This is a genomic window from Rathayibacter sp. PhB152, assembly GCF_003751395.1.
Taxonomy (GTDB): Bacteria; Actinomycetota; Actinomycetes; order Actinomycetales; family Microbacteriaceae; genus Rathayibacter; species Rathayibacter festucae.
Map to the genome: position 1 here is coordinate 114,261 of NZ_RJUT01000006.1, position 57,671 is coordinate 171,931.

Here is a 57,671-nt window from a genome sequence, read left to right on the forward strand (position 1 = left end):
CTCGGCCAGCACCGCGGCGACGAGGTCGGGCAGATCGGCGCCGCCGGCGGCGGAGCGCCAGAGGACCGGACCGATCCCGGCGAGCCGGATCACCGTGTTCTGGCGGAAGACGAGCAGCTCGCCGCTGGGCAGCGCCAGCGCGTCGTCGACGTCCGCGCGGCGCAGGGAGCCGCCGGCGGCCGCGTCCTCCGCCTCGAGCGGGAGCGCGACGACGTCCTGCCAGACCGTCGGCGCCGGCTCGGCCGGAGCGGCGAGCAGACCGTCGACGAGATCGAGCACGTCGGCCGCCTCGGAGTAGACCAGTCGTTTCGCGCCACCGACCGAGGTGATCGTGCGGATCAGCGCGGAGAGCGCCCTCGGCCGGGCGGCGAGGTAGGAGGTCTGAGGCACCAGGGCGTCGATCGCCGCGGTCGGCTCGACCTGCTCGAGTCGGGGAGCGTCGACGCCGTCTCGGCGCTCGAGCAGGACGATCCCGGCCAGCACGAGCGGCGCCTCCGGAACGGGGCGCAGACCGAGGTCGACCGGCGAGAGCTGGGCCTTGGGTGCGCTCCCGGTCGTGGGCTTCACCGACAGCGGCTTCGGATAGGGCAGCACGGCGCCGGAGGGGGTCACGGCGACCGTCTCGTCCGTCACGTAGCCGAAGCGCTGCCCCAGCACGCGCGAGGCGGTCGTCTTGCCGGTGCCGGAGGCGGCCACGAACGCGAGCACGCGGCCGTCGTCGGCGGCGACGCCGCAGGCGTGCAGCATCAGGAGGTCGCTGCGGCGCTCACCGATGGCCTCGAGCGTGAGGGTCGACGTGAGCGACTCCTCGAGCTGCGCGACGGAGTGCGAGACGACCCGGACGCCGCCCGGCGGTACCGAGCCGGGGAGCGACACCTCGGCCGAGATCACGCGAGCGTCGGCGCTGTCGGCGGCGGCGCAGGAGCGCCAGCTGCTCCGGATGCGGGCGACGTCCTCGTCGGACAGCCCGGGCCCGAACTCGACGCGGAACGGGACCTCGAGGACCACCAGCGACATGCTGCGCGGTCCGGATCGCTCCGGCCCCGACCGCTCGTCACCGGGCCGGCCGGCACCCGTCGGCAGGGAGGAGCTCAATACGCCCCGTCCCTCGCCAGGACCGCGCGCGCGGTCTTGAAGAGAATGACGATGTCGCCGGTCATCGACCAGTTCTCGACGTAGTAGAGGTCGAGACGGACGGTGTCCTCCCACGACAGGTTGGAGCGTCCGCTCACCTGCCAGAGGCCGGTGATTCCGGGCTTCATCAGGAAGCGGCGGTGCACGTGCTCCTCGTACTGCTCCACCTCGCGCGCCAGCGGCGGGCGGGGGCCGATCAGCGACATGTCGCCGCGGAAGACGTTGAGGAACTGCGGCAGCTCGTCGAGGCTGAAGCGGCGCAGGACGGTGCCGACCTTGGTGACCCGGGGGTCCTTGGCCATCTTGAACAGGATGCTGTTGCCCTCGTCGCGCTGCTGGGCCGCGAGCTCGGCCAGCCGCGCCTCGGCGTCGACCACCATCGAGCGGAACTTCAGCATCTCGAAGGTCGAGCCGTTCAGCCCGATCCGCTCCTGGCGGAACAGGATCGGGCCCGGGCTGGTCGTCTTCACCAGCACCGCGACGACGATCAGCACGGGCGCGCTGAGGATGATCAGCATCGTCGACGCGGCGATGTCGAAGAGCCGCTTCGCGAAGCGCTGGCGGCCGTCGAAGCGCGGGGTCTCGACGTGGATCAGCGGCAGGCCGGCGACCGGCCGGGTGTGGATGCGCGGGCCGCCGATGTCGGTGAGGCTCGGCGCCACGACGAGGTGCTCGCGGCCGGGCTCGAGCGTCCAGCTGAGCTCGCGGATGCGCTGCGGGGCCAGCTCGTCGGAGCTCGTGACGACGACGGTGTCGGCGCCGGTCGCGTCCATCACGGCGCGCACGCCGTCGATCCCGGAGAAGCCGTGCAGCGAGAGGCCCGCCAGCTCGGCCTCGCTCGTGAGGGCCTCGGCGCCGCCGACGGAGGTGGAGACCGCGCCGACCAGCTTGTAGCCGGCCTCGGTGCCGCGCCGGAGCTCGCGTGCGGTGTGCAGCACGCTCGCGCGGGAGCCGAGCAGGACGACCTGGCTGGAGAAGCGGCCGACCCTGCGCTGACGGGTCAGCCAGGAGCGCCAGATCAGGCGGCCGACGCAGATCAGCAGGATCCCGGCGGGGAACGCCGTGATGATGTAGCCGCGCGCCAGCAGGATCTGCAGGAGGTAGGCGATGATCGCCACGATGCCGAACAGCCAGATGGAGGCGTCGACGATCCGCCGGTACTCCACGTAGCCGGTGCCGACGATGCGGCGGTCGCGGGTGTCGAACACCTGCAGGGCGAGGAGCCAGCCGATCGAGAGCACGACGGACACCCAGGTGTAGCTGACGGCGATGTCGACCGGGTTGTTGAAGCCCACGTCGGAGTTGAGGTTGAGATCGAACCAGAACAGCTGCGTGCCGAAGACCGAGACGAGGATCGCGACGACATCGGTGGCGAGGAGGCGCCGACGGTAGTCCTGCTCCCAGGACGGGCGGCGCTTCGGCGGAGTGTCCTGCGAAGCCATCGAACCCCCCGGTCTCGCGTGCTGCGTCGGAAGGCCTGCGTGCGTTTCCGGTGATGTCACGCCCGCAAGGCTACCCACTTCCCTGTTTCATCTGGGTCACACCCGGTGAGCGGACCTCGACACTGCTAGCCGCGCAGCCGGCCGCGGCTCTCCTGCAGGTAGCACGAGCCGCAGAGCGACTCGTAGGTGACCTCGGCCCCGTCGATGGCGACCTGGTCGCCGTCGAAGACGAATCGGCCGTCGACCACCCGGCCGTTGAAGATCGCCTTCCGCCCGCAGCGGCAGATCGTCTTGAGCTCCTCGAGGCTGTGCGCGATCTCGAGAAGCCGCCTGCTTCCGGGGAACGCGGCGGTCCGGAAGTCGGTCCGGATGCCGTAGGCGAGGACGGGGACGTTCTCGAGGATCGCGATCCGGAGCAGATCGTCGACGTGCGACTCGGGCAGGAACTGCGCCTCGTCGACGAGCAGTGCGCTGACGTCGCGGGCCGTCTCGGCGAGCACGCGGGCGCGCGCGGCGGAGAAGACGGCGACCGGATCGCCGTCGGGCTCGAACAGGATGTCCACCGGACGGGTCACGCCGAGGCGGGACACGATGAGCTCGTCGCCCTTGGTGTCGACGGCCGGCTTCGCGAGCAGCACCCGGTGCCCGCGCTCCTCGTAGTTGTGCGCGGCCTGCAGGAGCGAGGTGCTCTTGCCGCTGTTCATCGCGCCGTAGCGGAAGTAGAGCTTCGCCATCAGGTCCTGTCTCTGCTCGTGGGCGGGCGGTGCCCGCGGACCGCGCCCGGCGCGGTCGTCGTGGTCGTGGTGGTCGTCGTGCCGTCGGCGGTCGTGCCGGTCACTCGAGGAGGCCGTCCTCCGCCGCCCGCCGAATAAGGTCGGCGCGCCGGCTGGCCGGGCGGCCGATCTTGGCGTACTTCTGCCGGACGCGGCGCAGATAGGTCTTCGCCGTCTCGAACTGCACGTTCATCCTCGCGGCGACCTCGGGAGTGCTGGCGCCGGCGACGTAGTGGCGCAGCGCTTCGAGCTCCCCCGCACTCAGCCGCGGACGCTGCTGCGCCGCCACCCCGATCGGCAGCGGCCGCCACTGCGAGGCGGACCCCGCGGTCGAGCGCATCGCCATGGCCGAGCGCGCCGCCTCCATCACGTCCTGCATCGACTGCGCCTTGGTGAGGTGCCGGGCGGCGCCGGCCCGCAGCGAGCGCTCGCGGATCTCGTCGTCCTCGCGCTCGGCGAGGACGATCACGGTCGCGCCCGCGGCACGGCAGGTGCGGATCCGCGCCTCGATCGAGATCGGCTCGCTCAGCTCGAAGTCCATCAGGACGACCTGCGTCGGGAACACCGTGCTGGTGACCAGCTCCATCCAGGTGCCGGCGCTGACGACGAGCTCGAAGTCGGGGGCGTTGGCGGCGATCCAGCTGCTCATGCTGTCCAGGAGCAGCTCGTGGTCGTCGAGGATGCCGAGCCGGACCGGTCGCGCGCCGCCGTCGGCGGAGGGGGTCTCGGCGGACCGGGACTCGACGGACCGGGACTCTGCGGCCCGGGCGGAGGAGCCGGACGTCGGCTCACCGGGGCGAGGGAGCATGCAACGATCCTAGCCGCGGGGCCGGATCGCCTCCGCGGCCCTCTCAGAACAGCGTCGGCTGGCCCACGCCGGGCAGCATCGAGGCGCCGTCCTCGCCCAGCTCGCGGAGGATCAGACCGCCGCCGCGGAGACCGGCGTGCCGAGCCGGCTCGTCGCCGTCCTTCGGGCGGCCGTGCTCGCCGCCGAGGGTCCGCAGCACACCGAGCGAGGGCAGCGCCGAGGCGCCGCGCGCGGTCGGCCCGAGCGCGGAGGAGCGCATCGAGCCGGTCGCCGGGTCGGCCTCCCCCTCCTCCAGCCGGTGGTCGCGCATCAGCGGGCGGATCCGCGCGGACAGCCAGCGGCGGTACTCGGCAGGCGCGTAGGCGGAGCGCCCGGGGTAGAGGGAGCGGTAGCGGTCGAGCAGCTCGGGGTGCTCCTGCGCGAGCCACTGCAGGAACCACTCCTTGACCCCGGGCTTGAGGTAGAGGGTGGAGTACATGATCGTGCTCGCCCCCGCCTCGCGGCAGGCGCGGAGCGAGGCGTCCAGGTGGGCGCGGGTGTCGGTGAGGAACGGCAGGATCGGCATCAGGAAGACCGAGCACTCGAAGCCCGCCTCGCGGGCGGCCGTGACGGTCGCCAGCCGGGCCGCGGCCGACGGAGCGCCGGGCTCGATCGAGCGCTGCAGATCCTCGTCGAACACGGCGATCGAGACGCCGAGGTCGACGGGCACGTGCTCGGCCGCCTCGCGCAGCAGCGGCAGGTCGCGCCGGAGCAGCGAGCCCTTGGTCAGGATCGAGATCGGGGTGCCGGAGGCGGCCAGCGCGGCGATGATGCCGGGCATCAGCCGGTAGCGGCCCTCCGCCCGCTGGTACGGGTCGGTGTTGGTGCCGAGCGCGACGGGGTGCCGCTCCCAGCTCGGCCGGGCGAGCTCCCGGGTGAGCACCTCGGCGACGTTCACCTTCACGACGATCTGCGAGTCGAAGTCGCGCCCGCCGTCGAACTCGAGGTACTCGTGGGTGGGCCGGGCGAAGCAGTAGGTGCAGGCGTGGGTGCAGCCGCGCATCGGGTTGATCGTCCAGCCGAACGGCATCTTCGACGAGGAGTGCACCCGGTTCAGCGCCGACTTGGCGAGCACCTCGTAGAAGGTGATCCCGTCGAACTCGGGGGTGCGGACGGTGCGGACCAGCTCGGTGAGCTTCACGAGGCCCGGGAGCGCGGCCTCGTCCGCCGCGCCGATCGCCTGTCCGCTCCACCTCATGAGTCCATTAGAACATGTGTTCGAAAGAATCCGCTGGTTTCATGCTGGTCGAGTAGCCGCGAAGCGGCGTATCGAGACCCGCCGTCCTCAGCAAGTCGGGTCTGCAGACCCGTCTTCTGACGGGGGTGGATCTCGATACGCCCGCTGTGCGGGCCACTCGATCAGCATGGATGCCCTCAGACGGACGAGGTGATCATCACCCGATCAGTGCAACGGGCACCCCGAGGAGCGCGCCCGCGGCGTTTAGACCGAGGCGCGGAGCGCGAGCGCCTCGGACGTGGCGGCGACGGTGCGCTCCGCCGTCTCCGGGGCGTCGTTGAGGGTCGAGCCGTAGCTCGGCACGAGCGAGCGGATCCGCGGCTCCCAGGCCTTCATCCGGTCGGGGAAGCAGCGCTTGACGATGTCGAGCATGATGGGCACCGCCGTCGAGGCGCCGGGCGAGGCGCCGAGCAGGCCGGCGATCGTGCCGTCGGCGCCGGTGATGACCTCGGTGCCGAACTGCAGCACGCCGCCCTTCTTCTCGTCCTTCTTCATCACCTGGACGCGCTGGCCGGCGGTGATCAGGTACCAGTCCTCGGAGCGGGCGGTGGGCAGGAACTCCCGCAGCGCCTTCATCTTCTTGTCGCGGCCGGCCAGCACCTCGCCGAGCAGGTACTTCATCAGGTCGAGGTTGTCGCGGGCGACGGCGAGCATCGGGCCGATGTTGTGCGGGCGGATCGACAGCGGCAGGTCGAGCCAGGAGCCGCGCTTGAGGAACTTGGGGGTGAAGCCGGCGTACGGGCCGAACAGCAGCGACGCCTGGCCGTCCACGACGCGGGTGTCGAGGTGCGGGACCGACATCGGCGGGGCACCCACGGCGGCCTTGCCGTAGACCTTCGCCTGGTGCCGGGCGACGATCGCCGGGTTGTCGGTCCGGAGGAACTGCCCCGAGATCGGGAAGCCGCCGAAGCCCTTGATCTCGGGGATGCCGGACTTCTGCAGCAGGTGCAGCGCCCCGCCACCGGCGCCGACGAAGACGAAGCGGGCGACGACCTTCTTGGGCGTGCCGCCGACCTTCTGCTTGAGGTCCAGGCGCCAGGTGCCGTCCTTCTGCCGGGTGATGCCGGTGACCTCGTGGCCGGTGTCGAGCGTGCCGCCGTGCGCGACGACGTGGTCGAAGAGCTGGTGGGTGAGCGCGCCGAAGTCGACGTCGGTGCCGGCCGGGATGCGCGTCGCGGCGTAGGGTCCACCGCCGGCGGGGCGCTGCTCCATCAGCAGCGGCGCCCACTCGTGGATGGTCTTCGTGCTCTCGGTGAACTCCATGCCGGCGAAGAGCGGCTGGTCCTTCAGCGCCTCGTAGCGCTTCCGGAGGTACTCGACGTTGGCCTCGCCGTGCACGAAGGTCATGTGCGGAGCGGAGTTGATGAAGCTCGAGGGCTCGCGGATGTCACCGGCCTCGACCAGGCTCGACCAGAACTGGCGCGAGATCTGGAACTGCTCGTTGATCTGGATGGCCTTGGCGGGGTCGACGGAGCCGTCGGCCGCCTCGGGCATGTAGTTCAGCTCGCAGAGGGCGGCGTGGCCCGTGCCCGCGTTGTTCCAGGGGTTCGACGACTCCTGCGCCACGTCGCCGAGGCGCTCGTAGGCGGCGATGGTCCAGTCGGGCTGGAGCTTGGTGAGGAGTGCACCGAGGGTGGCACTCATGATGCCCCCACCGATGAGGGCGACGTCGACCGGTTCCGAGGAGTTCACGAGAGTCGAGTTTACCGTCGGCCGCCGGGCGGCAGGCGGGCCGGGGGGTCGCTCGCCCATCAAATTGACGGCTTTTCCCGTCGGCGAGCGGCGGTGGCGGCCGCTGCTCGGACACGGGGGCCTCGATACGCCGCTGCGCGGCTACTCGACCAGCATGCAACCGCCGCGGCGCGCAGGCGCGCGCACCATGCTGATCGAGCAGCCCTCGCAGAGGGCGTATCGAGATCCGCCGGGTCAGGCGACGGGCTGCTTGGCCGCGATCAGCTCGGCGATCTGAACGGCGTTGAGGGCCGCGCCCTTGCGGAGGTTGTCATTGCTGATGAAGAGGGCGAGGCCACGGCCCTCGGGGGCTCCCTCGTCGGCGCGGATGCGGCCGACGTAGCTCGGGTCGCTGCCGGCGGCCTCGAGCGGCGTCGGCACCTCGCGCAGCGCGACACCGGGGGCGTCGGCGAGCAGCTCGCGGGCGCGCTCGGGGCTGAGCGGCGCGGAGAACTCGACGTTGACCGAGAGCGAGTGGCCGGTGAAGACCGGCACGCGCACGCAGGTGCCCGAGACCAGCAAGCCGGGCAGCTCGAGGATCTTGCGGCTCTCGTTGCGGAGCTTCTTCTCCTCGTCGGTCTCGTTCAAGCCGTCCTCGACGAGGCTGCCGGCGAACGGGATGACGTCGAAGGCGATCGGCGCGACGTACTTGTCCGGCGCCGGGAAGGCGACCGCCGAGCCGTCGTGCACGAGGTCGAGCAGGTGCTCGTCGGCGACGGCCGCGCGGACCTGGCCGGCCAGCTCGTTCGCTCCGGCGAGCCCGCTGCCCGAGACGGCCTGGTAGGTGCTGACGATGAGGCGGGTGAGCCCAGCCTCCTGGTCGAGGACCTTGAGGATCGGCATCGCGGCCATCGTGGTGCAGTTCGGGTTCGCGATGATGCCCTTCACGGCCTGCTCGATCGCGTGCGGGTTGACCTCGCTGACGACCAGCGGGACCTCGGAGTCCATCCGCCAGGCGCTGGAGTTGTCGATGACGACGGCGCCCGCGGCGGCGAAGCGCGGTGCCTGCGCGCGCGACCCCGTCGCTCCGGCCGAGAAGAGCGCGATGTCGAGCCCCGAGGGGTCGGCGGTCTCGGTGTCCTCGACCACGATGTCCTGGCCGCGGAACGGCAGGGTCGTGCCGGCCGAGCGGGCGGTCGCGAAGAAGCGGATCGACGCGATCGGGAAGTCGCGCTCCTCGAGGAGGCGGCGCATGACGGTGCCGACCTGGCCGGTGGCGCCGACGACTCCGATGTGGAGGGGGGTGCTGCTCATGCTGGGCTCTTTCGTCCGTGGGCCGCTCGCGGGAGGAGCGGCACGAAGGGGGTGCTGGCGGGAGGGCCGGGGCGGGCTCCCCGGAGACGGTACCGAAAGACGGCGGAGTCGTCGGGGCCGGGAGGTGCGATCGGCGGGATCGCGAGGGCGAACGGCGCTCAGCGACCGGTGCCGGCGTAGACGACGGCCTCGTCCTCGGCGTCGAGGCCGAAGGCGGTGTGCACGACGCGGAGGGCGTCGTTCACCGTGTCGGCGCGGGTCACGACCGAGATGCGGATCTCGCTCGTGGAGATCATCTCGATGTTGATCCCCGCCTCGTAGAGCGAGCGGAACAGCTTGGCCGAGACACCCGCGTTGGTGCGCATGCCGGCACCGACGAGGGCGAGCTTGGCGATCTGGTCGTCGTACTGGAGCGACTCGAAGCCGACCTCGTCCTTCTCGGCGTTGAGCGCCGTGAGGACGGTCTGGCCGTCGGCCTTGGGCAGGGTGAAGGAGATGTCGGTGCGACCGGTCGCGGCGGCGGAGACGTTCTGCACGATCATGTCGATGTTCGAGCCGGTCTTCGCGACGATCGTGAAGATCTGCGCGGCCTTGCCCGGGATGTCGGGCACGCCGACCACGGTGATCTTGGCCTCGTTGAGATCGGCGGCGACTCCGGCGATGATCGGCTCTTCCACGGGCTGTCCATTCTTCTCGGTGCTTCCGGGGGCGTCCTCGCCGGGCACGGCGTTGTAGACGATGGTGCCCTCGTTGGGGCTGAACGACGAGCGCACGTGCAGGGTGACGCCGTGGCGGCGGGCGAACTCGACGGCGCGGATGTGCAGGACCTTCGCGCCGGCGGCGGCGAGCTCGAGCATCTCCTCGCTGGAGATGCGGTCGAGCTTGCGGGCCTTCTTGACCACCCGCGGGTCGGCGGTGAAGACGCCGTCGACATCGGTGTAGATCTCGCAGGTGTCGGCGCCGAGGCCCGCGGCGAGCGCGACGGCGGTGGTGTCCGAGCCGCCGCGGCCGAGGGTGGTGATGTCCTTGGTGTCGCGGTTGAAGCCCTGGAAGCCGGCGACGATGACGACCGCGTTCTCGTCGAGCGCGGCGCGCAGGCGGACCGGGGTGATGTCGACGATGCGGGCGGCGCCGTGCTGAGCGTCGGTGATCATGCCGGCCTGGCTGCCGGTGAAGGAGCGGGCGTCGTAGCCCATGCTCTTGATCGCCATGGCGAGCAGCGCCATCGAGATCCGCTCGCCGGAGGAGAGCAGCATGTCGAGCTCGCGCGGCGCGGGGATCGGCGTGACCTGGTGCGCCAGCTCGAGCAGGTCGTCGGTGGTGTCGCCCATCGCGGAGACGGCGACGACCACGTCGTTGCCCGCCTGCTTCGTCGCGACGATGCGCTTCGCGACCCGCTTGATGCTCTCCGCGTCGGCGACGGAGGACCCGCCGAACTTCTGGACGATCAGGCTCACGCGCTACTCCCGGGTCAGTGGCTCGGGCCGTGGCGACCCGACGCAGGAGTCTACCGGCGGGCGCATGCGCGAGGGGTCATGTTGCGGCGGCGCCTGTGCGGGTGTCCTCCGGGTCCTTCGTGGCGCGCCCGGCACGCGGAACCGGCTCCGGCACGCGGGAACGGGCGGATTCGACGAGCCGGGGGTGGTTCCGCGAGCCGGAGGCCCGATCCTGGGACGTCCGGCACGCGAAAACGGGCCCGGCACGCCAGGACGGACCGGAACCACGAGCCGGAGGTGGATCCACGAGCCGGAGGTCCGATCCGGAGGCGTCCGGCACGCGGAAACAGGCCCGGCACGCCGGAACCGACCGAAACCACGAGCCGGGGGTAATCCGCGAGCCGGAGGTCCGATCCGGGGACGCCCGGCACGCGGAAACAGGCCCGGCATGCCGGAACCGACCGAAACCACGAGCCGGAGGTGAATCCACGAGCCGGAGGCCCGCTCCGGAGACGTCCGGCACGCGGAAACAGGCCCGGCACGCCGGAACCGACCGGAACCACGAGCCGGAGGTGAATCCACGAGCCGGAGGCCCGATCCGGGGACGTCCGACACGCGAAAAAGGGCCCGGCACACCGGAACCGACCGGAACCACGAGCCGGAGGTGAATCCGCGAGCCGGAGGTCCGCTCCGGAGACGTCCGGCACGCGGAAACAGGCCCTGCACGCCGGAACCGACCGGAACCACGAGCCGGGGGTGATTTGGCGAGCCGGAGGTCCGCTCCGGGGACGTCCGGCACGCGGAAACAGGCCCGGCACGCCGGAACCGACCGGAACCACGAGCCGGAGGTGGATCCACGAGCCGGAGGTGGGTGAAGGCGGAGCGGGTGCGACCGGGTCAGTTCTCGACGAGGCGGCGGCCCTCGAAGGCGCGGCCGAGGGTGATCTCGTCGGCGTACTCCAGGTCGCCGCCGACGGGGAGGCCGGAGGCGAGGCGGGTGATGCGGATGCCGAGGGTGCTGAGCATGCGGGAGAGGTAGGTCGCGGTGGCCTCGCCCTCGAGGTTGGGGTCGGTCGCGATGATGACCTCCTGCACCTCGCCGTCGGCCAGGCGCTGCAGCAGCTGGCGGATCCGGAGCTGGTCGGGGCCGATGCCGTCGATCGGGCTGATCGCGCCGCCGAGCACGTGGTACAGACCGCGGAACTCGCGGGTGCGCTCGATGGCGGGGACGTCCTTCGCCTCCTCGACCACGCAGATGACGGCGCGGCTGCGGCGCGGGTCGCGGCAGATGCCGCAGGTGGCCTCCTCCGCGACGTTGCCGCAGATGTCGCAGAAGTGCACGCGGTTGCGCAGCTCCAGCAGGATCTCGGCGAGACGCGTGACGTCGAAGGTCTCGGTCTGCAGGATGTGGAACGCGATGCGCTGGGCCGACTTCGGGCCGATGCCGGGGAGCCGGCCGAGCTCGTCGATCAGCTCCTGGACGATGCCTTCGTACATGCGGGCGCCTCCTCTCGGGATGCGGATTCAGTGGTGAGGAGAGCGGGAGCGAGGAGCGCGGCGAGGGTCATGCGCCGGTCACCCGCGGACCGCGCGGGACGTGCGGCTGCTCCTCGATGAACTGGGCGCCGAGGATCTCGCGCACCACCGCCTCGCCGTAGCGCTGGCGGCCGTCGGCCGTGGCCGAGCGGGTGGTGCGGGTCACCGGGCGGGGCGCCGGCTCGGGCCGCTCGCGGGCACGGACGGGCGCGGGAGCGGCGGGCGCCGGGGGCGCGGACGGCTCGCCGGGGGGCGCGACGGTCGCCCAGGAGTCGGGCATCGGCGGCTCGACCGGCGGCATGTCCTCCTCGGGCGGCTCCTCGTCGAACGGCGGCTCGTCGTCCGAGGGGCCGGCCGACGCGGCGGCCGGGCGGACCGGGGGCTCCTCCGCGGGGACGACCGGGGCGGAGCGCGGCGACGGGGCGAGGACCGGCACGTCGGTCGGCTCGGGAGCGACGACCGTCTCGATCGCGGGCTCGGCGGCGACCTCGGCGGGGGCCGGGTCGGCCGGGATGGCGACCGTCGCCCACTCGTCGGGGTCGCTGGGGGCGGTCGATGCCGCGGGCTGCTGCGCGGCGGACTGCTCGACGGCGGGCGTCGGGGTCGCCTCGACGGCGGCGCGCTCGGCCTCGGGCGCGGTCGCGCGGGGCTCGACGCGGGCGATGTACTTGACCCGGAGGCCGAGGACCTGCTGGATCGCCTGGCGCAGGTGCTCGCTGACGCCGGGCTGACCGGCGCTGCCGGCCATCTTGAACGAGTCGACGTCGTTCTGGCTCGGGAAGGAGAGGGTGAGGACGTCGTCCTTCAGCGCCCGCACCTGTGCGGTGTAGGCGACGAGCCAGGCCGTCATCCGAGCCTTCTGCACGACCTCGAGGATCTCGGGCCAGCTGTCCTTCATCCGCTGCAGGGTGACGCCGCCGGGCTCGTCCGCCGCGGAGGGGTGGGGCGCCGGAGCGGGCGCGGCCGGGCTCGGAGTCGCGGCGTCGGCGGGAGTCGAGTCGGCCGGAGTCGAGTCGGCGGCGGCACCCGGGACGGCGTCGGGCGCGGATGACGGCGAAGCCGCGCCGGAGCCTGCATCGGCCGACGCCGCGGAGACGACCGGGGTCTCGACGCGCGGGGCCGCCGCGATCGACTCCGGCACCGACTCCGGCGTCGCGGCGTGCGAGGGGAGGTGCGGCTCGGGCATGCGCGACTCGGGTGCGCGGGTCTCGGGTGCGCGGGAGGAAGCGGCACGAGACTCGGGCGCGCGCGACTCCGGGGCACGCGGGTCGGCGGACGGCCGCATCGGCGCCGGGGCGGCCTGCGACGGCGCCGGCACCACGACGGACGCCGGGGCGGCCGCCGCGCCGGAGCCGTGCACCAGCGTGCGCGCGATCATCAGTTCGAGGTGCAGCCGCGGCGAGGTCGCGCCCGTCATCTCGGTGAGCGCGTCGTTGACGATGTCGGCGATGCGGGAGAGCTCGCCGAGGCCGAGCGCGCGCGACTGGCCGGCCATCCGGTCGAGCTCGTCCTGGGACACGCCGCGCAGGACCGCGGAGGCCGCGCCTCCGGTGGCGGCGACGACGATGAGGTCGCGGAGCTTCTCGAGCAGGTCCTCGACGAAGCGGCGCGGGTCCTGGCCGGTCTGGATGACCCGGTCGACGGCGCCGAACGCCTCGGCGGAGTCGTGCTCGGCGAGCGCGTCGACGACCTCGTCGAGCAGGGCGCCGTGGGTGTAGCCGAGCAGGGCGACCGCGCGCTCGTACTCGACCGTCTCGTCCTCGGAGCCGGCCATCAGCTGGTCGAGGAGGGAGAGGGTGTCGCGGACCGAGCCGCCGCCGGCGCGGACGACCAGCGGGAGCACGCCCGCGGCGACACTCACCTTCTCGCGCTCGCACAGCTCCTGCGTGTAGTCGAGCATCTGCGCGGGCGGGACGAGCCGGAACGGGTAGTGGTGCGTGCGCGAGCGGATCGTGCCGATGACCTTGTCCGGCTCGGTCGTCGCGAAGATGAACTTCACGTGCTCCGGCGGCTCCTCGACGATCTTGAGCAGCGCGTTGAAGCCCTGCGGCGTCACCATGTGCGCCTCGTCGAGGATGAAGATCTTGAAGCGGTCGCGAGCCGGGGCGAAGATCGCCCGCTCGCGCAGGTCGCGCGCGTCGTCGACGCCGTTGTGGCTCGCGGCGTCGATCTCGACCACGTCGAGCGAGCCCTGGCCGTCGCGGCTGAGCTCGACGCAGCTGTCGCAGACGCCGCACGGGGTGTCCGTCGGGCCCTGGGCGCAGTTGAGGCAGCGGGCGAGGATGCGCGCCGAGGTGGTCTTGCCGCAGCCGCGCGGACCGCTGAAGAGGTAGGCGTGATTGACGCGGTTGGTGCGCAGCGCCGTCATGAGCGGATCGGTCACCTGGGACTGGCCGATCATCTCGGCGAACGTCTCCGGCCGGTACCGGCGATACAGGGCTGCTACCACCCGACAAGAGTAGCCGCGACCTCCGACACCGGACGCGGGTCGCCGGAGCCGCCGCCTCCCGTAGCCTCGAGGCCGTGACCGGCCGCCCCAGCACTCCCCCGTTCGACGCCGTCGTCCTCGCCGGCGGACGCGGCGAGCGCCTCGGCGGCGCAGCCAAGCCGCTGCTCGAGCACGACGGCTCGACGCTGCTCGCGCACGCGCTGAGCGCTGTCGCCGGCGCCCGGCGCGTCGTGGTCGCCGGACCGGAGGAGCTCCGGGGCGCAGTCGGAGCGGCGCTCCTCGTCCAGGAGGAGCCGTCGTTCGGCGGACCGGTCGCCGGTCTCGCGGCGGCGCTGCCCCTGCTCGCGCGGGACGACGCGGCCGGCTGGATCGCCGTCCTCGCGGCCGACCTCGTCGATCCCGCTCCGGCACTCGATCGGCTGCTGGCCGCCGCCGCCGCGGATCCGGCGGCCGACGCCCTGCTCGCCGTCGATGGGGACGGCCGCGCGCAGCTCCTCCTCGGCCTGCACCGCCGAGCCGCTCTGACGGCCGCCGTGACGCGGCTCCCCGCAGTCGACGGCGCCTCCGTCCGCGCGCTCCTGGCGGGGCCGGCCGTGCGGCTCGTCGAGGTGCCGGCCGGCTCGACCGCGGACGTCGACGACCGCGCCGACGCCCTCCGGCACGGCATCGCCGTGCCGGAGGGCGTGCCGGGCGCAGAATCCGAACCGGGCGCAGACTGAACGCGTGACCCACGACACGAACGCGACCCCTTCCTCCGCCCCGGACGCCCGCGAGGACACCGCCGCACTGCTCGCCGCCTGGTGGGACGAGCTGACCGCCGCCCTCGGTCTCGCCGACGTGCCGATCGAGCGCGACGCCCTGCTCTCGCTCGCGGGCGACGCGGCGCACGGCGTGGTGCGGCCCGCCGCTCCGCTGACGACGTTCCTCGCCGGCTACGCCGCGGGCCTGCAGGGCGGCGACCGGGAGGCGCTCGACGCGGCGGTGCGGACGTCGCTCGAGGCCATTCGCATGCGAACGCACGAATCCTGAGACGCTACTCCCTCCCCCTCGATCCGGCACCAGGCTTCGGGCGTACGTTTCGCTCGAGCCTCGACGCCGAGGCCCTCCTCCGGACGATCTCGGCGCGGCTCCCGCGGGCGCTCACGCACCGCGGTCGCATCCCGTGAAGGAGAACCGCATGTCAGGCAACAGAGCAGTCGCCTACAAGAGCCCCGGCGTCGTCGAGGTCATCGACATCGACTACCCGACCTTCGAGCTGAAGGACGGACCGGGCGTGAACCCGGCGAACATCGGCAGGAAGCTGCCGCACGGCGCCATCCTCCGCACCGTCTCGACCAACATCTGCGGCTCCGACCAGCACATGGTCCGCGGGCGAACCACCGCTCCCGCCGACCTCGTCCTCGGGCACGAGATCACGGGCGAGGTCGTCGAGGTCGGGCCGGACGTCGAGTTCGTCAAGGTCGGCGACATCGTCTCCGTGCCGTTCAACATCGCCTGCGGCCGCTGTCGCAACTGCAAGGAGCGCAAGACCGGCATCTGCCTGAACGTGAACCCGGACCGCCCGGGCAGCGCCTACGGCTACGTCGACATGGGCGGCTGGGTCGGCGGCCAGGCCGAGTACGTGATGGTCCCCTACGCGGACTGGAACCTGCTCGTCTTCCCCGACCGCGACCAGGCGCTCGAGAAGATCCTCGACCTCACGATGCTCTCCGACATCTTCCCGACCGGCTTCCACGGCGCGGTCACCGCGGGCGTCGGCGTCGGCTCGACCGTCTACGTCGCCGGAGCGGGCCCGGTCGGGCTCGCCGCGGCGGTCGGCGCTCAGCTGCTCGGCGCGGCCGTCGTGATCGTCGCGGACCTCAACGAGGAGCGGCTCGCGCAGGCCCGCTCGTTCGGCTGCGAGACCGTCGACGTCTCCAAGGGCGACCCGGCCGGGCAGATCGAGCAGATCCTCGGCGTGCCGGAGGTCGACTGCGGCGTGGACGCCGTGGGCTTCGAGGCGCACGGCAACGGCGCCGATTCGGGCACCGAGGCGCCGGCCACGGTGCTGAACTCGCTGATGTCGATCACCGCGGCGGGCGGCGCCCTCGGCATCCCGGGGCTCTACGTCACCGGCGATCCGGGCGGAGTCGACGAGGCCGCGCAGGAGGGCTCGCTCTCGATCCGCCTCGGGCTGGGCTGGGCGAAGTCGCTGTCCTTCACGACCGGCCAGTGCCCGGTGATGAAGTACAACCGCTCGCTGATGATGGCGATCCTGCACGACAAGGTGCAGATCGCGAAGGCGGTGCAAGCCACGGCCATCTCGCTGGACGAGGCGCCGCAGGGCTACGCCGACTTCGACAAGGGCGCCGCGAAGAAGTTCGTGCTGAACCCGAACGGGTACCTCGGCTGAGCCCGTGACCGCGACGGCGCCGGGTCCGCGGATCCGGTGCCGTCGCCGGCCCACCGCGGGCGCGACCAGAATGGACGGATGAGCGACATCGACTGGGACGGCGCTCGCGCGCGGATCGCCGCGGCGACCGCTCCCGGGCCGCTCGCGACGGTCCCGCTGCTCGAGGCGGAGGGCTGCGTCACGTCCGGCTCCGTGCTCGCACCGCGACCGCTCCCCCACTACGACTCCTCGGCGATGGACGGCTGGGCCGTCCGCGGAGCGTCGCCCTGGCGCCTCGGACCGGGCAGCGCCGAGCCGATCGTCACCGGCGGGGTCGTGCCGGAGTGGTGCGAGAGCGTCCTTCCGAGCGAACGCGGCCGGGTGACCGGCGACGTGCTCTCCTCGGAGCACCCGGTGCCGCTCGGACGGCACATCCGCAGCGCGGGCGACGAGGCTCCGGCGGGCACCGCGCTCGTCGACTCCGGCGTGCGGCTGCGGTCGGCGCACCTCGCGCTGCTCGCGATCGCGGGCTTCGACGAGCTCGTCGTGCGGCGGCCGGTGACGGTCGATCTGCTCTTCACCGGGGACGAGGTCGACACCGCGGGGATGCCGGGGGCCGGCCGCGTCCGGGACGCGTTCACGCCGCTGCTGCCGCCGCTCGTCGCGCGCGGCGGGGGTGCGGTGGGATCGGTGCGGCGGCTCGGCGACGACGACGAGGCGATCGCCGCAGCGCTGCTCGCGAGCACGGCTCCGCTGCAGATCACGACGGGCGGGACCGGGCGGTCGCGGGTGGACGCGGTGCGGCGGGCGCTCCGGATCGCGGGAGCGACCCTCGTCGTCGACGGGGTCGCGATGCGGCCGGGGCACCCGACTCTGATCGCGTCGCTGCCCGGCGGGGCCGTCGTGCTGGCGCTGCCCGGCAATCCGCTCGCGGCGTTCCTCGCGGCACTGTCGTTCCTGCCGCCGGCGCTGGAGGCGGCGACCGGGGCTGCCGCGACGGTGCTGCGTCAGGGCGTGCTGGGCGAGCCGCTCGGCCGCGACGGGTCGACCGTGCTCGTGCCTGTTGTCGAGGCGGACGGTGCCTGGCGGGCGGTGCACGGGATCCGCTCGCACATGCTCTCGGGGCTGACGGTGGCGGAGGCGGTCGCCGTCGTTCCGGCGGGCGGCGCCGACGCGGGTGAGAGGGTGCGGCTGCTGCGGCTGCCGTGGTGAGCGCGGGCGGGCTCCGACGACCCGAGGGCTGACGGTGGCGGGTCTCGATACGCCGCTGCGCGGCTACTCGACCAGCATGCAGCGCAGCCGCTCGCGCAGCAGGAGCGGCCGGCCACTCAGGCGGCCGGCTCCAGGCGGACGACGACGGACTTCGAGGTGGGGGTGCCGCTGACGGCCGCGGTGGAGTCGAGCGGGACGAGCACGTTCGTCTCGGGGTAGTAGGCGGCGACGCAGCCGCGCGGGGTGTCGTAGGCGACGACGCGGAACGACGGGGCGCGGCGCTCGAGGCCGTCCTCCCACTCCGAGACCAGGTCGACCATCGCGCCGTCGGCGAGGCCCTGCTCGGCGATGTCGGCGGCGTGCACGAAGACGACGCGGCGACCGCCGTGGATGCCGCGGTAGCGGTCGTCCTTGCCGTAGATGGTGGTGTTGAACTGGTCGTGCGAGCGCAGCGTCTGCAGCAGCAGCCGCCCCTCCGGGACCTTCGGGTACTGCAGCGGGTTCGCGGTGAAGCGGGCGAGACCGGTCGCCGTGGCGAAGCGGCGCTCGTCGCGCGGCGGGTGGGGCAGGACGAAGCCGCCCGGCTCGTTCACGCGGCGCTCGAAGTCCTCGAAGCCGGGGACGACGGCGGCGATGTGGCGGCGGATCAAGCGGTAGTCCTCGCGCAGCGCCGCCCAGTCGACGACCGGCGTGTTCGGGCGGTCGGCGAGCAGGCGCTCCGCGATGCCGGTGAGGATCGCCACCTCGGACTGCAGGACCGTGCTCGGCGGGGCGAGCCGCCCGCGCGAGGCGTGCACGGCGCTCATCGAGTCCTCGACGGTGACCCGCTGCTCCCCCGTCGCGCGCTTGTCGGAGTCGGTGCGGCCGAGGGTCGGCAGGATCAGCGCACGGCGGCCGGTGACCACGTGCGAGCGGTTGAGCTTGGTCGAGACGTGCACCGTCAGCGCGAGCGAGCGCATCGCGGCCTCGGTCACGGCGGTGTCCGGGGTCGCCCGGGCGAAGTTGCCGCCGAGGCCCATGAAGACGCGGGCCTTCCCGTCGCGCATCGCCCGGATCGCGGCGACCGTGTCGGTGCCGTGCTCGCGCGGCGAGGCGAAGGAGAACTCGCGGTCGAGCGCGTCGTGGAAGGAGTCCGGCATCCGCTCGAAGATCCCCATCGTGCGGTCGCCCTGCACGTTCGAGTGGCCGCGCACCGGGCAGACGCCCGCACCCGGCTTGCCGATGTTGCCGGTCAGCAGCAGGACGTTCACGACGTCCTTGAGGGTCGCGACGGAGTGCGCGTGCTGCGTGAGACCCATCGCCCAGCAGACGATGGTGCCCTCGCTCGCCGCGATCAGCTCGGCGATCTCGCGGATGCGGGCCTCGTCGATCCCGCTCGCCCGCTCGATCTCGGACCACTCGGTGCCGCGGATCTCGTCGAGGTAGCCCTCGAGGCCGTCGGTGCTCTCGGCGATGAAGGCGCGGTCGAAGACCCCGCCGCGCGCCTCCTCCGCGTCGAGGAGCGCCTTGCCGAAGCCCTGGAAGAGCGCCTGGTCGCCGCCCAGCCGCACCTGGAGGAAGTGGTCGGCGAGCGCCGTGCCGCCGCCGATCATGCCGCGCACGGTCTGCGGGTTCTCGAAGCGCAGCAGGCCCGCCTCGGGCAGCGGGTTGATCGCGACGATCGTGCCGCCCGCGCGCTTCGCCCGCTCCAGCGCGGTGAGCATCCGCGGGTGGTTGGTGCCCGGGTTCTGGCCGGCGACGATCAGCAGCGGCGCCCGCTCGACGTCGCGGAGGCTGACCGAGCCCTTGCCGATGCCGATCGTCTCGGTCAGCGCGGACCCGCTGGACTCGTGGCACATGTTCGAGCAGTCCGGCAGGTTGTTGGTGCCGAAGCCGCGCACCAGCAGCTGGTAGACGAACGCGGCCTCGTTGGAGGTGCGGCCCGAGGTGTAGAAGATCGCCTGGTCGGGATCGGCGCAGGCGCGCAGCTCGTCCGCGACGACGTCGAGCGCCTCGTCCCAGCCGACCGGGCGGTAGTGCGTCGCGCCCTCGTCCAGGAGCATCGGCTCCGTGAGGCGGCCCTGCTGGCCGAGCTGGTAGTCGTCCCAGCCCTCGAGCTCGGTCATCGAGTGCGCGGCGAAGAAGTCGGCCGTGACGGTGCGCAGCGTCGCCTCCTCGGCGACCGCCTTCGCGCCGTTCTCGCAGAACTCCGCGACGTGCCGCTTGTCGCCCTCGGGCCAGGCGCAGCCGGGGCAGTCGAAGCCGGTCTTCTGGTTCACCCGGAGGAGCGTCTCGGCGCTGCGCAGCGGACCCATCTGCTTGAGCGAGATCTGCAGCGCATGCGCGACGCCGGGGATGCCGACGGCCCGCCTCTTCGGGGCGCCGACCGTGACGGCGCTCTCGTCGATCGGCTTCTCGCGGGCTTCGGCGTCATCGACCATTCCTGCATCGTACGTCGGGGAGCGGGTGGGAGGATGAGCGCCTGCCGTCCGGGCTCTCAGGTCGCGGGGCGGTGCGCCGCCGCGTCGAGGAGGACCCCATGAGCCGTGCCATCGCCCGGACCCGTCTGATCGCGGTCCGCGCCGGGGAGCCGACCCGCCGCCGCGAGGACGTGCTCGCCGTCGAGGAGCCGCTCGAGATCCGGGTGGGCGGCCGGCGGTTCAGCGTCACCATGCGCACGCCCGGGGAGGACTTCGACCTGGTCGCCGGGTTCCTGGTGTCCGAGGGGGTGCTCACCTCGAGCGAGCAGCTCGCCGCGATGCGGTACTGCGCGAGCGGCGCGGGGCCGAGCGAGAACACCTACAACGTGATCGACGCGACCGTGCGCGGGGGCCGCGCGGAGATCCTGCTCGACCGCGAGCGCTCGGTCTACACGTCGAGCTCGTGCGGGGTGTGCGGGCTGGCGTCGCTCGAGGCCGTCGCGACGGAGTCGGCGTGGAGCGTGGCGGAGGATCCGCTGCGGGTCTCGACCGAGCTGCTCGTGTCGCTGCCGGACCGGCTGCGGGAGGCGCAGGCGGTGTTCGAGCGGACCGGCGGCCTGCACGCGGCCGGGCTGTTCGACGCGGACGGAATGCCGCTGGTGCTGCGGGAGGACGTGGGGCGGCACAACGCGGTCGACAAGGTCGTCGGCTGGGGCCTGCGCGAGGGCCGGCTGCCGTTGCGCGGCACGCTGCTGCAGGTGTCGGGCCGCGCCTCGTTCGAGCTCGTCCAGAAGGCCGTGATGGCGGGCGTGCCCCTCCTCGCGGCGGTCGGCGCCCCGTCCTCGCTCGCCGTCGACCTCGCCCGCGATTCGGGTCTCACCCTCATCGGCTTCAGCCGCGGCGCGGGCTTCAACGTCTACGCGGGCGACGCCCGCCTCGCCGCAGACTGACGCCGGGTCTCGATACGCCGCGTCCCGCGGCTCCTCGACCAGCATGCAGGGGCAGCGACCGCGGAAGGCAGCAGCTCGCGCGCAGCGCGGCCCCACCGCTGCTCGCACGTTCACCAGCGACGTCGCCAGAAGCAGCTCGCGCGTCAGCGCGGCCCTTCCACTGCTCGCACGTTGACCGTCGCCGGAAGCAGCCCGCGCGATAGCGCGGCCCCACCGCTGCTCAGGTGACCACCGAGGACGTCGGCCGCACCGGGCTTGCACGGGCAGGGCAGAGGGCCCGACCCGGAATCGCGTGCCAGCGATTCAGGGCAGCCCGACGCGACCCGCTCCACAGAACGCTCCCACCTGTGCAAGCCGACCGCGAGTCGTCTAGCAGCGAAGCTGCTAGACGACGGACAAGGACTGCCGAGCGATCTCCAGCTCCTCGTTCGTGGGGATGACGAGGACGGCGACGCGGGAGTCGTCGGTGGAGATGCGGCGGGGGCCGCGGTCGCGGGCGGTGTTGCGCTCGGGGTCGAGCTCGATGCCGAGGCCCTCGAGGCCGCGGAGGGCGCCGGCGCGGACGGCGGGGACGTTCTCGCCGACTCCGGCGGTGAAGACGATCGCGTCGACCCGGCCCAGCTGGGCGTAGTAGGCGCCGACGTAGTGGCGGAGGCGGTGGTAGTAGACCTCGAGCGCGGCGATCGCGGTCTCGTCGCCGGCTTCGGCCGCGTCCTGCACGTCGCGCATGTCGCCGCGGCCGGAGAGGCCGAGGAGTCCGCTGCGGCGGTTGAGCACGGTGTCGAGCTCGTCGGTGGAGAGGCCGGCCTTGCGGGCGAGGTGGAAGACGACGGCGGGGTCGAGGTCGCCGGAGCGGGTGCCCATCACGAGGCCCTCGAGCGGGGTCATGCCCATCGAGGTCTCGACGGAGGCGCCGCCGTCGATCGCGCAGGCGGAGGCGCCGTTGCCGAGGTGCAGGACGATCGTCTTGAGGTCGGAGCGGCGGCGGCCGAGGAACGCGGCGGCCGCCTCGGAGACGAACTTGTGCGAGGTGCCGTGGAAGCCGTAGCGGCGGATGCGGTGCTTGTCGGCGAGCTCGGCGGGGATCGCGTAGGTGGAGGCCGCCGCGGGGATGGTGTGGTGGAACGCGGTGTCGAAGACGGCGACGTGCGGGACGTCCGGGAACGCCTTCTGCGCGGCCTCGATGCCCTCGAGGTTGGCGGGGTTGTGCAGAGGGGCGAGGTCGCTGAGGTCCTCGATGTTGATCTTGACGAGGTCGGTGACGACGGTCGGCTCGTAGAAGCGCTTGCCGCCGTGCACGACGCGGTGGCCGACGGCGATCGGCGGGAACTCGTCGAGGCTCGGGCCGTGCTCGGCGAAGGCGCGGATCATCGCGTCGAAGCCGGCCGTGTGGTCCGGGATCGGCGTCTCGAACTCGACCGTGTCGCCGTCGTGGCTGTGCTTGGTGCGGCCGGTCTCCTCGCCGATCCGCTCGACGAGGCCGCTGGCGAGCGTCTCCTCCGTCGTCATCTCGATGAGCTGGTACTTGAAGGACGACGAGCCGCTGTTGACGACGAGGACGACGGACACGGTGGGACTCCTGGGGGTTCGGGGTCGGACGGGGCGCTCGGGCGGGTGGCCCTCAGCGCACGACGGGGATGGCGGAGGTCGGCGGGACGATGGCCTGGGTCGCCGCCTGGATCGCGGTGATCGCGACGGTGTTGACGATGTCCTGCACGAGGGCGCCGCGGGAGAGGTCGTTGACCGGCTTCCGCAGGCCCTGCAGGACCGGCCCGATCGCGACGGCGCCGGCCGAGCGCTGCACGGCCTTGTAGGTGTTGTTGCCCGTGTTGAGGTCGGGGAAGATGAACACCGTCGCACGGCCGGCGACCTGCGAGCCGGGCATCTTCGAGGCGGCGACGGCAGCATCCGCGGCGGCGTCGTACTGGATCGGGCCCTCGACCAGCAGGTCGGGGCGGCGCTCGCGGACGAGCGCGGTGGCGGCGCGGACCTTCTCGACGTCGGCGCCCGCTCCGCTCTCGCCGGTGGAGTAGGAGAGCATCGCGATCCGCGGGTCGATGCCGAACTGCTGCGCCGTCTCGGCGGAGGAGATCGCGATGTCGGCCAGCTGCGCCTCGGTCGGGTCGGGGTTCACGGCGCAGTCGCCGTAGACGAGGACGCGGTCGGCCAGCGCCATCAGGAAGACGCTCGAGACGACGGAGACGCCGGGGCTCGTCTTGATGATCTCGAAGCCGGGGCGGATGGTGTGCGCGGTGGTGTGCGCGGCTCCCGAGACCATGCCGTCGGCGAGGCCGAGCTGCACCATCATCGTGCCGAAGTAGGAGACGTCGGTGACGGTGTCGTAGGCGTGGTCGAAGGTGATGCCCTTGTGCGCGCGGATGCGGGCGTACTCCTCGGCGAAGCGGTTGCGGTGCTCCGGGTCGAGGACGCTGAGGACGCGGGCGCCGTCGATGTCCAGGCCCAGGCTCGCGGCGCGGGAGCGGACCTCGACCTCCTCGCCGAGGATCGTGAGGCGGGCGATGCCGCGCTTGAGCACGGTCGCGGCGGCGCGGAGGATGCGGTCGTCGCCGCCCTCGGGCAGCACGATGTGCCGGTCGGCGATGCGGGCGCGCTCGATCAGGCCGTACTCGAACATCAGCGGGGTGACGACCTCGGAGCGGCCGACGTCGAGGAGGGTGAGCAGCTCGACCGGGTCGATCGCCTCGGCGAACAGGGCGAGGGAGGTATCGCGCTTGCGCGGCGAGTCGGCGGCGAGGCGGCCGCGTGCGGCGGTGACGCGCACCGCGGTGTCGTAGGTGCCGAGCTCGGTCATCACGATCGGCAGGCGGTTGTCGACGCCCTCGATGAGGCGCACGATCGGCTCCTGCAGCTCGAAGCCGCCGTTGAGGATGATCGCGGAGACCGTCGGGAAGTTGCCGGAGGCGTGCGCCATGATCACGGCGAGCACGACCTCGGGCCGGTCGCCGGGGACGATGACGACACCGCCCTCCATCAGGCGCGGCAGCACGTTGACCATCGACATGCCGGCGACGACCACGCCGAGGGCCTCGCGGCCGAGCAGCTCCGGGTCGCCCGCGACGAAGACGCCGTCCACGGCGTCGATGATGCGGGAGACACTCGGGGCGACCAGGGACGGGTCCTCGTGGATCGCCCAGACCGGAGCGCCGGAGGGCAGGGCCTCGCGGATCGCGGCGACGGCCTGCTCCGAGGTGCCCGGATCGGCGCGGTTGGCGACGACGCCGATGAGGCTCGCGTGCGCGGTGCGCAGCTCGACCGCGGCGAGCTCGGTGATCTGCCGCATCTCGTCGGGCGTGCGGGCGGGTGCCTGGCCGAGCTGCTCGCTCCGGGACGGGTCGCGCCCGGTGAGGACGAGGAGGACGGGAGCGCCGAGGTTCGCCGCGATGCGCGCGTTGTAGCCGAGCTCCGTCGGGCTGCCGACGTCGGTGTAGTCGGAGCCGAGGATCACGACGGTGTCGCACTGCGCCTCGACGGCCTTGTAGCGCTCGACGATGCGGGAGAGGGCGGCCTCGCCGTCGGCGTGCACGTCCTCGTAGGTGACGCCGATGCAGTCGTCGTAGGCGAGACCCGAGTCGGAGTGGCCGAGCAGCATCTCGAGCACGTAGTCGCGCTCGGAGGTGGAGCGGGCGATCGGGCGGAAGACGCCGACCCGCTGCACCTGACTGCTGAGCAGGTCGAGGACGCCGAGGGCGACCGTGGACTTGCCCGAATGACCTTCGGCGGACGAGATGTAGATGCTCTGAACCATCGGCGCAAGCCTAGCGACGGGCACCCTCCGGAGGCTGGGCGGGTGCCCCGGATGGGAGAGCGTGCAGGAGCCGCGGGCTGTGGAGGAGAGGCGGGCCGACTCAGGCGCCACGGACTCGTGACGTCGCAGCGGGCCCGCAGCATGCAGGGGCCGGGCGCAGGGCGGCGGGGGCCGGTGCGGCGCAGCCATGAGCCTGCGGCGTTCCGGAGCCGGGCGCCCGCAGGGCGGCGGCGCCCCGTGGGCGGCGCACAGGCGCTCGCGCCGCTTAAGAGGAAAGACCCCCCGCGCACCCGCCAGAGCCCGGTTACCCTTGCTGCGTTTCCGCCCTGGGGGAGTTGGCCTGGATGGCGCCACGCGGGGAGCCGGGAGACAGTCTAACCGACGCCGGCGGGGTGCGGGCACGGCCGTCGCGGTGCCGTGGTCAGCGGAGGGCGCCGGCACCGGCTAGTATCGATGAGTCGCGGCCACGGTCGCGCCAGGAGGATTCGCCTAGTGGCCTATGGCGCACGCTTGGAAAGCGTGTTGGGTGCAAGCCCTCGGGGGTTCGAATCCCCCATCCTCCGCCGAACGGCGCCGCACGCTCTCGCCAGCTGCGGCGCCGTTCTCTGCTTGACGGCGCACCGCGCCTCCCCCGCCGAGTCGCCCGAGACGGCTTTCGAGTCGCCCGAGAAGGCTCGTTCCCGGGGTGGAGAACGAGCCTTCTCGGGCGAGTCGGCGCGCTGGTCAGCGGGTGAGGCGCAGGAGCCACTCGTCGAGGAGGGCGGACTCGGCGGCGGTGAGGCCCGCGACGCCGGGCAGCGCGGTGCGCAGGGCGACCGCGTGGGCGGCGAAGGCGCGGGCGGCGGGGTCGGTCGGGCCCGCCTCCGCCGTGGTGATCGCGGCGAGGACGGCCTCGCGGGAGCGGGCGGAGAGCTCGTCGTCCGGCGTGGACGCGAGGGTGAGGGTGCAGCCGAGGGCTGCGGACTGCAGGAGGCGCGCGGCGTGCTCGACCTCGACGGTCAGGCGGCCGGCCTCGGCGACGGCGCGGACCTGGGCGGCGAGGACGCCGCGGGCGAGGCGGGCCGCCTCGGACTCCTCCCCCGGACGGCCGGTGAACATCAGAGCGTAGAGGTGCGGCTCGGCGAGCCCGAAGGCGATGTGGTGGTCCCAGGCGGCGCGGAGGGCGTCGACGGGGTCGACGGGTGCGTCGACGGCGTCGAACTCGGCCTGGGCGGAGGCGAAGCCCGCGGCGGCGACGGAGTCGAGCAGCCCGCGGAGGTCGCCGAAGGTGCGGTAGATGGTGGGCGCCTGGACGCCGGCCGCCGAGCTGATCGCCCGGGTCGAGACGGCGTCGCGGCCGCCCTCCGCGAGCAGCGCCGCCGTCGCGCTGAGGATGCGGTCGCGGGTCGTCGGGCTCTCGGTCACGAGTAACGACGCTAACACGGCGGCGTTAGCGCTCGTGCACGGGGAGCGCTGGTGACGTGGATCTCGATACGCCCGCGGCGCGGGCTACTCGATCAGCATGGGCTTCCGCGGCGCGGGCTCATCGATCAGCGAAGGCGAGTGCGCGATCAGCGCTCCATGCTGGTCGAGTAGGCGCTCGCAGGGCGACGTATCGAGACCCGCCCTACTGGCCACGGTGGATCTCGATACGCCCACTGCGCGGGCTACTCGATCAGCATGGACTTCCGCGGCGCGGTTACTCGATCAGCATGAAGGGGGCGCGCGCCGCCATATCAGCAGTCGCCGCGGGCGCTGACGGGGTGAGCTGCAAGGCGGAGGAGGAAGCGATACCGGCGGTATCGCGCCCGACGACAACGCCGCAGATCGCCCCGTCAGCGCCCGCGGGCCGCGGGCGCTGACGCCGCCGGCTGCAAGGCGGAGGAAGGAGCGATACCGGCGGTATCGCGACTGACGACAACGCCGCAGACGGTGGTGTCAGCGGCCGCGGCGGGCCGTGCCGAAGATGCCTCGGACGACCTCGCGCAACAAGGTCTTCCCGACCGAGGAGCCGAGGACCTCCTCGACGACGGTCTTGTCGCGGCGGGTGGAGCGGGAGCGGGTGGTGGGCGCGGTGCGGCGGCGGGAGCGCTCGGCGGCCTGGTCGGCGCGGCGCTCGGCGGCGGCGCGGTCCTTGGCGCGCTGGGCGGCGGCGCGGGCGTCCTCCTTGGCGCGGCGGGCGTCGTCGGCGGCCTGCTCCTTGGCGCTGCGGGCGGCCTCGGCGGCCTGCTCCTTCGCGCGGCGGGCGTCCTCCTCCGCCTGCTCCTCGGCGGCGGCGCGGGCCTCCTCGGCGTCGGCGGCCGCGTCGAGGCGGCGGGTGAGGATCTCGCGGGCGGAGTCGCGGTCGAGCGGGGTGCCGTAGCGGGCGAGCAGCGGGGAGCGCTGGACGCTCGCCTCCCGCTCGGCCTCGGGGGTCGGCGCCATCGAGCCGCGCGGTGCCCGGAGGCGGGTCCAGGCGACCGGGGTCGGCGCGCCGCGCTCGTTCATCACCGTGACGATCGCCTCGCCGATCGGGAGCGCCTGCAGCACCTCGCCGAGGTCGTAGTCGCTCTCGGGGTAGGTCGAGACGGTGGCGCGCAGGGCCTTCGCGTCGTCGGGGGTGTGCGCGCGCAGCTGGTGCTGGATCCGCGAGCCGAGCTGCGCGAGCACGTCGCTCGGCACGTCCTTCGGGGTCTGCGTCACGAAGACGATGCCGACGCCCTTCGAGCGGATCAGCCGCACGGTCTGCGTGATGGCGGCGAGGAAGTCCTTCGACGCGTCGCGGAAGAGCAGGTGCGCCTCGTCGAAGAAGAAGACTAGCTTGGGCCGGTCGAGGTCACCGACCTCGGGCAGGTCGTTGAAGAGGTCGGCGAGCAGCCACATCAGGAACGTGGAGAACAGCGCGGGCTTGTCCGCGACTCCGGGGACCTCGAGCAGGCTGACCACGCCGCGGCCGTCGGGCGCGAGGCGGAGGAACTCGGCGGTGTCGATCTCGGGCTCGCCGAAGAAGACGTCGGCGCCCTGGTCGGCGAAGGCGATCAGCTCGCGCAGGATGACGCCGGCGGTGGCCTTCGAGAGGCCGCCGAGCTCGGCCAGCTCGGCCTTGCCCTCGTCGCCGACGAGGTAGGTGAGCACGGCGCGGAGGTCGGAGAGGTCGACGAGCGGCAGCCCGGCGCTCTCGGCGTAGTGGAAGACCAGGCCGAGGCTCGACTCCTGGGTGTGGTTGAGGCCGAGGACCTTCGCCAGCAGCAGGGCGCCGAAGCCGGTGACCGTCGCGCGGACCGGGACGCCGGTGCCGACGCCGCCGAGCGCGAAGTACTCGGCAGGAGCGGCCTCGGGGGTCCAGTCCTGGCCGATGGTGCGGGTGCGGGCGAGCAGCTTCTCGTCGGGGGTGCCGGGGGTCGCGAGTCCGGAGAGGTCGCCCTTGATGTCGGCGGCGAAGACGGGGACGCCGTGCGCGGAGAGCTGCTCGGCGAGGACCTGGAGCGTCTTGGTCTTGCCGGTGCCGGTCGCGCCGACGACGAGGCCGTGGCGGTTGAGCATCCCGAGCGGGATGCGGACCGGCACGTCGGCGCGGGCGTCGCCGTTGACGAGGGCGCCGATCTCCAGGGCGGGGCCGGTGAAGGCGTAGCCGGCGCGGACGGCGTCGACGGCGGACTCGGCGAGCGGCCCGGGGGTGGGGGCGGCGGACGGTGCGGGTGCGGGTGCCGCGGCAGGCGCGGGCGCCGGGACCGGTGCGGGCACTGCGACGGGGGCAGGCTCCTCCCCCGGCGCGCCGTCGACGAGCCGCACGTCGTCGACGACCGCGGCCGCCTCCTCCGGGCCGGCGACCGCCTCGAGGGCCGCGGCGGCCGCCTCCGCGCGGGCCAAGGCCTCGGCGGCCTCGACCTGCAGTCGTCGGGCGGCCTCGAGGGCCGTGCGTGCGTCGTCCCTCGCCGAGGCGAGCCCGTCGTCGTTGCTCATGGGGTCAGCCTAGGGTCGCGACGGCGCGACATCCCGGCCCGGATCCGCGCCCGGCCCCGCTCAGTCCTCGCGGACGTGCCACGACTGGCCGTAGCCGCCCTCCTCGAGCGGGCGGGCCATCAGCTCGAGGAACGGCTCGGCGTCGAACGCCTCCGGTCCGAGCACGCCGAAGCCGGACCAGGCACCTGTCGCGAGCAGCTCGAGGGCGATCACCGGGTTGAGCGCGGTCTGCCAGACGACGCACTGGGTGCCGTACTCGGCCATCGTCCACTCGTTGTCGCTCACGTGGTAGAGGTACACCTCGCGGTGCGCGCCGTCCTTCGCGCCGGAGACCCAGAGGCCCGCGCAGGTCTTGCCGGTCATCCGCGGGCCGATGCTCGCCGGGTCGGGCAGGCCCGCGGCGACCACGTCGCGCGGCGAGACCAGCACCGGCCCGTCGGCGGAGCGGACCCGGACCGGCTCGGTGCGGTCGAGTCCGAGCAGGTTGAGCGTGCGGAGGACGCCGATGAACTCGGCACCGAGGCCGTACTTGAAGGTGACCCGCTTCGCATCGAGCCAGCGCGGCATCAGCAGCACCTCCTCGTGCTCGACGTTGACGCACTCGACGGGGCCGATCCCCTCGGGGAACTCGAAGACCTCCGGCTCGGAGAACGGCGGCGTCGTGAACCAGCCGCGGTCCTTCTCGAAGATCACCGGCGGGTTCAGGCACTCCTCGATGGTCGTCCAGATCGAGAAGGAGGGCGCGAAGATCTCGGCGCCGGAGTCGTCGCGGACGACGAGGTTCGCGCCGTCGCGGACGCCCAGCTCGTCGATCTCGTCGAAGAGGTGGTCGGCGGCGTAGCGGGCGAAGACGTCGGAGAGACCGGGCTCGACGCCCATGCCGACCAGGGCGAGGCGGCCGGCCGCCTCCCAGGTCGGGGCGGCGGCGAACTGCTCGTCGCCGAGCTTCAGGCCGGTCTTCGCGTGCGGCTCCTCGGGGTGCGGCCGGGAGAGGCTCATCGCCATGTCGACGTAGTCGGCGCCGGCGGCGAGGGCGCCCGCGAAGATCGTCGGCACGAAGGACGGCTCGACCGCGTTCATCACGTGGGTGGCGCCGTGCGCGCGGGCGACGGTCTCGACGTTCTCGGCGTCGGAGGCGTCGATGCGCGCGGCGACGAAGCGGTTCTCGACGCCGTCGTCGCCGTGCCGCTCGAGGATCCAGGCGACGGTGCGCTCGGCCCGGGCGAGCTCGTAGTCGCAGACGATGATCTGCTCGAAGAAGGTGCGGCGGGCGGCGATCTTCGCGAAGGCGTCGCCGACGCCGCCGGCGCCGACCAGGAGGATTCTCATGCAGCCACCGTAGCGACGGAATCACTCGTGATTCAAGGTCCGGACCGCGGGAATCGAGAGTTACAGCGGATTTGCACGACGGAATCCGTCACTCCCGCGCCGTCTCCTCCGCGATCTCGAGGAGGCGGATGAAGCGCGAGAGCCGCTCGAGCGCCGCCATCGAGGTGGGCGGCGACGCGGCGAGCGCCGGCGAGTGCACGAGGTAGGCGGCCCACTTGGCCCGCGAGATCGCGACGTTCAGCCGGTTGGGCAGCAGCAGGAACTCGAGGCCGCGCGGGACGTCGGCGCCGGAGGAGGCGGCGAGCGACACGATCGCGACGACCGCCTCCCGGCCCTGGAAGAGGTCGACCGTGCCGACCAGCGTCTCCTCGAGCCCGGCCGCGTCGAGGGCCTCGCGGAGCAGGGCGCCCTGTGCGTTGTAGGGGGCGACGACGATGACGTCCGCGGCGGTGAGCGCGCGCTCGCCGTGCTCGTCCCGCCAGGCGCGGCCGACCATGGTCAGCGCGATCTCGACGACCCGGCGCGCCTCGTCCGGGGAGGACGTGGTGTCGCCGGCGTGCACGACCGGCACCGCGTGCAGTCCGGGCGCGACGCCGTCGAGCCGGCGCTGCTCCGGGGCGCGGGAGGAGAGTGCGCCCTCGTAGGAGAGCTCGGAGACGGCCGCGGCGAGCGCGGGGTGCATCCGGTAGGTCTGCGCGAGGAAGTAGCCGTAGGCGGGCGGCAGGACGTCGTGGCCGTCGGCGAGCCAGCCCAGCGCCGACTCGTCGACCGGCTCGGGGTGCGAGCCCTGGCTGACCTGCGGGAGCTGCTGCGGGTCGCCGAGGAGGAGCACGCGCTCGGCGGCGATCGCGGAGGCGATGGTCGGCGCGAGCGAGAACTGGCCGGCCTCGTCGATCACCAGCAGGTCGAGCGAGCGGCGCGGGACGCTGCCCGCGTTCGCGAAGGTCCAGGCGGTGCCGCCGACGACGCAGCCGCCGCCCTCGGCGAGCGCCGCGAGGGCGGCGCCGTTCTTCACCGGCGTCCAGGCGACGGCGGCGAGGGCCTCCGCGGAGCTGCCGGCCTTGGGCACCTTCGCGACCCGGGCGCGGTCGACGCCCTTCGCGACGACCGCGGTCAGGACGTTCTCGACGACGGAGTGGGACTGCCCGACGACGCCGACCCGCCAGCCGTGCTCGGTGACGAGCCGGGCGATGACGTGCGAGCCGACGTAGGTCTTGCCGGTGCCGGGCGGGCCCTGGACGGCGAGCGTCGCGCGCTCGAGGCCGAGCAGGGTCTCGACGACGGCGGCGATGACGTCGTCGCCCTCGACCGGCGCGACGACGGCCGGGGGCACGCGCCGGAGCACGTCGAGGGCGGGGTCGGCGAGCAGCGCGGGCAGGGCGTCGAGCACCTGGCCGCCCCACTCCGCGATCGCCTCGGGCTGCGGGGCGGCCCGGGGCGGCGGCGCGGGCGCCAGGGCGATCGGGACGTCGTCGTGCGGGTCCTCCCCCGCACGCAGGCCCTCCTTGAGCAGCAGGACGATCCGCTCGCCGTCGTCGGACGCGGCGAGGATCTCGGCGCGGTCGGAGGCGCCGCGCATCCCCGGACCGGGCGAGGGCGCCCCGGGCGGCGCCGGGGAGTCGTAGACGAGGAACGGCTTCGCGCCGATGCTGAGCCGGCTGCCCGGGGCGAGGCGGCCGAGGATCCGCAGCTCGCGGGAGAGGGTGCGCGCCCGCGCCGGCGTCGACCAGTCGCGGACGACCTCGACCCGCTCGACGACGACCACGTCGCGGGCGTCGGCCCAGTCGTCGAGCGGCTGGCGCAGCCGGTCGAAGTGCTCCTGCCAGAAGGTCTTCGCCTCGCGGCGGTGGTAGTCGATCGCCGCGCCGGCGAGGGCGAGGGCGGTCTGGTCGGGGGTGCGCTCGCGCGGCTCGATCCCCTCGACCTCGGCGAGCAGGGCGACGGCGACCGGGTCGGGCTCGCGCGGGACGGGCAGGTCGATGTCCACGAGCGGGAGCGGCTCCTCCTCGCGGGCGGGGACGAGCGAGTGCAGCCAGTCGCGCAGGCGCAGAGTGGAGCGGCAGTCGTAGGCGTTGTACTCGCCGATCTCGGCGAGACAGCGCTCGCCCTCGCGGCGGTCGGCCTCGGCCCTCTCGGGATCCGCGTCGGCCGACGCGGCCTCCCGATCGGCCGACTGCAGCAGCGCCCGCGCCTCGACGTACTCGGTGATGCTGTCCGCCGCGTTCGTCACTCCCTCGGTGTCGCGCGCCTCCTCGCCCATGTAGAGCGGCTCGAGCTTCTTGATCGAGTAGCTGCGCGAGCCGACGCGCAGCGCCCGGCGGACGACGGGGTAGAGGTCGACGAGGACGCCGTCGCGCAGGAGCGCGTCGACCTCCTCCTCCCCCGTGCCGTGCCGCTGCGCGAGCGAGAGCAGGTGGCTGCGCTCGTAGGAGGCGTAGTGGTAGACGTGCATCCGCGGGAAGCGCGCCCGCCGCTCGCGCAGGAGCGCGAGGAAGTCGACGAGGGCGCGGCGCTCGGCCGCCAGGTCGTGCGCCCAGAACGCGGTGAAGGCCTCGTCCTGGTCGACCATGCCGAAGAGGTAGTCGAGGCCCCACTGGCCGTCCTCCGCGTGCAGCGGGTCGCCCTCGAAGTCGAAGAAGAGATCGCCCGGGTCGGGGGCGGGCAGGGCGGTCAGCACCGAGGCGTCGACGAGCTCGACGACGGGCACGTGGTCGGCCGAGGCCTCGGTGGCGAGCTGCAGGCGGGCCTGGGCACGCAGCGTCTCGGCGGCACCGGCGCTCATCCCGGGAACCGGCCCCTCGCTGACCGCGAGCGCGTCGAGGGTGGTGATGCCGGCGGCGGCGAGCTTCGCGCGCTGGTCGAGGCGCATGCCCGCGACGAGGATCGGGTCCCGGTGGGCCTGCACCTCGGGGGCGCAGAGTCCGCAGCGGCCGCAGGCGGTGAAGCGCGGATCCCCCCAGGCCACCGGCTCGGTCGCGGCGAGGTGCTCCTCCAGAACGGCGCGCAGGCGGGCCCGCTGGACCCGCTGCACGGGGGCGATCATCGCGAGGTCGTGGCTCGTGGTCGTGCCGTCGCCGAGGACCAGGTGGACCTTCTCGCCGACGCGGATCCCCCGCGCCGCCATCTGCTCCGCGTACGCCGCGAGCTGCAGCAGCGCCGGGATCTTCGCGTGCCGGGCGAGCTTGGTGTCGTAGACCTCGTAGGCGCCGTCCTCGGTGCGGAGCAGGAAGTCGGAGAAGCCGATGAAGGCGCCGTCGTAGAAGGTGGCCTGGTAGAGCACGTCGACGCCCGCGCGCATCGCCTCGACGGCTTCGTCGGCGGCCCTCGCGTAGTCCGCGCGCTCGGGGCGGGCGAACTCGAGGACCTCGTGGGTGCGCTTCAGCTCGGCGAGGAAGGCGACCTCGTGCTCGTCGCCGAGCACGGCGGTGCGCTGCAGCATCGCGTCCTCCTCGACGACGACGCGGGGCGCGCGGCCGAGGGTCGCGTCGAGCCGGCGGAGCACCGCCCACTCGCAGGCCGACCAGGAGGAGAGGTCGGTCGGGCTCGTGACGAGGCGGACTCCCCCGCTGCGGTCGTCCTCGAGATACACACGGCTCCCTCCCGGGCCGCCGGGAGACGACCGCCTCCAGGGTAGGGCGACCCTCCGACACCGGCGCGTGCGAGGCTGGGCGGATGACCAGGGCGCGCTTCGAGATCATCCCGTCGGACGGCATCGGCGAGAAAGCGGAGCGGGCGTTCCCCGATCCGGCCGCGGTGACGCTCACCGTCACGAGCCTGCCGAAGCACGGGACGGAGCGGACGATCGACGCCGCGGTGGAGCTGGCCGGCCGGGGCTTCCGGGTCGTGCCGCACCTCGCGGCTCGGAACGTGGAGGGTCGCGAGGCGCTGGAGCGCGCACTCGGGCGGATGCGGGACGCGGGGATCGACGAGGCGTTCGTCGTGTCGGGCGACGCGAGGAGCGCCGCCGGCAGCTACTCGACGTCGCTCGAGCTGATCCGCGACGCCCGCGAGCTGCGGCCCGAGCTGGCCGTCGACATCGCCGGCTACCCCGAGGGGCACCCGCACCTCTCGGACGAGAGCATCGCGAAGCACCTGCGCGAGCGGGCGCCGTACCTCCGCGGGATCGTCACGCAGATGTGCTTCGACGTGGACGCGGTGGTCCGCTATGCCGACGGGCTGCGGGCGGACGGGATCGACGCGGAGCTGTGGGCCGGAGTGCCGGGGCCGGTCGAGCGGGCGCGGCTGCTCTCGCTCGGCGCGCGGATCGGCGTCGGGTCGTCGCTCGGCTTCCTCCAGCGGAGCTCGTCGGTCGCGGGCGGGCTGCTGCGCGGCCGCCGCTTCGACCCCGCCGCGTTCGTCGCGCGCCTCGAGGCGGCCGCGGGCGACCGCCTCGCCGGCCTGCACGTCTACACCTTCAACGAGCTGGACGGCCTGCGCGCGTTCTGACCCCCTCCGCGAGATGCCACTTATGAGCACCTTTCACGGCGTGTCGCGCGCATAAGTGGCATCTCGCGGGACGGGTCAGTGCGTGCGGCGGATCCAGATCGGCGGGTGCGGGAGCTCGGACTCGGTGCGGAGGCGGCCGGCCAGGGGGGCCCAGACGATCAGGGCGACGGCGAGGCCGAGCAGCAGGCCGCCGATGGTGTCGGTGAGCCAGTGCGCGCCGAGGTAGGTGCGGCTGGCCATCATCGCGACGCTGTAGAGGAAGCCGGCGATCCAGACCCAGAGCAGCGGGAAGACCAGGGCGAGCACCATCGCGGTGGTCGAGGCGTTCGCGGTGTGGCCGGAGGGGAAGGAGCCGTAGTCGCTGGTGACCAGCATGTCCTCGGGGCGGGCGCGGCCGACCAGCTCCTTCACGAGCTGGGTGGCGCCGACGCTGACGAGGGCGGCGAGCGCGTAGTAAAGCGCGGCCCAGCGCCGGCGGAAGACCAGCAGCACGATGATGATCGCGACCGGGATGATCGCCGTGCCGACGATCCCGGCGCCGACGGTGTTCATGATGAGCGCCGGGACGTCCCAGACGCTCGAGCGGTGCTCGACGATCTCGTCCATCCACTCGACGTCGAACGAGAACGCGGAGGTGGGGCGGAAGGCGATGATCACGGCGAGGACGATCGTCACGGCCAGCGCGATCGAGGCGGAGATCAGCGGCCAGCGGCGCGAGACGTGCCGGGCGGCCTCCGTGGTGAGGACCTTCGAGACGACGTCGTCCGAGGGAGCGCGCCGATGCAGGCGCTCGCGCTGCACGGCGTCGGGCTGGGCGACGCCGGGCTCGGTCTTCAGGGGGTCGTGGCGAGGATCCATCCGGACATGATGGCGCCACCGGCCGTTCACGCGCTGGGGGTTGCGGGCGGGTCGGAGATGTCCGGCTCGCGGAATCGCGTCGGGCACGTGGAAGCGGTGTGTTCCAGCGAGCCGGAGCTGGAGTGACGAGCCGGAGATCAGCCGCGAGCACTTCCGGCACGCGGAATCGTCTCCAACACGTCGGATCGGTGCGCTTCCGCGAGCCGGAGCCGATTCCACGAGCCGGAGATCCCGAGCGGACGCGTTCGGCTCGCGGAACCACGTTCGGCACGTGGAAGCGGCGCGTTCCCGCGAGCCGAAGCCGGGACGACGAGCCGGAGATCAGCCGCGGACACCTCCGGCACGCTGAAACGCGTCCGGCAGGTCGAATCGGTGCGTTTCTACGAGCCGGAATCGATTCCACGAGCCCCAGGTCATCCGCGGGCACCTCCGGCTCGCCGGAACGCGTTCGGCACGTCGGAAGAGGGCGTTTCCGCGAGCCGGAGTCGATTCCGCGAGCCGGAGGTCATGCGGTGGCATCTCCGGCACGCGGAACGCGCTCCGGCACGCCCGAATCCGAGGATCCGGCGAGGCGGGGCCGGTTCCGCGAGCCGGAGGTCCAGCCCGGCGGGTCAGTCCTGCAGGGCCGGGACCGTCCGGGGGCGGACGACGAGCCAGAGCGCCAGGATCGAGACGGCGGCGGTCGCCATCATCACGCCGGCCATCGGCACGGCCGACTCGGCGCCGAAGAGGCCGGAGATCGGCGAGAGGATTCCGGCGGTGCCGAAGTTCACCGCTCCCAGGAGCGACGCCGCGGTGCCCGCCTCGCGGCCGTGGTTGACCAGGCCGAGCACCTGCACGCAGGGGAAGCTGAAGCCGCAGGAGGCGATGAAGAACCAGAGCGGCACGAGGGTGCCCCAGATGCCGAAGCCCAGGCCGTCGAAGAGCGCGATCAGCCCGGCGGTGACGAAGAGCGTGACCGTGGTGATCGCGAGGATCCACTGCGGGCCGACGCCGCGGCGGCTGAGGTACGAGGACGCCTGGACGCCCGAGACCACGCCGAGCGAGTTCACCGCGAAGAGCAACCCGTACTGCTGGGCGTCCAGCCCGTAGAGCCCCTGGAAGAGGAACGACGAGCTGGAGAGGTAGGTGAACAGACCGCCGAAGGTCATGCCGCCGATGATCGCGACGCCGACGAACACCCGGTCGCTGAGGACCGCGCGGTAGCGCTGCACGAGCGAGCGGGAGTCGCGGTCGGCGCGCGCCACCCGGGGGCGCGTCTCGACGATCAGCAGCGCGACCGCCAGCATCACCAGCAGGCCGTAGGCGGCCAGGAAGACGAAGATGCCGCGCCAGTCCATCACCAGCAGCAGCTGCGAGCCGATGACCGGCGCGAGCACGGGCGCGAGGCCCGAGACCAGCGCGAGCCGCGACAGCATCTTCACCAGCGGACGCCCGCCGAACAGGTCGCGGACCATCGCCATCGCGACGACACCGCCCGCTGCGGCGCCGGCTCCCATCAGGAAGCGGAAGACGCCGAGCGAGACGATCTCGGGGGCGAACGCCGCGCCGACGCAGGCCAGCACGTGCAGCGAGGTCGCGAGCAGGATCGGCAGCCGGCGGCCGACCACGTCGCTCCACGGCCCGACGACCAGCTGCCCGAGCGCGAAGCCGAGGGTCGTGCCGGTGAGGGTCAGCTGCACCGCCGCCTCCAACACGTTCAGCTCGCTCTGCAGCGCGGGGAACGCGGGGAGGTAGAGGTCGATCGTGAACGGGCCGAGCGCGGTGAGCGCGCCGAGGACGATCACGTAGACGAGGCGCTGACGGTTGGTCAGGGCGTCGCCGGCGTGCCGGTGCACGGGGATCGAGCCGGTGGGGGTCGGGGCGAGAGAGGTCACGGAGCCTTCCTGCGGAGCGCAGAGCGGAGGAGGGAGAGGGGCGTGCGGAAGGGCACCGCCTCTACCGCCAAGCGACGGGAGACCGGATTCATTCCCCGACTATCGAATCAATTCGACCGGGTGTCGCGCAAGGGTCGGGGCCGAGCCCGACGGCGGGAGTGCGCATCGGGTGGGTGTGCGACGACGGAGCGGCGGGAGGCTGCGGCGGACGACGGCCCGATCGGGCGGGGGCGGTGGGAGCTGCTCAGGCCGCCGGCCGCGCGCCGCCGGCCGGGTGCAGCTCGGCGGTGAGCGGATCGGCGAGCAGGCGCTCGAAGGCCAGCTCGGCCGCGCCGAGCATCAGCAGATCGGCGCCGAGCTCGGTGCGGGCGATGCGCACGGAGTCGAGCGCCACCCGGAACGGCCCGCCACGGCCCAGCCGCTCCTCGAGGAAGCCCGGGGCGACGCCGACGAGCGCGCCCAGGAACCCGCCGAGCACCACCAGCTGCGGGTTGAAGATGTTGACGACGTTGCGCAGCGCCACAGCGAGGTGCCCCAGCTGCCGCTCCACCTCGGCGCGCACCGCAGGATCGCTCGAGGCGGCGAGCGACTCCTCGAGCCGCTCGCTCACGTCGGCGCTCTCGCCCAGGCCGAGCACGCGCAGCAGCTCCGCCCGGCCGACCTCGGTCTCGAGGCAGCCGACCGCGCCGCAGTGGCAGTCGACGCCGGCGCTGTTGACGAGGGTGTGGCCGATCTCGCCCGCGTAGCCATCGATGCCGTGCAGCGGGGTGCCGCCGACGATCACGCCGGCGCCGACGCCGCTCGCGCCGCCGTTGAGGTAGACGAGATGAGACACCTCGCGGCCCGCACCGAGGACGCTCTCGGCGAGCGCACCGAGGTTCGCGTCGTTGGCCGAGAGCACCGGGAGCCCGGTCGCCTCGGCGAGCATTCGGGAGAACGGCTCGTCGGTCCAGCCGAGGTGCGGGCCGACCCGGACCAGGCCGTCGGCGTCGCGGACGAGACCGGGGACGGCGACGCCGATGCCGACCGTGCGGGCGTCGGCGGGAAGCTCGGCGACCAGCTCGGCGATGGCGCCGGCCGCGAGCGCCGCCGCGGCCTCGGCGCTCGGCACGGCGGCGGTGCGGCGGATGCGGCGGCGCACCTCGGCGTCCAGGCCGACGATCGCGACCGTGACGGCGTCGATCTCCGGGTTCACCGCGATCGCGACGACCCGCGGGTCCGCCTCGACGATCGGGCTCGGCCGGCCGACCTGGTTGAGGGTCTCGGGCTGCAGCTCGCGCACGAGGCCCAGCTCGACCAGCTCGCCGACGAGGGCGGCGATGGTGGAGCGGTTGAGCCCGGTGAGACGGGTCAGCTGCGAGCGGGAGCGCGGGCCCCCGCGGTGCACGAGGCGCAGGAGCGCGGAGAGGTTGTGCCGGCGGACCCGGTCGAGGTTGTTGCCGCGCGTCGCGTTCTCGGCCATTCCGCGGTCTCCTCTGCTCTCCGTGGCCAGCCTATCCGCGGGTGCGGGCGCTTCCGGCCGCACACCATCAGCTGAGAAGGGGGTCCCTCGCCCCACAGAGGAGGGACCCCTCTCTCAGCTGATGTTGTGCGCGGGCCTCGCCGGTCAGGACCCCGCGCGGGTCCAGGTCCAGCTGCCGGCGGGCGCGTCGACGCTCACATCGCCACCCGAACGGGTCACCGTGAACACCGTCTCCGCGGCGGAGTCGTGCGCCGGCACCCGCACGATCGTGTCGCCGTCCGCGCCGGGGAACACCCGCAGCTCCAGCCCGTCGACGTAGTCGTACTCGGCGACGTCGCTGCGCGCGCCGACCGGGATCACCGCGCCCTCGCGGACGTAGAGCGGCAGCGAGTCGAAGCCGTGCACCTCGCGGCGCCACTCCCCCGCCGAGTCGGTGCTCTCGCCCGTCCACCAGCTGGTCCAGCGCCCGCGCGGCAGGTAGAACTCGACCGAGCCGTCGGGGGTGAACACCGGCGCGACCAGCAGGTCGTGCCCGAGCATGTACTGCGTGTCGAGGTGCGCCGCGTTGCGGTCGTCCTCGAACTCGAGCGTCATCGGCCGCATCACCGGGGTGCCGGTGCGGGCCGCCTCCGCCCCCGCCGCGTAGAGGTAGGGCATCAGCGAGAGCTTCAGCCGAGTGAAGAGCCGGGTGACGTCGACCGCCTCCTCGTCGAACGCCCACGGCACCCGCACCGAGGACGAGCCGTGCAGCCGCGAGTGGGAGGAGAGCAGGCCGAAGGCTAGCCAGCGCTTGAAGACGCCCGGGTCGGGCGTGCCCTCGAAGCCGCCGATGTCGTGCGCCCAGAAGCCGAAGCCGCCGAGCGCGAGCGAGAGCCCGCCGCGCAGGGTCTCGGCCATCGAGACGTAGGAGGAGGTGTTGTCGCCGCCCCAGTGCACCGGCAGCGCCTGGCCGCCGACGGTGGCGCTGCGGGCGAAGAGCGCCGCGCGGCCCGCGCCGAGCTCCTCCTCCAGCACCTCGAACACCGCGCGGTTGTAGAGCTGGGTGTACCAGTTGTGCATGCCCTCGGGGTCGGAGCCGTCGGACCAGGTGACGCCCTCGGACGGGATGCGCTCGCCGAAGTCGGTCTTGAAGGAGTCGACGCCCTGGCGGACGAGGACCCGCAGCTTGTCCTGGAACCAGCGGGTCGCCTCCGGGTTCGTGAAGTCGATCAGCGCCATGCCGGCGACCCACAGGTCCCACTGCCAGACGTCGCCCGCGGTGGTGCGCAGCAGGTAGCCCTTCTCGCGGCCCTCCTCGAACAGCGCCGAGGCCTGGGCGATGTAGGGGTTGATCCAGACGCAGGTGTGCAGGCCGCGCTCGTGCAGGCGGGCGAGGATCCCCTCCGGGTCGGGGAACGTGCGCGGGTCCCACTCGAGGTCGGTCCACTGGAACTCGCGCATCCAGAAGCAGTCGAAGTGGAAGGCCGACAGCGGCAGCTCGCGCTCGGCGAAGCCGTCGATGAAGGAGTTCACCGTCTCCTCGTCGTAGCTGGTGGTGAAGCTCGTGGTGAGCCAGAGGCCGTAGCTCCAGGCGGGGACGATCGCGGGGCGGCCGGCCAGCCCGGTGTAGCGGCGGAGCACGTCCTTCTTGGTCGGGCCCTGGATCACCAGGTACTCCAGCGCCTCGCCGCCGACGGAGAACTGCACGCGCTCGACCGTCTCCGAGCCGATCTCGAAGGAGACCAGTCCCGGGTCGTTGACGAGGACGCCGTAGCCGCGACTGGAGAGGTAGAAGGGGACGTTCTTGTAGGCCTGCTCGGAGGAGGTGCCGCCGTCGGCGTTCCAGACGTCGACGGTCTGGCCGTTCTTGACGAACGGGCCGAAGCGCTCGCCGAGGCCGTAGACGAGCTCGCCGACGCCGAGGTCGAGCTGCTCGTGCAGGTAGGCCTCCCCGTCGGGGCCGGTGAGGTAGCCCTCGGCCTTGTGGCCGGAGCCGGTGAGGCGGGTGTTCGTCGCGGTGTCCCAGAACTCGAGCGACCAGGGAGCGCCCTGCGCGACGCGGACCTCGAGGTCGCCGGTGCGCAGCACGCCACCGGACTCCGTCAGGCTCGCCTCGCCGACCGCGTCGTCGACCAGGTCGAAGCCGCGGCGGGTCGCGGTGCCGCGCCAGTGCTCGATCCGGACCTTCGCGACGCCCTCCGCGGGCGAGGACACGGTGACGGTGAGCGTCGGCCGGTTCAGCACGTCGCCGCGGCCCTGGATCTCCTTGGTCGGGGCGATCACCTCGAGCGAGGTGCCGTGGGAGCGGATGTCGTACGCCTCCTGCGCGAAGAGGGGCGTGAATCCGGCCCTCGTCTGCCAGAACCCGTCGGTGAACTTCATGGGTGGTGCCTTTCTGATGGGGAGGCCGATGCCGGGAGCGAGGTCGAAGCGCTTCGATTCCCGGCCGGGCGCGCCGAGGGGATCAGCGGCGCGGGCCCCGGTGGACGGACCCGCGCCGCGGTGAGAAGGGGCTACTTGACCGCGCCGGCGGTGATGCCGCGGGTCAGGGTGCGCTGGAAGATCAGGAAGAAGATCAGCGTCGGCAGCAGGCCCAGCAGGGCGCTCGCGCTGGTCGTCGTGACGTCCATGATCTTGTCGCCCTGGAGGCTGGAGATGGCGATCGGGACGGTCTGCGTCGCGTCGCTCACCAGGAAGACCAGCGGGATGAGGAACTCGTTCCAGGTCCAGATGAAGAAGAAGATCATCAGCACCGAGAGCGTCGGCCGCGAGATCGGCACGATCACTCGGGTGAGCACCTGCCACTTGGAGGCGCCGTCGAGTGCCGCGGCCTCGAGGATCTCCTTCGGGAAGGTGCCGTAGACGCTGGAGAGCAGATAGGTGCCGAACGCCGACTGGATGACGGTGAAGATGATGATCACCGAGAGCTGGCTGTCGTAGATCCCGACGGCCTTGAACATGTAGTACAGCGGGTAGAGCAGGGCCTCCTGCGGCAGCATGTTCGCCAGCAGGAACAGGATGATGATCCAGCTGCGTCCCTTGACCCGGCCGATGCCGATCGCATAGGCGTTGAGCACCGAGAGGGCGACCGCGAGGATCGCGACCGAGCCGGAGATCAGGATCGAGTTGCCGAGCTTCTCCGGGAAGTTCACCCGCTCCCAGAAGGTCGAGAGGCCGTCGAAGGAGAGGCCGGTCGGGAAGGCGAGCGGGCCGCCCACGGAGTACTCGGCCGGGGTCTTGAACGAGTTGAGCAGGATCAGCAGCACCGGGCTGATGATGACGAGTCCGATCACGACGGCCACGACCAGGATCGCCCAGTCGCCGAGGGTGCGCTTGGTCGCGCCCTTCGAGGCCTTGGGCGCCTTCTTCGGCGTGGTCAGATCGGTGTCGTCGGTTCCGGCCTGGGTGAACGGCAGGGCTTCGATGGCCGACATCAGCGGGCTCCTTCGCTGCGCTCGACGCGCTCCTGGGCGCGGATGAAGAGGACGGCCAGGATCACGATGACGATGGTCAGCGCGGTCGCGATGGTGGCGCCGTAGCCCACCTGCTGCTTCTGGAAGAACTCGGTGTAGGAGTAGTAGCTCGGCACGATGGTCGAGTCGCCGGGACCGCCGCGGGTCAGCGCGTAGATCGGGCCGAAGACCTTCAGCGCGGCGATGGTGCAGGTGAGGGTGACGACGAAGACCTCGGGGCGGATGATCGAGATGGTGATCCAGCGGAAGCGCTGGAACCAGTTCGCGCCGTCGAGCTCGGCGGCCTCGTAGAGCTCGGGGTCGACGCGCTGCAGGGCGGCCATGAAGATGACGACCGGGTAGCCGAGCTGCACCCAGATCATCACGACCATGATCGAGAGCATTGCGGTGTCGGGCTTGCCGAGCCAGTCGTGCGCGAGCGAGCCGAGGCCGACCGCCTCGAGGATCGAGTTCAGCGCGCCGTTGTCCGGGCGGAGGATCCAGCCGATCACGATCGCGGCGATGACCGTCGGCAGGATCTGCGGGAGGTAGTAGGTCGCGCGGAGGAAGGAGGCGATCCGGCCGCCGAACTTCTTGCCGACCAGATCGAAGAGGATCGCGGCGAGGAGGAGGCCGAGGATCGTCGGCACGATCACCATCGCGATGATCATGTAGACGGAGTTGAGGAACGACGTCCAGAACTGGTCGTCGCCCATCAGCTCGATCCAGTTGTCGAGGCCGATGAAGATCGGCGGCTTGATGCCGCGCCACGACGTGAAGCTGATGTAGATGTTCCAGATCAGCGGGATCAGCACGATGAACACGAAGAGCACGAAGCCCGGGATCAGGTACAGCCAGTAGCCGCCGGAGCGCTTCTCGCGGGGCGGCTTCTCCGCCGTGGGAGGCGGCGGGGCGCTCTCCGCGCGACGCGGAACGGTCGTCGTCATGGGTACTCCTTGAACGTGGGGGCTATGGGGGGGGGCGGCGGAGCCTGGTGTGGCCGCGAGATGCCACTTGTGCACGGCTTTCACGGCGTGTCGCGTGCACAAGTGGCATCTCGCGGGAGGGGACGACCTTGCGGTTACTTGATGTCCGCGACTCCGTCGTCGTACTTGCCCTGCAGCTCCGTCAGCATTCCGCTGGGGTCGACCGAGCCGTTGATGAGCTCCTGCGAGGCGGCGACGAGGTCGTCGTAGAAGGTGGCGGTGGGCCAGTCCGGGTAGAAGGAGAGCTGGTCCTCGTCGACGACCGTCTTCCACTGCGAGAGCAGCGCCTTGCTCTTCTCGTCGGTGATCGCGGTCTCGTCGACGACCAGCGGGATGCCGCCGTTGTTGCCGATGAGGTTCTGGATCTCGGGGCGCATCGTGATGTCGATCCACTTGTAGGCGAGGTCCTTGTTCTTCGCCGTCTCGGGGATGACCCAGTGGTTGCCGGCGGAGCCCATCGTGAACTCGGCGCCCGGGAAGAGGAAGGTGTCCCACTCGAAGCCGGTGATCTCGGTCTTGAAGCGGCCGAACCACCACGAGCCCGAGAAGAAGATCGGGTACTCGCCCGAGATGAAGGCGGTGCCCGCGTCCTCGGCCTTGAGCCCGGAGGCGTCGGCGGAGAAGTAGCCCTTGTCGACGTAGGTCTGCAGCTGGTCGGCCGCGTAGCTCCAGGCCGCGTCCTCGAAGTCGACCTCGCCGGTGTAGGTCTGGTAGTCGGTGATCCACTGGCGGTCGGCCTTCAGCAGCGCGAGCTGGTAGAAGAGCTGCTGCAGCGGGTACTCCGCGCCGGCCTCGGCGAGCGGCGTGATGCCCTTGGCGACGAAGGCGTCGAGCACGGCGGTGAACTCGTCGTAGGTGGTGGGGACCTCGAGGCCGTTCGCCGCGAAGACGTCCTTGTTGTAGTAGACGAACGTGAACTCGCCGTAGTTGGGGATGCCGTACCAGGAGCCGGAGCCCATGATGCCCTTGTCGTCGTACTTGGCCGTGGTCTGCAGGGCGCCGGGGATCAGCTTGTCCCAGCCGTAGAACTCGACGGCCTCGTCGAGGTTGGTCAGCAGCCCCTGGCTGGAGAGCAGGCCGCTGGTCGCGTTGCCCTTGTTGTACTCGACGACGTCGGGTGCGGAGTTGGAGTTGAAGATCTGGCTGGCACCGGTGCGCAGCTGCTCGAAGGCCTTGAACTCGTAGGCGATCTCGGCGCCGGTCTCCTTGGTGAAGATGTCGCGGGCGGCGAGCCAGGCGATGCCGCGGTCGCTGTCGGGGGTCTCGAAGTCCCACATGGTCAGGGTGCGGCCGGCACCGTCGACGTCGGTGGCGAGGGCGTCGGAGCCGGCGTCGGAGCCGCCTCCGGAGCAGGCGGCGAGCGCGAACATCGCGCCGATGCCGACACCGCCGGCGATCAGGCCGCGGCGGCTCAGCGAGCCGACGGTGGCGGCGGAGGGGCGGTGGAAGGCGGTGCGGGGACGAAGCGACATAGCGGGAGTTCTCCTTCAAACGGTGCCGCGGGGCTGTGGACGAGGGCTGTGAGTGGTGGATCGTGCGAGTCGAAGAGCGCTCTCTGAGACCGGCCGAGCTGTCGAAGCGTTTCGACGATCGGCGCGTTGAGCGCGGAGGCGAAGAGGACTGGGAAGGGGTCAGGGAGCGGCCGGCACCGGGGCGCCGGTCGCGGCGAGCGCGACGGAGCCGCGGTCGACGTAGTGGGGCGGGAGGAGGTCGACGCCGGTGGTGCGGCCGGAGTCGATCTGCTGGAGGGTGCGGGCGACGGCCGCGCGGCACATCGCGTCGAACGGGAGAGGGATGCTGCTGACCGGCACCGGGAGCGCCGCGCCGTCGTAGCTCGCGCAGGCCGCGAGGACCGAGAGGTCGCCGGGGATCGAGAGGCCGCGCTCGACGAGGCGCTCGATCGCCGCCTCCGCCACCGGCTCGTTGCAGTGCAGCACGAGGGCGGAGACCGGGGCGGTGAGCAGCGCGTCGACCGCCACCGACGCGCTCGCGCGGCCGATGTGCGGGCGCTCGACGCTCAGGGCGAGACCGAGGGCCGCGCACTCCGCCTCGAAGGCGTCGTCGAAGCGGCGGACGAAGCCGGCGTTGCGGTCGGTGTACGACTGCGGGTGCTCGATCAGGCCGATCGAGCGGTGGCCCTGCTCGGCGAGCAGGCGGACGCTGCGGCGGGCGGCCTCGGCGAAGTCGAGGTCGACGCAGGCGAGGTCGTGCGCGTCGGCCGGGACGCCGATGAAGGTCGCCGGGACGCCGGCCGCGCGGATGAGGGCCGCGCGGTCGTCCTCGTCGTCGACACCCATCAGGACGACGCCGTCGACGAGCGAGGAGGAGGAGACGCGGGCGATGCCGCTGGAGGCCTCGTCCGTGACGAGGAGGAGGACGTCGTAGTCGGATTCGCGAGCCCGCTCGAGCACCTCGGTGACGAAGCGCATGTGGGTGGGCAGGTGCAGCTCGCCGCGCATCGGCGCCGAGAGGGCGAGGATGTGGGTCCGCGCTCCGGCGAGCATGCGGGCGCCGGCGTGCGGCCGGTAGCCCAGCTGCCGGACGGCCTCGTCGACCCGCTGGCGGGTGGAGGCGGCGATCGATCGCTTGCCGGAGAGGGCGTAGGAGACGGTGCTGATCGAGACCCCGGCCACGCGGGCGACGTCGTGGATGCTCGCCATCGTTCCTCCTGCCGGACCTCGTCGTCGGTGCCCGGCCGCTCCGCCCTGCTCGGGAGAGCAGTGCTTCGAAACGCTTCGACCGGGTTGCTGCTGAGCACTGTACGCACAGTCGAAACGCTTCCGCAAGGAATTCGTCGGGCGACGCCACATATCGACGCGAGACGTCGCGTCGATCGATGAGCACAGTGTCGCGAGACGTCGCGTCGATCGAGGAGCGCAGTGTGCCGGCACGCCGTGTCGATCGAGGAGCACCACCGCGCGACACGTCGCGACGACCGTTGCGCCGCACGCCGCCGATCGATATGTTGGGCGCAACAACAATTCGGCGACGTCGCCGGAAAGGATTCGGATCAATGTCCCTGACCCCCACCCGCGCCGACAAGTTCTCGTTCGGCCTCTGGACCATCGGCTACAACGGGACGGACCCGTTCGGCGGCCCGACCCGCAAGCCCCTCGACACCGTGCACGCGGTCGAGAAGCTGAGCGAGCTCGGCGCCTACGGCCTCACCTTCCACGACGACGACCTCTTCGCGTTCGGCTCGACCGACGCCGAGCGCCAGACCGAGATCGACCGCCTCAAGGGTGCGCTCGAGTCCACCGGCCTGATCGTCCCGATGGTGACCACCAACCTCTTCAGCGCCCCGGTCTTCAAGGACGGCGGCTTCACCTCGAACGACCGCGACGTGCGCCGCTTCGCGCTGCGCAAGGTCCTCCGCAACATCGACCTCGCCGCCGAGCTCGGCGCGCAGACCTTCGTGATGTGGGGCGGCCGCGAGGGCGCCGAGTACGACTCCGCCAAGGACATCCGCGCGGCCCTCGAGCGCTACCGCGAGGCCGTCAACCTGCTCGGCGACTACGTCACCGACAAGGGCTACGACATCCGCTTCGCGATCGAGCCCAAGCCCAACGAGCCCCGCGGCGACATCCTGCTGCCGACCCTCGGCCACGCGATCGCGTTCATCGACTCGCTCGAGCGCCCCGAGCTCGTCGGCGTGAACCCCGAGGTCGGCCACGAGCAGATGGCGGGCCTGAACTTCACGGCCGGCATCGCCCAGGCGCTGTACCACGGCAAGCTCTTCCACATCGACCTCAACGGTCAGCGCGGCATCAAGTACGACCAGGACCTCGTCTTCGGTCACGGCGACCTGCACAACGCGTTCTCGCTCGTCGACCTCCTGGAGAACGGCGGCCCCGGCGGCGTCCCGGCCTACGACGGCCCGCGCCACTTCGACTACAAGCCCTCGCGCACCGAGGACGAGACCGGAGTCTGGGACTCGGCCGCGGCCAACATGCGCACCTACCTGCTGCTCAAGGAGCGCGCGGCGGCGTTCCGCGCCGACCCCGAGGTCCAGGAGGCGCTCGCGGCGTCGAAGGTCGGCGAGCTGTCGACCCCGACGCTGAACGAGGGCGAGTCGTACGACGACCTGCTCGCGGACAGCGCGTCCTACGAGTCGTTCGACACCGACGCGTACCTCGGCGGCAAGGGCTTCGGCTTCGTCCGCCTGCAGCAGCTCGCGACCGAGCACCTGCTCGGCGCGCGCGGCTGACCCACCCCGGCCGCTCCCGCGGTTCACCGCGGGACGTCCTGAGACGGACGGGATCCTCTGCCTCGGCAGGGGGTCTCGTCCGTTCTCGCATGCCGGGGTGACGGCTCCGGCCCTCCCCCGCATCTCCTCCGCGGAGGCACCGCCTCCGCCCTTCCACTCGACGGTGGCACCGCCACCTCGCCCCGACTTCAGCGGAGGCCGCGCCTCCGCACCCGCCACAACGAACGGAGACGGCGATGACGCTCGTCGCAGGGATCGACTCGTCCACCCAGAGCTGCAAGGTGGTCGTCCGCGACCTCGACACCGGAGCCGTGGTCCGCACCGGGCGCGCCGCGCACCCCGACGGGACCGAGGTCGACCCGGCCGCCTGGTGGGAGGCACTGCAGGTCGCGCTCGCGGACGCGGGCGGACTGGACGACGTCGCCGCGATCTCCGTCGGCGGGCAGCAGCACGGCATGGTCGTCCTCGACGCGGACGGGCAGGTGATCCGGCCCGCGCTGCTCTGGAACGACACCCGCAGCGCCGTCGCGGCCCGCGAGCTGATCGAGGAGCTCGGCGCCGACGCCTGGGCCCAGCGCACCGGCACCGTCCCGGTCGCCTCCTTCACCGCCACCAAGCTGCGCTGGCTGCGCGACGCCGAGCCGGAGAACGCGGCGCGCGTCGCGGCCGTGGCGCTCCCGCACGACTGGCTGACCTGGCGCCTGCTCGGCTACGGCCCCGACTCCGCGCGCGGGCCGCAGCTGGACGCGCTGACCACCGACCGCTCCGACGCCTCCGGCACCTCGTACTGGGGCGCCGACGGCTACGACCTCGACCTGCTCGAGCGCGCGCTCGGCCACCGGGCGCTCCTCCCCCGGGTGCTCGGTCCGTCGGAGCAGGCCGGCACGACCGAGAGCGGTCTCGTCGTCGGTCCCGGCGCGGGCGACAACGCCGGCGCGGCGCTCGGCCTCGGCGCGGGCCCCGGCGACGTCGTGGTGAGCATCGGCACGAGCGGCACGGTCTTCGCGGTGACGGACGACCCGGTGCGCGACGCCTCCGGGACGGTCGCGGGCTTCGCGGACGCGAGCGGTCGGTTCCTGCCGCTGGTCGCGACGCTGAACGCCGCGCGGGTGCTGGCCTCGACGGCCGGGCTGCTCGGCAGCGACTTCGACGCCTTCTCGGCGCTCGCGCTCGAGGCGGAGCCGGGCTCCGGCGGCCTCGTGCTCGTGCCCTACTTCGAGGGCGAGCGGACGCCGAACCTGCCCGACGCGACGGCGAGCCTGCACGGGATGACGATCGCGTCGACCACGCGGCCGAACCTGGCGCGCGCGGCGATCGAGGGCATGCTCTGCGGCCTCGCGGATGGCCTGGACGCCGTGCGGGCGCAGGGCGTCGAGGCGCGGCGCATCCTGCTGATCGGCGGGGCGGCGCAGAACAGCGCCGTGCAGCTGGCGGCCTCGCAGGTCTTCGACGTGCCCGTGGTCGTGCCGACGCCGGGCGAGTACGTCGCCGACGGCGCCGCCGTGCAGGCCGCCTGGGCGCTGACCGGCGCGCGCCCGACCTGGGAGGTCACCTCCCTCGCCGAGCCGGCGCCGGACCACCGCCCGGTCATCCGCGAGCAGTACGCGGCGGCCCGCGCCTGACCCGCGCGCAGAACATCAGCTTAGAGTCCGTCTCATCGCCCATGAGCGATGAGGGCGGCTCTCAGCTGATGTTCTGGCGGAGGGTGGGTCTCGATACGCGCTGCGCGCTGCTCGACCAGCATGGAAGACACATGCTGATCGAGTAGGGCGCGCAGCGCCCGTATCGAGATCCCCTCGTCAGCTCGTCAGACCGTCGACGTACTCCCGGTTCTCCGCCAGCCACGACTCGAGGGCCGCGTCCTGGTCGTCGGCCCCCTCGTTGAACAGCGCGTTCTCGAGCGAGTACAGCGTCTCCGAGTCCATCCGGAAGTCGCGCAGCCAGCTGCTCAGCGTCGGGAAGTCGCTGTCGAAGGACGCGGAGCCGAAGGCGTGGATCCCCTCGGCCTCGCCGAGCAGTCCCTTCGGGTCCTCGAGGTCCTTCACCGGGAACGCGTCGTAGGCCCAGTGCGGCCGCCACAGCGTCACCGCGATGTTCTCGCCGGCCGCCGTCGCGCTGGAGAGCTCCTGCAGCATCGCGGGCGTGGACGAGGTGAGGTACTCCATCCCCTCCAGGCCGTAGCCGGGGATGACCGCGTCGGTCGTGATCCCGTTCAGCCCCGAGCCGGGCTCGATGCCGACGAGGCGGTTCCCGACCACCTCGGGGTTCGCCGCGAGCTCCTCGAGGGTGTCGATCGGCGCGTCCTCGTTCACCGCGATGGTGAGCTTCGCGTCGTCGTTCCAGGCGCCGAGGTCGACGATCCGGTCGCCGTACTCGTCGAGGTAGTCGCCGTGGGTGATCGGCAGCCAGGTGTCCAGCGCCAGGTCGTAGTCGCCGCTGGCGAGACCCGAGAAGCCGGGCGCCACGTCGATGCTCTGCAGCGTCACGTCGTAGCCCTCCTCCTCGAGCACCGCGCCCCACAGCCGCGACGCGGCGATGCCCTCGTCCCAGCCCTGGAAGACGGCGAGGGTGACGTCGGTGCGGTCGCCGTTGTCGACGGACGCGGTGGTCGCCGGGCCGGCGACGGCCGACGCGCCGAGCGACGCGACGACGCCGACCGACACCGCGGCGATGGCCGTGCGGGTCGCGACGACGGCCTTGCGGCTGCTCGCCCGGGCGACGCGGGCCGGCGACGGGGCGCCGAGGGCGCTCGTCATCCGGTCGAGGATGATCGCCAGGATCACCACCGCGATGCCGGCCTCGAAGCCGAGCGCCACGTCGATCCGGCCGATGCTGGCCACGACGTCGCCGCCGAGACCGCCCGCGCCGACCATGCCCGCGATGACGACCATCGAGAGCGACAGCATGATGACCTGGTTGAGGCCGGCCAGGATCGACGGCAGCGCGAGCGGCAGCTGGATCTGCCGGAGGATGCGCCACTTCGACGAGCCGAACGACTCGCCCGCCTCGACCAGCTCGGAGTCGACACCGCGGACGCCCAGCTCGGTCAGCCGGACCCCGGGCGCCATCGCGAAGACGATCGTCGCGACGATGCCGGGCACGACACCGACGCGGAAGAGGATCAGCGCCGGAATGAGATACACGAACGCCGGCATGGTCTGCATGAAGTCGAGGACCGGGCGCAGGATCGTCGAGGCGGTCCGGTTGCGGGCCGCGAGGATCCCCAGCGGCACGCTCAGCGCGATCGCCACGGCGGAGGCGACGAGCACGAGGGCGAGCGAGTCCATCGCGTTGTCCCACTGGTCGACGCTCGCGATCAGCAGGAGCCCGACCGCGGAGCCGAGCCCGAAGACCCAGCCGCGCGCGGCGTAGGCGAGCACCGCGATCAGGGCGATGACGACCCAGAACGGCGGGGTCGCCAGCACGAAGTCGACGCCGGTGTAGGCGGCGCCGAAGACCGTGCGGAGGAGGTCGAAGACGGGCTGGAAGGTCTGCGTCAGCAGGTCGACGACGTTCTCGGCGGCGGCGCCGAGCGGGAGGCGGAGGTCCGGGTTCATCGCACGCCCCCCTCGCTCGCGAGCACGGCGTCGTCGACGGGGCCGCCGGTCGCGTGCAGGGTCGCGGTGACCATCTCCGTGGGGAGGGTCGCAGGCGGCTCGACGAGCGGCAGTCCGCCGGTCTGCGGGCCGAGATTGCCGAGGGCCGCGAGCAGCGTCACGCGCGGGATCGCGCCGAGGAGCCGCCCCGCCTCGTCGACGACGGCCACCGGCAGCGCCGACTCGACGGCCGGCTCGATGATCTCGCTGAGCGCGGTGTCCGGTCCGACGCTGACGACGGCCTCGGTGACGACGAGCGAGAGGTCGGTGGTGCCCGCGCGGACCTGCTCGATCACGTCGCGGTCGCGGACGGTGCCGAGCAGCCGGCGACCGGCGCCGACGACGAAGGCCGCCGCGGTCTGCTGGTCGCGCATGGTGCGCAGGGCGGCGCGGGGGCCGGCGGCGAGCGTCACGACGGAGCGCGCCGGCTCCATCACGGCGGACGCGGTGAGCACGCGGGCGCGGTCGACGTCCTGCACGAACTGGGCGACGTAGTCGTTCGCCGGGTCGGTGAGGATCTCCTCCGGGGTGCCGATCTGCACGATCCGGCCGTCGCGCATGACCGCGATCCGGTCGCCGAGGAGCATGGCCTCGTTGAGGTCGTGGGTGATGAAGACGATGGTCTTGCCGAGCTCGTGCTGGAGCTCGATCAGCTGCTCCTGCATCTCGCGGCGGATGAGCGGGTCCAGCGCCGAGAACGCCTCGTCCATCAGCACGATGTCGGTGTCGGCGGCGAGCGCCCGGGCCAGTCCGACCCGCTGGCGCATGCCGCCGGAGAGCTCGTCGGGCATCTTCTCGTGCCAGCCGGCGAGGCCGGCCCGCTCGACCGCGAGCAGCGCGCGCTCGCGGCGCTCGGCCGCCGGCACGCCCTGGATCTCGAGCGGGTAGGCCACGTTGTCGAGCACGGTGCGGTGCGGGAGCAGCGCGAAGTGCTGGAAGACCATCGAGATCGAGGAGCGGCGGATGCGGCGCAGCTCCTTCTCCGGGACGCCGGTGATCGTGGTGCCCTCGATCAGCACCTCGCCCGCGGTCGGCTCCTGCAGGCCGTTGAGCATGCGGATGAGCGTCGACTTGCCGGAGCCGGACAGCCCCATCACGACGAAGATCTCGCCGCGGCGCACCTCGAAGGACGAGTCGATCACCGCCGCGGTGCCCTGGCCCGCGAGGTCGGCGCGGTCCGCGCCCTGGCGCAGTCGCCGCACGACCTCGTCGGGGCGGCGGCCGAAGACCTTGAAGAGGTTCCTCGCCTCGAGGGCCGGGCCCTCCCGCTCGAGGGTGGCGGTGGCGGCTCCGTTCCCGGGCTCGCTGATGTCCTGCTGATTCTGCTGCACGTGCACTCCGTCGGCGCGCAGGGACGCATCCCTGCACTCTCATCTCGTGGTGCCGGGTCGGATGCGGGGGACGACCGTCTCTCCAGCCGCCGCGGGCGTCCCGCCGCAGTGAGCGGAGGGGGCGCGGAGGCGATTCCGGTTCGTCCGGGAGGCGACCACGGGGCCGCCTCGCGCACCCGTTGACCGTACGCTCGCGGCACGTCGGGGAGGACGCCGCACGAGCGCGGACCGATTCATCGGGGTCTCGAGGACCGCCGTCCAACGTAGCCGCGGGTGTCCGCGCGGACAAACGGCGGGCCTGCGGAAAGGCGCTCCACAACGATGCAGAGCCGGGCTATGGGCTGACGTCGGTGCTGGTCAGGGCGGGTTTCCGCACCGTTGCCCGATCGTTACCCGCCGATGCCCGCTTGCGCCCGGATGTTCGAGCGGCTCGCGCTGCGGGCGCATCGAGATCCCCCAGCGTCAGAAGACGAGTCTGCAGACCCACCCTGCTGATGACGGCGGGTCTCGATACGCCCCTGCGGGGCTACTCGACCAGCATGTACGGCAAGCGGACCTCTCATGCTGATCGAGTAGCCCGCGCAGCGGGCGTATCGAGATCCCCCGCCGTCAGTCCATCGTCTCGCCTGCCGGCCCCGACGGGGCCGCGACGCCGACGCCGCTGACCGGCTCGCCCTCCCAGGAGACGAGCGACCACTCCGAGCCCGAGCCCTCGAGGATCACGACGCCGGTGTTGTCGAGCAGGTGGTCGGCGATGAAGTCCGCGTCGAGGTCGAGCGAGCGCATCCCGGCCCAGCAGCGGATCGCGGCGCCGTGGCTGACCAGCGCGACGACGTCGTGGCCGGTCGCCTCCGCCTCCGCCACCACCGCGTCGTAGCGGGCGGCGAACTCGTCGCCGGTCTCGCCGCCCGCCAGCCGCAGCGAGGTCTCGCCACCCGCCCAGCGGAACACCGTGCCCATGTACTCCTCGACCGCGGCCTCGTCGCCCCGCATCTCCAGGCCTGCGGCCGCGATCTCGCGGATGCCCGCGCGCTCGACCGGCTCGAGCCCGAGCGCGGCGGCCAGGGGCGCGGCCGTCTCGTGCGTGCGCCGCATGGTCGAGACGAAGAGCGCGCCGATCGGCTCGTCGGCGAGCGTCGTCGGCAGCGCCGCGGCCTGGCTGCGGCCGAGCTCGGTGAGCCCGGGTCCGGGGATGCGGGTGTCGAGGATGCCGTCGACGTTGGAGGGGGTCTGGCCGTGGCGGATCAGGAGGAGGCGCATCCGTCCACGCTACCGGCGGCCGCCGACACGGCTGCCGAGCAGGCGGCCGTCTCCGTCGTTGCCGCGATCGCCGCCGACTGCCACGATGAGCCCGGACGGACCGCCCGGGCCCGCGCGAAGGAGACTCCCATGGCTGACGGCTTCACGAAAGAGGAGCGCGCCGCGATGAAGCAGCGCGCCGCCGAGCTGCGCGAGGAGGCGAAGCGCCAGAAGAGCGCCGACAAGACCGCCGCGGAGAAGGCCGACGCGGAGGCGGCGATCGCCGCGATGACGGACGTCGAGCGTCCGATCGCGCAGATGCTGCACGAGGTCGTGGCCGCCGAGGCCCCCGAGCTGCTGCCGAAGACCTGGTACGGCTTCCCCGCCTACGCGCGCGCCGACGGCAAGGCGATCGTCTTCTTCCAGCCGGGCGCGAAGTTCGGCACCCGCTACTCGACCCTCGGCTTCCAGGACGGCGCGCGGCTCGACGACGGCTCGATCTGGCCGACGGCCTACGCGCTCACCGCGGCCGACGACGCGACCCGCGCCACGGTCGCCGAGCTCGTGCGCCGCGCGGCCGGCGTCGCCTGACGGCTCCTGCTGATCGAGCAGCCCGCGGAGCGGGCGTATCGAGATCCACCACCGTCTGCACCTGAGTCTGCAGACCCGCCCTGCTGGTGACGGCGGGTCTCGATACGCCCCTGGCGGGGCTACTCGACCAGCATGACGCGGCGCAGCGGCGTCCCTTTCGCTCACCACCGAGACGCGAAGCGGCTTCGCCGCTCGATACGCCGTCCTGCGGACGGCTGCTCGACCAGCATGTTCCGACCGGCGCGGTCCTGTCCGCGACCGGCAGGCGTCGCCGCTTCAGCGCAGCAGCACCGGCCCCGCGTCGACCGCGAGGCGGAACAGCGAGTACGGGTAGGTCCGCAGGTCCGTCCCGCCCTGGTAGTCGGCCTGCCGGTGCAGCTGGTTGGCGGTGACGTAGAGGTGCCCGTCGGTCGCGAGCGACATCGTGTCGGGCCAGAGCAGGCGCCCGTCGTGCACGAGGGTCTCGATGGTGCCGTCGGTGCGGCGGCGCACGATCGCGTTGTTCTCGTAGCTCGTCGCGTAGAAGCGCCCCCGGTCGTCCGTCTCGAGTCCGTCCGCCCCGCCGCCCTTGTCGCCCTCGTCGACGACCGTCGCGGCGACGTCCTCGTCGGAGACGCCGCGGTCGACGAGCGCGTCGGTCGCCACGCTGTACCAGCGCCGCGAGGCGAGCGGGCAGTACCAGAGCCGCTCGCCGTCGGCCGAGATCGCGATGCCGTCCGCGCCCATCGTCACGGGCTCGGGGTCACCGTCGGCCGGCCGCTTCATCAGCACCCGCCCCTCGGCCATCGGCACGAGCTCGGGCGGCGTCAGTGCCTTGGTGCTGGGGTGCTCGTGCAGGCGGCGCCAGGCAGTGCCGGACTCGAGATCCACGACGATGATCCCGTTCGGCCCCGAATCGGCGGAGTCGGTGATGTAGGCGATCCCGCGCCGCAGATCGAAGCGGATGTCGTTCAGGTAGGTCGTCGGCAGCGCGACGTCCGGCTCGAGGACGATCACCTTCTCGACCGTGTCCGTCGCCAGGTCGACGCAGACGAGCTTCGGCCCGCCGCGCTTCGTCGGCTGGAACAGCGGGCTGCCCGTGTCCAGGATCCACAGCCGGTCGGCCGGATCGACCACGATGCTCTGCACCGAGACCAGCGCCTCCGCGTCGTCGTCTCCGTCGGGCGAGTTCCACGCCTCGTCCGGGAACGGCACCGCGACGCCGTCCCGCAGCTCCACGACCGTCGCCGGCACCTCGTCGCCCCACTTCGGGAAGTTCACGAAGATCCGGCCGGTGTGCGACACGCTCACACCCGTCGGCATCGGGCCCTCGGTGAACTCGTGCACGAGCTCCAGCTCGCCCAGTGGCTCGTCGACCGGGCGCGGCCTGCGCGAGTCGTCGTCGTCCTGTCCCCAGAAGCCCATCGGTCGTCCTCTCGTCGGTGCCCGCGGTGACGCGGAGCGGTGCTGATGGGGCGAGCCGTCGCGCCGGTCGAGGGCCGGTGCGCGTCCCGCCTGCCCCTCCATCGTCGGTCCGCCCCCGCTCCGCTGGCGAGGTGCTGGCCATTCCGCTGCCGAGCGCCTACCCTCCCGCCCACCGCCGCTCCCCGCCCCGCCGCTCCCCCGCCCACCTCCGCTCCCCCGCCCACCTCCGCTCCCCCGCCCACCGCCGGCACGCGGAAACAACTCCGGCACGCGAGCACTCCGCAGACTCGCGAGCCCGACCCCGATCGACGAGCCGAAGCTCCGGCCCGTCACTTCCGGCACGCGGAGACACCTCCGGCACGCAGGTTCCTCGCGATTCCGCGAGCCTGACTCCGTTCCGCGAGCCGGACCTCCGGCACGTCACTTCCGGCACGCGGAAGCACCTCCGGCACGCAGGATCCGCGCGATTCCGCGAGCCTGACTCCGTTCCGCGAGCCGGACCTCCGGGCCGCCGCCTCCGGCACGCAGAAGAACCTCCGGCACGCCGAAACGCTGCGAAACGACGAGCCCGAGGCCGTTCCGCGAGCCGAAGCTCCGACCCGCACACCTCCGGCACGCGAGAACACCCCCGGCACGCCGAACTCCCGCGATTCCGCGAGCCGGACGGCGTTCCGCGAGCCGGAGGTCGCCCCGGCGCACGCCGCGCTCGGCGCCGCAGAACGACGGGCCCCGCGCTCCCCCGCGGCCGAACCGCCGCCCTAGACTCGGCACGCGGTCCTGTCCGCAGCTTCACCGATGGAGGTGCACGGTCGTCACCGCGTCCGGCTCGCTGCCCGCCTGGGCGGGGTCGCTCGCCGCGCGCCGCTGGCGGAGCCACTCGCGGCTCTTCGCGCTCGTCCTCGCCGTCGCGGTCCTCGCCGGCTCCGTGCTCTGCGGCGCGCTCCTGCTCGTCCGCTCCTCCGAGCAGGCCGGCGTCAGCGGAGCGCTGACCTCTCTCGGCTCGGAGCGGGTCGACGTCACCGTGCGCGTCCTCGGCCCGGGCGGCACCGTCGCGGATGCGCGGGCGGCCGCCGACACCGCGACCCGGGAGGCCTACGGTGGCGGCGTCGCCTGGACGAGCAACGGCTGGGCGAGCTCCGAGTGGGCGACGACCGCGGAGGGCGTCTACTCCTACCTCGTCGAGCTCGACGACCCGGCCACCGACGCCGTCCTCACCGCGGGCGCCTGGCCGACGGCCGCCCCCGGCGTCGCCCTTCCCGAGATCGCCGCCCGCTCCCTGGGACTCGCCGTCGGCGACACGATCACCCTCGGCGACGAAGCCCCCCTCCGGATCGACGGCCTCTACTCCGCGTCGCGCGACTCCGCGACGTACTGGGAGAACGACCCGCTGCTCGCGCAGGGCGACGCGCAGGACTTCCCCGAGCCGAACCGCTCCTTCTACAACCCCGTCCACGCCGTCGGTCCGCTGATCACCGCACCGGGCGGACTGGACGCCTCCGGCCTCGTCGCCGCCCAGCTGGAGGCGGTCGAGAGCCCGGAGTTCCCGAGCACCGGAGTCGAGGGCCTCGCCGAGCTGCGCGCCGCCGCCGGGGACGCGGACCTCGAGATCGCCCGCGCCGTCCCGCATCAGAACGGCTCGCTGTTCGTCGACACCGAGCTGCCCGCCGCCCTCGACGACGTGGCCGACGGCCTCGCCGGCTCCCGCGCCGCGGCCCTGGTCGTCGCGCTGCTGCTGGCCGTCGTGCTGATCGTCTGCGCCCGCGCCGTCACCGGGCTGCTCGCCGAGGCGCGCCGCGAGGAGATCGAGCGGCTGCGCGAGCGCGGCGCGACGCCCCTGCAGCGGATCGGCGCGGTGGCCGTCGACGGCCTCGCGGTCGCCGGGGTGATCGCCGCGCTCAGCCCGTGGGGCGGTGTCCTGCTGCACGCGCTGGTCGTCTCCGCGCCGCCGCTCGACGCCGCGGGCCTCCCCCGCTGGGTGCTGCCGGACGCCGCCGCCCTGCTCTGCGCCGCCGCGGTGGCGCTCGTCGTCGGCGTCCTCGTCGCCCTGCCGCCCGCGCCGGCCGCAGGCGAGGGCCCGCTCGCCGCGGCCGGCCAGACGATCCTCGTCGTCGTCGCGGCCGTGCTGGTCTGGCGCGCGGCGACCGGCGGCACCGAGCGCGGCGACCTCCTGCTCACTCTCACCCCCGCGCTGCTGCTCGGCGCGATCGCCGTGGTCGGCGCGCGGCTGGCGGAGCTGTGCGCGCGGCCGGTCGCAGCCGTCGCCGTCCGCTCCCGCGGCGCCGTCGCTCCGCTGGCCGGCTGGTTCGCCGCACGCGGGAGCGGCCGCTCGACCGGCATCGTGCTCGTCGCGCTCACCGTCGGCGCCTCGGTCGTGGCGCTCGGTGCGAGCGCGACCTGGCAGCAGGGCGTCCGCGACGAGGCCGCGGTCGCCCTCGGCGCTCCCGCCCGGTCGTCGG

Annotated in this window: 39 protein-coding genes, 1 tRNA gene and 1 other RNA gene (2 of these 41 cut by a window edge); 11 read left to right on the forward strand and 30 right to left on the reverse strand. The window is 72.8% G+C overall.

From position 1 onward, the window contains the following. From EDF36_RS15005 to EDF36_RS15050, 10 genes are all read right to left on the reverse strand, one after another. Positions 1-1,008, reverse strand: the 5' portion of a protein-coding gene (locus EDF36_RS15005) for a hypothetical protein (RefSeq protein WP_148060055.1). The gene continues 129 nt to the left of window position 1, outside the view; the window shows 1,008 of its 1,137 coding nt (coding positions 1-1,008); it begins with the start codon at positions 1,006-1,008; its stop codon lies beyond the left edge, outside the window. Between the two features lie 83 nt (positions 1,009-1,091). Then, on the reverse strand, positions 1,092-2,576 hold the full coding sequence (locus EDF36_RS15010; RefSeq protein ID WP_123733622.1) for a sugar transferase: 1,485 nt from the start codon (positions 2,574-2,576) through the stop codon (positions 1,092-1,094). A 125-nt stretch (positions 2,577-2,701) separates the two neighbouring features. After that, the gene (locus EDF36_RS15015) at positions 2,702-3,310 is read right to left on the reverse strand and encodes a thymidine kinase (RefSeq protein WP_123447696.1); all 609 of its coding nucleotides are present in this window, start codon (positions 3,308-3,310) and stop codon (positions 2,702-2,704) included. Positions 3,311-3,410: 100 nt separating this feature from the next. Further along, complete coding sequence (locus EDF36_RS15020; protein ID WP_123733623.1) at positions 3,411-4,157, reverse strand: response regulator transcription factor; 747 nt, start codon at positions 4,155-4,157, stop codon at positions 3,411-3,413. Between the two features lie 43 nt (positions 4,158-4,200). Next, the gene (locus tag EDF36_RS15025; RefSeq protein WP_123733624.1) at positions 4,201-5,394 is read right to left on the reverse strand and encodes an Rv2578c family radical SAM protein; all 1,194 of its coding nucleotides are present in this window, start codon (positions 5,392-5,394) and stop codon (positions 4,201-4,203) included. A gap of 243 nt (positions 5,395-5,637) precedes the next feature. After that, the gene (locus tag EDF36_RS15030) at positions 5,638-7,185 is read right to left on the reverse strand and encodes a malate:quinone oxidoreductase (protein WP_123733625.1); all 1,548 of its coding nucleotides are present in this window, start codon (positions 7,183-7,185) and stop codon (positions 5,638-5,640) included. Positions 7,186-7,359: 174 nt separating this feature from the next. After that, the gene (locus tag EDF36_RS15035) at positions 7,360-8,418 is read right to left on the reverse strand and encodes an aspartate-semialdehyde dehydrogenase (RefSeq protein ID WP_123733626.1); all 1,059 of its coding nucleotides are present in this window, start codon (positions 8,416-8,418) and stop codon (positions 7,360-7,362) included. A gap of 158 nt (positions 8,419-8,576) precedes the next feature. Beyond that, positions 8,577-9,875 carry an aspartate kinase gene (locus EDF36_RS15040; protein WP_123447701.1) on the reverse strand — a complete coding sequence of 433 codons (1,299 nt, stop codon included), beginning with the start codon at positions 9,873-9,875 and terminating at the stop codon, positions 8,577-8,579. Between the two features lie 876 nt (positions 9,876-10,751). Beyond that, positions 10,752-11,351 carry a recombination mediator RecR gene (recR, locus tag EDF36_RS15045; RefSeq protein ID WP_123447702.1) on the reverse strand — a complete coding sequence of 200 codons (600 nt, stop codon included), beginning with the start codon at positions 11,349-11,351 and terminating at the stop codon, positions 10,752-10,754. A gap of 67 nt (positions 11,352-11,418) precedes the next feature. Continuing rightward, the gene (locus EDF36_RS15050) at positions 11,419-13,839 is read right to left on the reverse strand and encodes a DNA polymerase III subunit gamma and tau (RefSeq protein ID WP_123733627.1); all 2,421 of its coding nucleotides are present in this window, start codon (positions 13,837-13,839) and stop codon (positions 11,419-11,421) included. 74 nt (positions 13,840-13,913) lie between these two features. On the opposite strand from EDF36_RS15050, the gene EDF36_RS15055 reads away from it, so the two are divergent. From EDF36_RS15055 to EDF36_RS15070, 4 genes are all read left to right on the forward strand, one after another. Next, on the forward strand, positions 13,914-14,558 hold the full coding sequence (locus tag EDF36_RS15055) for a molybdenum cofactor guanylyltransferase (RefSeq protein WP_185020497.1): 645 nt from the start codon (positions 13,914-13,916) through the stop codon (positions 14,556-14,558). Between the two features lie 4 nt (positions 14,559-14,562). Continuing rightward, entirely contained in the window at positions 14,563-14,868 is a 306-nt protein-coding gene (locus EDF36_RS21335) for a DUF6457 domain-containing protein (RefSeq protein WP_185020498.1), read from the forward strand. A gap of 148 nt (positions 14,869-15,016) precedes the next feature. Further along, positions 15,017-16,231 carry a formaldehyde dehydrogenase, glutathione-independent gene (gene fdhA, locus EDF36_RS15065; RefSeq protein WP_123705217.1) on the forward strand — a complete coding sequence of 405 codons (1,215 nt, stop codon included), beginning with the start codon at positions 15,017-15,019 and terminating at the stop codon, positions 16,229-16,231. 78 nt (positions 16,232-16,309) lie between these two features. Beyond that, positions 16,310-17,422 carry a molybdopterin molybdotransferase MoeA gene (locus tag EDF36_RS15070; protein WP_123733629.1) on the forward strand — a complete coding sequence of 371 codons (1,113 nt, stop codon included), beginning with the start codon at positions 16,310-16,312 and terminating at the stop codon, positions 17,420-17,422. Positions 17,423-17,538: 116 nt separating this feature from the next. Here EDF36_RS15070 and EDF36_RS15075 read toward each other — a convergent pair whose 3' ends face one another. Further along, a complete protein-coding gene (locus EDF36_RS15075) occupies positions 17,539-19,842 on the reverse strand; it encodes an FdhF/YdeP family oxidoreductase (RefSeq protein WP_123733630.1) in 2,304 nt (767 codons plus the stop codon). A gap of 98 nt (positions 19,843-19,940) precedes the next feature. On the opposite strand from EDF36_RS15075, the gene fdhD reads away from it, so the two are divergent. After that, the gene (fdhD, locus tag EDF36_RS15080) at positions 19,941-20,771 is read left to right on the forward strand and encodes a formate dehydrogenase accessory sulfurtransferase FdhD (protein ID WP_123733631.1); all 831 of its coding nucleotides are present in this window, start codon (positions 19,941-19,943) and stop codon (positions 20,769-20,771) included. A 384-nt stretch (positions 20,772-21,155) separates the two neighbouring features. On the opposite strand, the gene EDF36_RS15085 is transcribed toward fdhD, so the two are convergent. The 3 genes from EDF36_RS15085 to ffs all read right to left on the reverse strand — a co-directional run bounded on the left by EDF36_RS15085 (position 21,156) and on the right by ffs (position 24,904). After that, positions 21,156-22,340 (reverse strand): acetate/propionate family kinase, encoded by a 1,185-nt coding sequence (locus EDF36_RS15085; protein ID WP_123733632.1) that lies wholly within the window; start codon positions 22,338-22,340, stop codon positions 21,156-21,158. Positions 22,341-22,392: 52 nt separating this feature from the next. Beyond that, a complete protein-coding gene (pta, locus tag EDF36_RS15090) occupies positions 22,393-24,537 on the reverse strand; it encodes a phosphate acetyltransferase (protein ID WP_123447710.1) in 2,145 nt (714 codons plus the stop codon). A gap of 270 nt (positions 24,538-24,807) precedes the next feature. After that, positions 24,808-24,904, reverse strand: an RNA gene (gene ffs / locus EDF36_RS15095) — signal recognition particle sRNA small type. Positions 24,905-25,015: 111 nt separating this feature from the next. Between ffs and EDF36_RS15100 the strand changes: the two genes are divergently transcribed. Next, positions 25,016-25,100: transfer RNA gene (locus EDF36_RS15100), tRNA-Ser, on the forward strand. A 160-nt stretch (positions 25,101-25,260) separates the two neighbouring features. On the opposite strand, the gene EDF36_RS15105 is transcribed toward EDF36_RS15100, so the two are convergent. The 4 genes from EDF36_RS15105 to EDF36_RS15120 form a co-directional block, all read right to left on the reverse strand. Then, positions 25,261-25,941, reverse strand: a complete 681-nt coding sequence (locus tag EDF36_RS15105; protein WP_123733633.1) for a TetR/AcrR family transcriptional regulator — start codon at positions 25,939-25,941, stop codon at positions 25,261-25,263. Between the two features lie 513 nt (positions 25,942-26,454). After that, complete coding sequence (locus EDF36_RS15110) at positions 26,455-28,458, reverse strand: helicase HerA-like domain-containing protein (RefSeq protein WP_123733634.1); 2,004 nt, start codon at positions 28,456-28,458, stop codon at positions 26,455-26,457. A gap of 60 nt (positions 28,459-28,518) precedes the next feature. Continuing rightward, positions 28,519-29,787 (reverse strand): saccharopine dehydrogenase family protein, encoded by a 1,269-nt coding sequence (locus tag EDF36_RS15115; protein WP_123733635.1) that lies wholly within the window; start codon positions 29,785-29,787, stop codon positions 28,519-28,521. 88 nt (positions 29,788-29,875) lie between these two features. Beyond that, positions 29,876-33,376 carry a bifunctional RecB family nuclease/DEAD/DEAH box helicase gene (locus EDF36_RS15120; RefSeq protein ID WP_123733636.1) on the reverse strand — a complete coding sequence of 1,167 codons (3,501 nt, stop codon included), beginning with the start codon at positions 33,374-33,376 and terminating at the stop codon, positions 29,876-29,878. 83 nt (positions 33,377-33,459) lie between these two features. Between EDF36_RS15120 and EDF36_RS15125 the strand changes: the two genes are divergently transcribed. Then, complete coding sequence (locus tag EDF36_RS15125) at positions 33,460-34,233, forward strand: methylenetetrahydrofolate reductase (protein ID WP_123733637.1); 774 nt, start codon at positions 33,460-33,462, stop codon at positions 34,231-34,233. Positions 34,234-34,308: 75 nt separating this feature from the next. On the opposite strand, the gene EDF36_RS15130 is transcribed toward EDF36_RS15125, so the two are convergent. The 8 genes from EDF36_RS15130 to EDF36_RS15165 all read right to left on the reverse strand — a co-directional run bounded on the left by EDF36_RS15130 (position 34,309) and on the right by EDF36_RS15165 (position 45,507). Continuing rightward, positions 34,309-35,091, reverse strand: a complete 783-nt coding sequence (locus EDF36_RS15130; RefSeq protein ID WP_123733638.1) for a phosphatase PAP2 family protein — start codon at positions 35,089-35,091, stop codon at positions 34,309-34,311. A 611-nt stretch (positions 35,092-35,702) separates the two neighbouring features. Then, entirely contained in the window at positions 35,703-36,968 is a 1,266-nt protein-coding gene (locus EDF36_RS15135) for a multidrug effflux MFS transporter (RefSeq protein ID WP_185020499.1), read from the reverse strand. Between the two features lie 244 nt (positions 36,969-37,212). Next, positions 37,213-38,430 (reverse strand): ROK family transcriptional regulator, encoded by a 1,218-nt coding sequence (locus EDF36_RS15140; RefSeq protein WP_123733639.1) that lies wholly within the window; start codon positions 38,428-38,430, stop codon positions 37,213-37,215. A 144-nt stretch (positions 38,431-38,574) separates the two neighbouring features. Beyond that, positions 38,575-40,791: an alpha-xylosidase gene (gene yicI, locus EDF36_RS15145; RefSeq protein ID WP_123733640.1), complete on the reverse strand. Its 2,217-nt coding sequence runs from the start codon at positions 40,789-40,791 to the stop codon at positions 38,575-38,577. A 131-nt stretch (positions 40,792-40,922) separates the two neighbouring features. Further along, positions 40,923-41,843: a carbohydrate ABC transporter permease gene (locus tag EDF36_RS15150; RefSeq protein ID WP_123447719.1), complete on the reverse strand. Its 921-nt coding sequence runs from the start codon at positions 41,841-41,843 to the stop codon at positions 40,923-40,925. Next, on the reverse strand, positions 41,843-42,808 hold the full coding sequence (locus EDF36_RS15155) for a carbohydrate ABC transporter permease (RefSeq protein ID WP_123447720.1): 966 nt from the start codon (positions 42,806-42,808) through the stop codon (positions 41,843-41,845). The genes EDF36_RS15150 and EDF36_RS15155 overlap by 1 nt, the downstream gene beginning before the upstream one ends. A 134-nt stretch (positions 42,809-42,942) precedes the next feature. Beyond that, on the reverse strand, positions 42,943-44,319 hold the full coding sequence (locus tag EDF36_RS15160; protein ID WP_243582285.1) for an ABC transporter substrate-binding protein: 1,377 nt from the start codon (positions 44,317-44,319) through the stop codon (positions 42,943-42,945). Between the two features lie 159 nt (positions 44,320-44,478). Then, entirely contained in the window at positions 44,479-45,507 is a 1,029-nt protein-coding gene (locus EDF36_RS15165) for a LacI family DNA-binding transcriptional regulator (protein WP_185020500.1), read from the reverse strand. A gap of 353 nt (positions 45,508-45,860) precedes the next feature. Between EDF36_RS15165 and xylA the strand changes: the two genes are divergently transcribed. Both xylA and xylB read left to right on the forward strand, forming a co-directional pair. Further along, the gene (xylA, locus tag EDF36_RS15170; protein ID WP_123705231.1) at positions 45,861-47,054 is read left to right on the forward strand and encodes a xylose isomerase; all 1,194 of its coding nucleotides are present in this window, start codon (positions 45,861-45,863) and stop codon (positions 47,052-47,054) included. A gap of 236 nt (positions 47,055-47,290) precedes the next feature. Next, the gene (gene xylB / locus EDF36_RS15175; RefSeq protein ID WP_123733642.1) at positions 47,291-48,676 is read left to right on the forward strand and encodes a xylulokinase; all 1,386 of its coding nucleotides are present in this window, start codon (positions 47,291-47,293) and stop codon (positions 48,674-48,676) included. Between the two features lie 177 nt (positions 48,677-48,853). Here xylB and EDF36_RS15180 read toward each other — a convergent pair whose 3' ends face one another. From EDF36_RS15180 to EDF36_RS15190, 3 genes are all read right to left on the reverse strand, one after another. Next, entirely contained in the window at positions 48,854-50,611 is a 1,758-nt protein-coding gene (locus tag EDF36_RS15180) for an ABC transporter permease/substrate binding protein (protein WP_123733643.1), read from the reverse strand. Continuing rightward, positions 50,608-51,960 (reverse strand): glycine betaine/L-proline ABC transporter ATP-binding protein, encoded by a 1,353-nt coding sequence (locus EDF36_RS15185; RefSeq protein WP_260300748.1) that lies wholly within the window; start codon positions 51,958-51,960, stop codon positions 50,608-50,610. Before EDF36_RS15185 ends, EDF36_RS15180 begins: the two co-directional genes overlap by 4 nt. A 630-nt stretch (positions 51,961-52,590) precedes the next feature. Further along, positions 52,591-53,241, reverse strand: a complete 651-nt coding sequence (locus EDF36_RS15190; protein WP_123733644.1) for a histidine phosphatase family protein — start codon at positions 53,239-53,241, stop codon at positions 52,591-52,593. 129 nt (positions 53,242-53,370) lie between these two features. On the opposite strand from EDF36_RS15190, the gene EDF36_RS15195 reads away from it, so the two are divergent. Beyond that, positions 53,371-53,811, forward strand: coding sequence for a hypothetical protein (locus EDF36_RS15195; protein WP_123733740.1), 441 nt, complete (start codon positions 53,371-53,373; stop codon positions 53,809-53,811). A gap of 276 nt (positions 53,812-54,087) precedes the next feature. On the opposite strand, the gene EDF36_RS15200 is transcribed toward EDF36_RS15195, so the two are convergent. After that, on the reverse strand, positions 54,088-55,215 hold the full coding sequence (locus EDF36_RS15200; RefSeq protein ID WP_123733645.1) for an L-dopachrome tautomerase-related protein: 1,128 nt from the start codon (positions 55,213-55,215) through the stop codon (positions 54,088-54,090). A gap of 925 nt (positions 55,216-56,140) precedes the next feature. Between EDF36_RS15200 and EDF36_RS15205 the strand changes: the two genes are divergently transcribed. Beyond that, positions 56,141-57,671, forward strand: the 5' portion of a protein-coding gene (locus EDF36_RS15205) for an ABC transporter permease (RefSeq protein WP_123733646.1). Its footprint extends 1,499 nt past the window's final position; 1,531 of the gene's 3,030 nt are visible here — the first part of the coding sequence; the start codon lies at positions 56,141-56,143; its stop codon lies off the right edge, out of view.

Excerpts from the sequence above, each read along its gene's own strand:
- EDF36_RS15010 (WP_123733622.1), bottom strand. The coding sequence starts at position 2,576 with ATGGCTTCGCAGGACACTCCGCCGAAGCGCCGCCCGTCCTGGGAGCAG.
- EDF36_RS15015 (WP_123447696.1), bottom strand. The coding sequence starts at position 3,310 with ATGGCGAAGCTCTACTTCCGCTACGGCGCGATGAACAGCGGCAAGAGC.
- EDF36_RS15020 (WP_123733623.1), bottom strand. The coding sequence starts at position 4,157 with ATGCTCCCTCGCCCCGGTGAGCCGACGTCCGGCTCCTCCGCCCGGGCC.
- EDF36_RS15025 (WP_123733624.1), bottom strand. The coding sequence starts at position 5,394 with ATGAGGTGGAGCGGACAGGCGATCGGCGCGGCGGACGAGGCCGCGCTC.
- EDF36_RS15030 (WP_123733625.1), bottom strand. The coding sequence starts at position 7,185 with ATGGGCGAGCGACCCCCCGGCCCGCCTGCCGCCCGGCGGCCGACGGTA.
- EDF36_RS15035 (WP_123733626.1), bottom strand. The coding sequence starts at position 8,418 with ATGAGCAGCACCCCCCTCCACATCGGAGTCGTCGGCGCCACCGGCCAG.
- recR (WP_123447702.1), bottom strand. The coding sequence starts at position 11,351 with ATGTACGAAGGCATCGTCCAGGAGCTGATCGACGAGCTCGGCCGGCTC.
- fdhA (WP_123705217.1), top strand. The coding sequence starts at position 15,017 with ATGTCAGGCAACAGAGCAGTCGCCTACAAGAGCCCCGGCGTCGTCGAG.
- EDF36_RS15070 (WP_123733629.1), top strand. The coding sequence starts at position 16,310 with ATGAGCGACATCGACTGGGACGGCGCTCGCGCGCGGATCGCCGCGGCG.
- EDF36_RS15075 (WP_123733630.1), bottom strand. The coding sequence starts at position 19,842 with ATGGTCGATGACGCCGAAGCCCGCGAGAAGCCGATCGACGAGAGCGCC.
- fdhD (WP_123733631.1), top strand. The coding sequence starts at position 19,941 with ATGAGCCGTGCCATCGCCCGGACCCGTCTGATCGCGGTCCGCGCCGGG.
- pta (WP_123447710.1), bottom strand. The coding sequence starts at position 24,537 with ATGGTTCAGAGCATCTACATCTCGTCCGCCGAAGGTCATTCGGGCAAG.
- EDF36_RS15110 (WP_123733634.1), bottom strand. The coding sequence starts at position 28,458 with ATGAGCAACGACGACGGGCTCGCCTCGGCGAGGGACGACGCACGCACG.
- EDF36_RS15115 (WP_123733635.1), bottom strand. The coding sequence starts at position 29,787 with ATGAGAATCCTCCTGGTCGGCGCCGGCGGCGTCGGCGACGCCTTCGCG.
- EDF36_RS15125 (WP_123733637.1), top strand. The coding sequence starts at position 33,460 with ATGACCAGGGCGCGCTTCGAGATCATCCCGTCGGACGGCATCGGCGAG.
- EDF36_RS15130 (WP_123733638.1), bottom strand. The coding sequence starts at position 35,091 with ATGGATCCTCGCCACGACCCCCTGAAGACCGAGCCCGGCGTCGCCCAG.
- EDF36_RS15140 (WP_123733639.1), bottom strand. The coding sequence starts at position 38,430 with ATGGCCGAGAACGCGACGCGCGGCAACAACCTCGACCGGGTCCGCCGG.
- yicI (WP_123733640.1), bottom strand. The coding sequence starts at position 40,791 with ATGAAGTTCACCGACGGGTTCTGGCAGACGAGGGCCGGATTCACGCCC.
- EDF36_RS15150 (WP_123447719.1), bottom strand. The coding sequence starts at position 41,843 with ATGTCGGCCATCGAAGCCCTGCCGTTCACCCAGGCCGGAACCGACGAC.
- EDF36_RS15155 (WP_123447720.1), bottom strand. The coding sequence starts at position 42,808 with ATGACGACGACCGTTCCGCGTCGCGCGGAGAGCGCCCCGCCGCCTCCC.
- EDF36_RS15160 (WP_243582285.1), bottom strand. The coding sequence starts at position 44,319 with ATGTCGCTTCGTCCCCGCACCGCCTTCCACCGCCCCTCCGCCGCCACC.
- EDF36_RS15165 (WP_185020500.1), bottom strand. The coding sequence starts at position 45,507 with ATGGCGAGCATCCACGACGTCGCCCGCGTGGCCGGGGTCTCGATCAGC.
- xylA (WP_123705231.1), top strand. The coding sequence starts at position 45,861 with ATGTCCCTGACCCCCACCCGCGCCGACAAGTTCTCGTTCGGCCTCTGG.
- xylB (WP_123733642.1), top strand. The coding sequence starts at position 47,291 with ATGACGCTCGTCGCAGGGATCGACTCGTCCACCCAGAGCTGCAAGGTG.
- EDF36_RS15180 (WP_123733643.1), bottom strand. The coding sequence starts at position 50,611 with ATGAACCCGGACCTCCGCCTCCCGCTCGGCGCCGCCGCCGAGAACGTC.
- EDF36_RS15190 (WP_123733644.1), bottom strand. The coding sequence starts at position 53,241 with ATGCGCCTCCTCCTGATCCGCCACGGCCAGACCCCCTCCAACGTCGAC.
- EDF36_RS15195 (WP_123733740.1), top strand. The coding sequence starts at position 53,371 with ATGGCTGACGGCTTCACGAAAGAGGAGCGCGCCGCGATGAAGCAGCGC.
- EDF36_RS15200 (WP_123733645.1), bottom strand. The coding sequence starts at position 55,215 with ATGGGCTTCTGGGGACAGGACGACGACGACTCGCGCAGGCCGCGCCCG.